This window comes from Pseudomonas sp. JV414 (assembly GCF_032424305.1).
Classification (GTDB): domain Bacteria; phylum Pseudomonadota; class Gammaproteobacteria; order Pseudomonadales; family Pseudomonadaceae; genus Aquipseudomonas; species Aquipseudomonas lini.
In genome coordinates this window covers 1-57,671 of sequence record NZ_VYKC01000021.1, presented here as the reverse complement: position 1 = coordinate 57,671, position 57,671 = coordinate 1, and the positions used below count along the sequence as shown (strand labels likewise).

Genomic DNA, 57,671 nt, shown 5'->3' with positions numbered 1-57,671 from the left:
AGAATATGCATGGATGCATATACAGTCAATGCATAAATGCATTTATTTATGCATTACAAATGCACTGGCGCATTAAAGCCCCGCAGACAAAGGCGTTGGCGGTTTTCGGCAGGCGAAAAAAAACCCGCCGGGTAGCGGGTTTTATCTGACAGCGATGAGGTTAACGGGCGTACATGCCCCACCAGAAGACGTGACCAAGGATGACAATCTGCTCTTCCTGGATCTCCTGGAAGCTGTAGTCCTCGTCCGGATGCTCATCGCGATTGAAGCTGCGCAGGCGAATCCCTGTCGGCAGGCGATAAAGCTGTTTCACCCGCAACTGGCCGTTGTGGTTGATGGCGTACAAGTCACCGTCAACGATGTCGCCAATCCCGCATTTGCCGGCATTCACCCCGACCGTGGCGCCATCGCGCAGCACCGGCAACATGCTGTTGCCGCGCACGGTCACGCATTTGGCCTGATCGAACTGCACGCCGTTGTGGCGCAAGCTACGCTTGCCGAAGCGCAGGCTAGAGCGCTCGCTCTCTTCGATGACGAATCTTCCTGATCCAGCAGCCAATTCAACCTCGCGAAGAAAGGGGACCGACACCTCGTCGTCATCGACTGGCGTATCGTCGTCCCACAGGCTTATGTCCTTGAGTTCCGAATGCGATTCATCGCGCCCAGCGTTGGCAGCAGGCGCGACATCTGCGCGGCCACGCAACTGATCGGTGCTCACGGCGAAGTATTCGGCAATCTTCGAAATATGTTTATCCGAAGGATCGACGATCTTCCCGCTGAGGATCCGCGAGAGAGTGGATTGAGGCACGCCGGTGCGACGGTGAAGCTCCGTGGGGGAGATCCCGTGCTGATCGAGCAGCGCTCTTAAGACGGTAGAAACATTGCGTTTTTGCATAACGCGCATAGTGCTTGATCTTTTTTCGGAAGACAAATGCTGATTTGCATAGATCGTGCATAGTCAGCATAAAGGTACCGGGAGGCTTTCATGCCTGCGTCAGGTAGACCGCCCATGGTAATCTTGCGCCCATCGCGGAAAAGCCGGGCCGATGCCCCTCCTTTGCCCTACACCTTTCAACGAGTTTTCCTGAATTTCCGATGAATAAAGCCCTCTCCGATCTGTCCTCCCACACCCCGATGATGCAGCAGTACTGGCGCCTGAAGAACCAGCACCCTGACCAGCTGATGTTCTACCGCATGGGCGACTTCTACGAGATCTTCTATGAAGACGCGAAGAAGGCCGCCAAGTTGCTGGACATCACCCTGACAGCTCGTGGGCAATCGGCGGGTCAGGCGATTCCGATGTGTGGGATTCCTTACCACGCCGCGGAAGGTTACCTGGCGAAACTGGTGAAGCTCGGCGAGTCGGTGGTGATTTGTGAACAGGTTGGCGACCCGGCCACCAGCAAAGGCCCGGTGGATCGTCAGGTGGTGCGGATCATCACCCCCGGCACAGTCAGCGATGAAGCGCTGCTGGATGAACGTCGGGATAACCTGATCGCAGCGGTGCTGGGTGACGAGCGTCTGTTCGGTCTGGCGGTGCTGGACATTACCAGCGGCAACTTCACCGTGCTGGAGATCAAGGGCTGGGAAAACCTGCTGGCGGAACTGGAGCGGGTCAATCCGGTAGAGCTGATGATCCCGGACGACTGGCCGAAAGACCTGCCGGCGGAAAAACGTCGTGGGGTTCGTCGCCGTGCGCCGTGGGATTTCGAACGTGATTCGGCGCTGAAAAGTCTTTGCCAGCAGTTTTCCACCCAGGACCTGAAAGGTTTCGGCTGCGAGAACTTGACCCTGGCGATCGGCGCCGCCGGTTGCCTGCTCAGCTACGCCAAGGAAACCCAGCGCACCGCCCTGCCGCACTTGCGCAGCCTGCATCATGAACGCCTGGACGACACTGTAGTGTTGGACGGCGCGAGCCGTCGCAACCTGGAACTGGACACCAACCTGGCCGGCGGTCGCGACAACACTTTGCAATCGGTGGTCGATCGCTGCCAGACCGCCATGGGCAGCCGCTTGCTGACTCGCTGGCTGAACCGCCCACTGCGGGACTTGACCGTATTGCTGGCGCGTCAGAGCTCGATCACTTGCCTGCTCGACGGTTACCGCTTCGAAAAACTGCAACCGCAGCTCAAGGAAATCGGTGACATCGAGCGGATTCTGGCGCGAATTGGCCTGCGCAATGCCCGACCTCGTGACTTGGCGCGTCTGCGCGATGCCCTCGGTGCACTGCCAGCGTTGCAGGTAGCGATGGCCGAGCTTGAAGCCCCGCACATCATTCAATTGGCGACGACCACCAGCACCTATCCGGAACTGGCGGCGCTGCTGGAAAAAGCCATCATCGACAACCCGCCCGCGGTCATCCGTGACGGCGGCGTGTTGAAAACCGGTTACGACAGCGAACTCGACGAACTGCAATCGCTCAGCGAAAACGCCGGGCAGTTTTTGATCGATCTCGAAGCGCGTGAGAAAGCCCGTACCGGCCTATCACACCTGAAGGTCGGCTACAACCGGATTCATGGATACTTTATCGAGTTGCCGAGCAAGCAGGCCGAATCGGCGCCTGCGGACTATATTCGCCGGCAGACCCTCAAAGGTGCCGAGCGCTTCATCACGCCGGAACTGAAGGCGTTCGAAGACAAGGCGCTGTCCGCCAAGAGCCGCGCCCTGGCTCGCGAGAAGATGCTCTACGAAGCGCTGCTCGAAGACCTGATCGCCCAGTTGCCGCCCCTGCAAGACACGGCCGCTGCCTTGGCCGAGCTGGACGTGCTGAGCAACCTCGCCGAGCGTGCACTGAATCTGGACCTGAACTGCCCGCGTTTCGTCAGCGAGCCGTGCATGCGCATCAGCCAGGGTCGTCACCCGGTGGTCGAGCAAGTACTCACCACGCCGTTCGTGGCCAACGACCTGAGCCTCGACGACAACACCCGCATGCTGGTGATCACCGGTCCGAACATGGGCGGTAAATCCACCTACATGCGTCAGACCGCATTGATCGTGCTGCTGGCGCATATCGGCAGTTTCGTGCCGGCAGCCAGTTGCGAATTGTCCTTGGTAGATCGGATCTTCACCCGAATCGGTTCCAGCGATGACTTGGCGGGCGGTCGTTCGACCTTCATGGTTGAAATGAGCGAAACCGCGAACATCCTGCACAACGCCACCGAGCGCAGTCTGGTGCTGATGGACGAAGTCGGTCGCGGCACCAGCACCTTTGACGGTCTGTCCCTGGCCTGGGCCGCGGCTGAGCGTTTGGCGCACCTGCGGGCCTACACACTGTTCGCTACCCACTATTTCGAGCTGACAGTGCTGCCGGAAGCCCAGCCGCTGGTGGCCAACGTGCACCTCAACGCTACTGAGCACAACGAACGCATCGTGTTCCTGCACCACGTGCTGCCTGGGCCTGCCAGCCAGAGCTACGGCTTGGCGGTTGCGCAGTTGGCCGGTGTGCCGAGCGAAGTGATCGTGCGGGCTCGCGAACATCTGAGCCGGCTGGAATCCACTGCGCTGCCTCATGAGGTTCCGAAGCCGATCAAAGGCAAACCGGTTACGCCGCAGCAGAGCGACATGTTCGCCAGCCTGCCGCATCCGGTACTGGATGAACTGGCCAAACTTGATCTGGACGACATGTCACCGCGTCGTGCGCTCGAAATGCTCTATACACTAAAGACACGGATCTAACGCACTTGCCTGCAAGCTGTTAGAATCTCGCGCGGTTTGGGATGCTGCAGGCCAATAGCCTGACCTGCAGACTATCGCTCCCAAACCTGGCGACCCCAACGTGAAGGGGCTCCGCTGCCGCCGCCTGAGGAGAAAATTAGAAATGACCTTCGTCGTCACCGACAACTGCATCAAGTGCAAGTACACCGACTGCGTAGAAGTCTGTCCGGTGGACTGCTTTTACGAAGGCCCGAACTTCCTGGTGATTCACCCGGATGAGTGCATCGACTGCGCACTGTGCGAACCAGAATGCCCTGCCGTGGCCATCTTCTCCGAAGATGAAGTTCCGGAAGAGATGCAGCAATTCATTCAGCTGAACGTTGAGCTGGCGGAAATCTGGCCCAACATCACCGAGAAGAAAGAATCGTTGCCCGATGCCGAAGAGTGGGATGGCGTCAAAGGCAAGATCAAAGACCTCGAACGCTGATTACCCCGTGTTCTCGAAAAGGCCCCTTGTGGGCCTTTTTGCTTTTCTGCAGGCAAAAAAAGGGGCGGTATGACCCGCCCACATTTTTTCCCTATTCCTTGTGTTCCTTTTCATCGTCCTGATGAACCGCTTCCTGCGATGTCCGTTCCCCTCTTCCTTGAAGGGCGTGCCTATCCGTCGACACAGTTCAGATACTAGAGAATTCCCCACCAAGAGCAATCGGCCTCTGTCGCTGAAATTGCCTGTCACACGTCGTTAACATTAAAAAATAATCATATAAATCAATAAGATAATCAGACGCTACAAGTTAAATAGACAACTGCCAGGGTGTAAAAATAACGAACACTTACGAAAGAGTAAGCAAAGACTTACAACACGAGACTACAAACCTGAGATGGTGCAAAAAACAATGCACCTCTCATATTCCCGGCAACAAAAAGCCCCAAACCAGTCGGGGCTTTTTGTACCGGTTGAACGAGTTGCTTATTGGAACAGCGACTCGCTCGACAGGCCGTTTTTCTCGAGAATCTCCCGAAGACGCTTGAGGCCTTCAACCTGGATTTGCCTGACCCGCTCTCGGGTCAGGCCGATTTCCAGGCCTACGTCTTCAAGTGTGCTGCTCTCGTGACCTCGCAAGCCGAAGCGGCGTACGACCACCTCGCGTTGTTTGTCGGTCAGCTCCGAGAGCCACTGATCGATGCTCTGTGACAGGTCGTCGTCCTGCAACAGTTCGCATGGATCGGTCGGGCGGTCGTCGGTAAGGGTGTCCAGCAGGGTTTTATCCGAATCCGGACCCAGCGAGACGTCGACCGAAGAAACCCGCTCGTTCAGGCCGAGCATGCGCTTGACCTCGCCTACCGGTTTCTCCAGCAGGTTGGCGATTTCTTCGGGTGAGGGTTCGTGATCGAGCTTTTGAGTCAGCTCCCGTGCAGCCCGCAAGTACACGTTGAGCTCTTTGACCACATGGATCGGCAACCGGATGGTCCGGGTCTGATTCATGATCGCGCGCTCGATGGTCTGACGAATCCACCAGGTCGCGTAGGTCGAAAAGCGGAAGCCACGTTCAGGATCAAACTTTTCTACTGCCCGGATCAGGCCGAGGTTGCCCTCTTCGATCAGGTCCAGCAGCGACAGCCCACGATTGACGTAACGCCGGGCGATTTTCACCACCAGCCGCAGGTTGCTTTCAATCATGCGCTTGCGTCCGGCCGGATCGCCACTTTGCGACAAGCGCGCAAAATGAACTTCTTCTTCCGGGGAGAGCAATGGGGAAAAGCCGATTTCGTTGAGGTACAGCTGCGTGGCATCGAGTGCCCGTGTGTAGTCGATGTACTTGTGTTGCTTAAGCGAAGCGGAGTGTTTGGATTTTGCACGAACGGAAGGTGGTGCATCCCCTTCATCATTCGACATCGAATCCGTGGCGATGCCGGTCTCCATCAGGAGAACCTCATCGTCAATGTCAAACTCCGGCACTTCTTTACTGAGAGCCATTGTTATAGTCCTTTGGTGAGTTCGACCTCAAGCTCAAGCGGCGCCTTGATCCTTGGCAACGCTGGAGCCTGTTCCCTCTACGTGACGGAACAGGCTGGCTAACAAATCAACGACGTGGCAGGAATTGCAGCGGATCTACAGGTTTACCTTGTCGGCGAATCTCAAAATGCAGTTTCACCCGGTCTGTACCCGTTGACCCCATTTCGGCAATTGTCTGTCCGACTTTGACCTGCTGCCCCTCCCGAACCAACAGCCTGCGGTTATGTCCGTAGGCACTGACGTAGGTATCGCTGTGTTTGATGATGACTAATTCGCCGTAGCCCCTTAAGCCACTCCCGGCGTATACCACCGTCCCATCAGACGCAGCTAAAACAGGCTGTCCCAAATCTCCGGCGATATCAATTCCTTTATTCAAACTACCGTTTGAAGAGAATTTACCAATCAGAATGCCATTAGAAGGCCACCCCCAGCCCGTCGGGGCCGGGCCGGCAGGAGACTGTGGCGCGGGTGCCGGCTTGTTGGCGACGGACGGTGCAAGCACTGTGGTGCTGGTCGTCGCGCCATTTGCCTGGCGCCGAATCACCGTGGTTTTACTCGACGACGAAGGCGAGGAACTCGACGAACTCACTACCGCCGTCGGCGTTGAACCGCTGCGACCGTCGAAGCGAATCGTCTGACCCGGATGGATCGTGTAAGGCGTAGGAATGTTGTTACGTGCCGCGAGGGCTTTGTAGTCCCAACCGTAGCGAAAAGCGATGGAGAACAAGGTGTCCTTGGGGCGGACAACGTACTGTCCGGTGGTCACGGCCGGACGCTGAGCGACCGCGTTGTTGCGATCGACGACGCTCGCACTACCTGATTTGGTGCTGGAACAACCAACCAGCAAGGTACTCAAGACAAGGCCAGTCACCAGACGCTGAAAGCTCGTTATACCCATTCGCTGCGCAATGACTGTGAGACTCACCCGCCGCTCCCTTTGTGGTGGCTGAAAATATGGATTGCCGTGCTTCGGCACGAAATGTCGCAAGTATAACGGGCCGAACAAGCTTTACCTTTAATGAAGCGGATTCGCTTCGCGCACACGTTTGCTGTCTGACGATGAATTCCGTTTAACCAATCGGTGCCGCTGTAAGACCCGGGCAATCGAAGAGAATTCAGCGTGCTTAAACAAATGCTCAGGCCAACGGCCCGTTGAGCAATGGCACAAAGCGCACAGCCCCCAGAACACGCCTGGAAAAGCCCTGTTCTTCACGGATGATCAACATCAATTGTTGAACTTCACCAGAGCCGACCGGAATCACCAGTCGCCCGCCCGGTGCCAACTGATCGAGCAGTGCCTGAGGCACGTCGGTGGCCACGGCGGTGACGATGATGCCGTTGTAAGGCGCCAGCGCCGGCCAGCCTTCCCAGCCATCGCCCCAGCGAAATACCACGTTGCGCAGGTTCAGCTCCACCAGGCGCTCCTTGGCGCGGTCTTGCAGAACCTTGATGCGCTCCACGGAAAAAACCCGCTCGACCAATTGCGACAGCACTGCCGTCTGGTAACCAGAACCGGTGCCGATTTCCATCACCTTGTCCAACGGACCGGCTTCCAGCAGCAGCTCGCTCATGCGAGCCACCATATAAGGCTGGGAAATGGTCTGGTTATGCCCGATCGGCAGCGCCGTATCTTCATAGGCGCGATGAGACAGTGCCTCATCGACGAACAAATGACGCGGGGTGCGGCGGATGACTTCCAGCACCTTGGCGTTGGATATTCCCTCTTCATAGAGGCGCTGAATCAGGCGCTCACGGGTTCGTTGAGAGGTCATCCCGATACCGCGATGCAGAATATGGTCTTGTTCACGAGCCATTAACGCAGACCCTCCAGCCAGCCATCGAGACTTCTGAAGGCATCATTAAAGGTGCGATCCAGTTGCAGTGGCGTGATTGAAACATAGCCTTGCATCACCGCATGGAAATCGGTACCCGGGCCGCCATCTTCTGCGTCCCCCGCCGCGGCGATCCAGTAACCGGATTTACCGCGCGGGTCGACCACTTTCATCGGTGCCGCGGCGCGGGCGCGATGGCCAAGGCGAGTCAGCTGAATACCGCGGATGTGCTCCAGCGGCAAGTTGGGAATGTTCACGTTCAGTACCGTGCGCGGTGGCAGTTCAAGGTCCGCGTGAGCCTCTACCAGTTTGCGCGCAAAATAAGCGGCTGTGGGAAGGTTCTCTACTTGCCGTGAGACGAACGAAAAGGCAAACGAAGGACGCCCAAGGAAACGTCCCTCGAGGGCCGCCGCCACGGTGCCGGAATACAGCACGTCATCCCCCAGGTTGGCCCCCAGGTTGATACCGGAAACTACCATGTCCGGCTCAAGCTCCAGCAAGCCGTTAAGGCCCAGGTGCACGCAGTCGGTGGGTGTGCCGTTGAGGCTGATAAAGCCATTGGCCAGGGTTTGCGGGTGCAACGGACGGTCGAGCGTCAGCGAACTGCTGGCGCCGCTTTTGTCCTGGTCCGGGGCGATAACCACACATTCGGTGTAATCCGCCAGCGCAGCATAAAGCGCGGCAAGACCGGGTGCGGTTACCCCATCGTCGTTAGAAATCAGAATACGCATGGGCTGTCCGTCTGCCCCACCGGCACCAGATCGACGAGTTCACGCACCAAAACGGTGGCGAAGCATCCGGCCGGCAGGACGAATTCCAGTTGCAGAATGTCAGGCTCGGGATAATGCCACGTCAACCCGCCAATGGGCAGCCGCAGGATGCGACGTTCGTGGCTCATTCCCGCGTTAATCAACCAATCGCGCAGATCCGCTTCGCGCGCGGCGATTGCCTGTTCCAGTTCATGGACAGCGCCTGACGTCGGCGAGTCACCTTCGCCCCACTGCGGGCCGGTGGGGTGCAGGTCGAGAATCGCCAGACGCGGATCGCTGCATTCGGCTTCACCTGCCGGGAAAAAACTGCGGCTGTCGGTGAACGCCAGCAGATCGCCTACCTGAGCGCGCTGCCAGGTGCCATCGGCGACACGCGCCGCCAACACTTGATTGAACAGAAAACTACGGGCGGTGGAGAGTAGCCGCGAACGCACATTGCGTTGTTCTGGCAGGGCCTTACGCGCCGCCCAGGCACGGGCGTCGACCACGTTGCCGCCGTCAAAGCCGAAACGCTGGGCGCCGAAATAATTGGGAATACCTTGCTTGGCGATCAGTTGCAGACGCTCTTCGATCGCCGCCTTGTCACCGGCGAACTGGGTCAAGCGCAAGGTGAAGCCGTTGGCCGAATGGGCACCGCGTTGCAGTTTGCGTTTATGCCGACCGGTCTTGAGGATTTTCAGCGTGTCATTTTCCGCCGCCGACAGATCAGGATCAGCCTTGCCCGGCAGTTGCACGCTAAACCACTGGCGAGTCAGCGCCTGACGGTCCTTGAGGCCGGCATAGCTGACGGTGCGCAACGGCACACCCGCCGCCTTGGCAATGCGCCGTGCCGCTTCTTCGGTATTCAGGCCGCGCTTTTCCACCCAGATCCACAGGTGTTCGCCATCACCACTGAGGGGGATATCAAGCACTTCATCGACCTGAAAATCTTCTGCTGTGGCTTTCAGTACAGCAGTACCGAGAGACTCACCATAGGCCCGCGGGCCGAGCAATTGCAGTTCGTTCATGCGCGCAGCAACAGGGCAACGGAGTGCACGGCAATGCCTTCTTCGCGACCGACAAAGCCAAGCTTTTCGGTGGTGGTAGCTTTCACGTTCACTTGATCCAACTCAACTTGAAGATCCGCGGCAATCAGCGCGCGCATCGATTCGATATGCGGGGCCATTTTCGGGGCCTGGGCAACAATGGTGTTATCGACGTTGCCGACTTTCCAGCCCTTGGCATGGATCAGTGCGACGACGTGACGCAACAGCACACGGCTGTCGGCGCCCTTGAATTGCGGGTCGGTGTCCGGGAAGTGCTTGCCGATATCACCCAGCGCGGCAGCGCCGAGCAAGGCGTCGCTCAAGGCGTGCAGCAGGACATCACCGTCGGAATGGGCGAGCAGCCCGAAGCTGTGTGCAATCCGCACGCCGCCCAGAGTGATGAAATCGCCTTCAGCGAAACGGTGCACATCGTAGCCGTGGCCAATACGCATAAAAAAACGCCCCGATTTTTGTCAGGGCGTGATTCTACCTGCTTTGTCAGACATTAGGCGCCTAGAGCACGCGCATGATGTTGCAGGTGGTCGTCAATGAAGCTGGCGATGAAGAAATAACTGTGGTCGTAGCCCGGTTGCAGACGCAACGTCAGCGGATGACCTGCCAGTTTGGCAGCCTGTTGCAAAGCTTCAGGCTTGAGCTGGGTGGCCAGGAAATCATCGCGATCACCCTGATCGACCAGTAGCGGCAGCTTCTCTTCAGCCTCGGCGATCAATGCACAGGCATCCCATTCGCGCCACTTCGAACGGTCTTCTCCCAAGTAACGGGAAAAGGCTTTCTGGCCCCAAGGGCAATCAATCGGATTGTTGATCGGCGAGAACGCCGATACCGACAGATAACGCCCTGGATTGCGCAACGCACAGACCAACGCGCCGTGGCCACCCATGGAGTGACCGCTGATGCCACGCTTTTCCGATGTCGGGAAATGCGCTTCGACCAATGCCGGCAATTCCTGCACGACATAGTCATGCATTCGATAATGCCGTGACCAGGGTTCCTGAGTGGCATTCAGATAAAAGCCGGCACCGAGGCCGAAGTCCCAGGCGCTATCCGGATCACCCGGCACATCAGGACCGCGAGGACTGGTGTCCGGTGCGACGATGATCAGCCCCAGCTCGGCGGCCATGCGCATGGCGCCGGCCTTTTGCATGAAGTTCTCGTCGGTGCAAGTCAGGCCGGACAACCAGTACAGCACCGGCAGCTTCCCACCCTGCTCCGCTTGCGGTGGCAGGTACACGGCAAACACCATGTCGCAACCGAGCACGTCGGAGCGGTGCCGATAGCGCTTGTGCCAGCCGCCGAAGCTTTTCTGACAGGAGATATTTTCCAGGCTCATGACCGACCTCAGAAATGGATGACGGTACGGATGCTTTTGCCTTCATGCATCAGGTCAAACGCCTTGTTGATATCTTCCAGGCCCATCGTGTGGGTGATGAAGGTATCCAGTGGAATCTCGCCGGTCTGGGCCATTTCGACATAGCTTGGCAACTCGGTACGCCCACGCACCCCACCGAACGCCGAACCGCGCCAGACGCGACCGGTCACCAATTGAAACGGACGGGTTGAGATTTCCTGACCGGCGCCAGCCACGCCGATGATCACCGACTCACCCCAACCTTTGTGGCAGCACTCAAGTGCGGCACGCATCAGCTGGACGTTGCCGATGCACTCGAAGGAAAAGTCGACGCCGCCATCAGTCATGTCGACGATCACTTCCTGAATCGGACGATCGAAGTCTTTCGGGTTTACACAATCGGTAGCGCCCAATTGCTTGGCGATCTCGAACTTGGCTGGGTTGATATCGATGGCGATGATCCGCGCTGCCTTGGCTTTGACCGCGCCAATCACCGCCGACAGACCGATGCCGCCCAGGCCGAAAATGGCGACGGTGTCACCTGGTTTGACCTTGGCAGTGTTGATTACCGCGCCGATGCCAGTAGTGACGCCACAACCCAGCAGGCAGACTTTTTCCAAGGGTGCTTCTTTAGGAATTTTGGCAACGGAGATTTCCGGCAGCACGGTGTACTCGGAAAAAGTCGAGGTACCCATGTAGTGGAAAATCGTTTCGCCCTTGTAGGAAAAACGCGAAGTGCCATCCGGCATCAGGCCTTTACCTTGAGTCGCGCGAATCGCCTGGCAGAGGTTGGTTTTGCCCGACAGACAGAATTTGCACTTGCCGCATTCCGGGGTGTACAGCGGGATCACATGATCGCCGACGGCGACCGAGGTCACGCCCTCGCCGATCGCTTCGACCACCGCACCACCTTCGTGACCCAGGATCGACGGGAAGATACCTTCCGGGTCAGCGCCCGAGAGGGTGTAGGCATCGGTATGGCAGACACCGGAGGCGACTACACGCAGCAGGACTTCACCCGCCTTGGGCATGGCGACATCGACTTCAACGATCTCGAGGGGTTTCTTGGCCTCGAAGGCAACGGCGGCGCGCGACTTGATCATGCTGTCTCTCCAGTGAATAAAAACAAGACAAGGAGTGTAATACAGCGGCTTACGATGAATAATCAGGACAAAAGCAAAACATTATTGCCATACAGGGATAATCCTGATGTCCGAAAACCGCTGGGAAGGCATCGATGAGTTCGTCGCCGTGGCCGAGTGCAGCCAATTCACCGCTGCGGCTGAACGCCTTGGGGTGTCTTCCTCTCATATCAGTCGCCAAATCGTACGGCTGGAAGAGCGTCTGCAAACCCGTTTGCTCTATCGCAGCACCCGCCGGGTCACGCTGACCGAGGCCGGGCAAACTTTTTTGCAGCATTGCCAGCGTTTGCAGGACGGTCGCGAAGAAGCCTTGCGCGCTGTCGGCGACCTGACCAGCGAACCCAAGGGCATGCTGCGCATGACCTGTGCCGTGGCCTACGGCGAACGATTCATCGTGCCACTGGTGACTCGCTTCATGGGACTGTATCCGCAACTGCGCGTCGACATCGAACTGAGCAACCGCCCGCTCGACCTTGTGCATGAAGGGTTGGACCTGGCCATCCGCCTCGGTCGTCTACAAGATTCAAGATTGGTCGCCACACGCCTGGCACCACGGCGCATGTACTTGTGCGCCTCGCCCTCCTACCTGGAAAGGTATGGTCGCCCACACAGCTTGTCGGAACTGAGTCGGCATAACTGCCTCATCGGCAGTTCGGATATCTGGCAACTGGAACAGAACGGGCGGGAATTTTCCCAGCGCGTACAGGGAAACTGGCGCTGCAACAGTGGGCAGGCGGTGCTGGATGCCGCGCTGCAAGGGGTTGGGTTGTGTCAGTTACCGGATTACTACGTGCTGGAATACCTGAAAAACGGCGAATTGATTTCGCTGCTGGAAGCCCATCAACCGCCAAACACAGCGGTTTGGGCGCTTTATCCGCAGCAACGGCATCTGTCGCCGAAGGTGCGCAAGTTGGTGGATTACTTGAAGGAAGGGTTGGCCGAGCGGCCGGAGTATCGGGCTTGATATCAAAAGATCGCAGCCTGCGGCAGCTCCTACGGGTGTACACATAACCTTGAGCTGCCGCAGGCTGCGATCTTTTAGTGGCGGTTAGCCCAACGCTGGCGCAACCACTCCAGATCTTCAGGGCGAGTGACTTTGATGTTATCGGATCGCCCCTCAATCAAGCGCGGCGCCTGGCCTGACCATTCCATGGCCGAGGCTTCATCGGTGACGACAACGTCCGCCACCAGACTGTCCGCCAACGCCCGATGCAATGCGCCAAGGCGAAACATCTGCGGCGTATAGGCCTGCCAGATCACGCTGCGATCCACCGTTTCCAGCACGCGCCCATGCTGGTCGACCCGCTTGAGGGTATCGCGCGCAGGCACCGCCAACAGACCGCCCACCGGATCGTCGGCCAGCTCACTGAGCAATTTATCGAGATCATCCCGTGCCAGATTCGGACGTGCGGCATCGTGAACCAATACCCAATCCTCATCGTCAGCGCCTTGGGCATGCAGATGCAGCAAGGCATTGAGCACCGACCCGGAGCGTTCGGCGCCACCTTCAACCCGCTGAATACGCGGATCGGCAGCACATGCCAGGTTTGGCCAGTAAGGATCGTCGATTGCAAGACTGACCACCAACCCCTTCAGGGCAGGATGATCGAGGAAACAGCCGAGGCTGTGTTCGAGAATAGTGCGCCCGCCCAGTTGCAAGTATTGCTTGGGACGGTCCGCGGCCATACGGGCACCGACGCCCGCGGCAGGAATCACGGCCCAGAAGGCCGGTAACGAATTAATCATTGGGCCAACTGGTAAAGAGTTTCACCGTCCTTGACCATGCCCAACTCATGACGAGCCCGTTCTTCAACGGTCTCCATGCCCTTTTTCAATTCGCTGACTTCCGCGTCCATCACCCGATTGCGCTCCAGCAACGCCTCGTTCTCGGCGTGTTGATCCGCAATCTGCTGCTTCAGCTCGGCCACTTGCGCCAGACTGCCATTACCCACCCACAGGCGGTACTGCAGGCCGGCCAGCAGCAAGAGCAAGACGAGGAACAACCAATTGGGACTGCGCATCGAATATCAGGTATCCAGTGAAAAAAGACAGCCATGCCAAAACTTTGAAGCTTCTGATAGCACGAAGCCTGGAAGAACCAGGCTTGTGCTCTTAAGGCATCAGATTAGTGGCAAATCCATCGCTGCTGCGATTTTTCCGACACAATCCGGTGTCTTTTTACCAATTAACGATTAACCGCGGAATTCGCTGCGACCGTTGTACTTGGCTTTGCCATTCAACTGCTCTTCGATACGCAGCAGTTGGTTGTACTTGGAAACACGGTCGGAACGGCACAGGGAGCCGGTCTTGATCTGGCCAGCCGCAGTGCCCACAGCCAGGTCGGCAATGGTCGAATCTTCGGTTTCGCCGGAGCGGTGCGAGATCACGGCGGTGTAACCAGCGGCCTTGGCCATCTGGATCGCTTCCAGGGTTTCGGTCAGGGTGCCGATCTGGTTGAACTTGATCAGGATCGAGTTGGCGATCTTTTTATCGATGCCTTCTTTCAGGATCTTGGTGTTGGTCACGAACAGGTCGTCGCCCACCAGCTGAGTCTTCTCGCCGATTTTGTCGGTGAGGATTTTCCAGCCAGCCCAGTCGGATTCGTCCAGACCGTCTTCGATGGAGATGATCGGGTAACGCTCGGTCAGACCTTTCAGGTAATCGGCGAAACCTTCAGCGGTGAACACCTGGCCTTCGCCGGACAGGTTGTACTTGCCGTCTTCGTAGAATTCGCTGGCGGCGCAGTCCAGAGCCAGGGTCACGTCGGTGCCCAGCTTGTAACCGGCATTGGCCACGGCTTCGGAGATCACTTTCAAAGCGTCTTCGTTGGAAGCCAGGTTCGGTGCGAAACCACCTTCGTCACCGACCGCAGTGCTCAGGCCACGAGCCTTCAGTACAGCTTTAAGGTGATGGAAAATCTCGGTGCCCATGCGCAGACCTTCCGAGAAAGACTTGGCGCCAACTGGCTGAACCATGAATTCCTGGATGTCGACGTTGTTATCGGCGTGCTCGCCCCCGTTGATGATGTTCATCATCGGAACCGGCATCGAGTAAACACCCGGGGTGCCGTTCAGGTTAGCGATGTGTGCGTACAGCGGCAGGTCCTGGTCCTGTGCTGCTGCCTTGGCCGCGGCCAGGGAAACGGCGAGGATCGCGTTGGCGCCCAGGGTCGCTTTGTTTTCGGTGCCGTCCAGCTTGATCATCGCGTGATCCAGCGCTTTCTGGTCGCTTGGGTCTGCACCCAGCAACAGATCGCGGATCGGACCGTTGATGTTGGCGACGGCTTTCAGAACGCCTTTGCCCAGGTAACGGCTCTTGTCGCCATCACGCAGCTCGAGTGCTTCACGCGAGCCAGTGGAAGCACCGGATGGCGCGCAAGCGCTGCCGATGATGCCGTTATCGAGAAGCACGTCTGCTTCCACAGTGGGATTGCCACGGGAGTCGAGAACTTCACGACCTTTGATGTCGACGATTTTTGCCATTGTTGTAAACACTCCAAAGTTGACGAAAACGACGCAGCTGAAGGAAATCTTTTATCGTCGGCAAGCAACAGGCAACGGCAGGCTTGCGGACGATAAGGCTCAAGCCCGAGGGCCTGAGCATTAAATCGTGCGGTACTTTACCGGAGAAATGAGGTTTACGCGGTTTCTACCGTCGGAAAACTCTTCACCAGTTCGTCCAGTGCTTTGAGTTGAGCCAGGAAGGGTTCCAGTTTGTCCAGACGCAAGGCGCAAGGGCCGTCGCATTTGGCGTTATCCGGATCCGGGTGCGCTTCGAGGAACAGACCGGCCAGCGACTGGCTCATGCCGGCCTTGGCCAGGTCGGTGACCTGGGCACGACGACCGCCTGCGGAGTCGGAGCGACCGCCGGGCATTTGCAGCGCGTGGGTCACATCGAAGAACACTGGGTATTCGAACTGCTTCATGATGCCGAAGCCAAGCATGTCGACCACCAGGTTGTTGTAGCCGAAGCTCGAACCACGCTCGCAGAGGATCAACTGATCGTTACCGGCTTCTACGCATTTGTTCAGGATGTGTTTCATTTCCTGAGGCGCGAGGAACTGGGCTTTCTTGATGTTGATCACCGCACCGGTCTTGGCCATCGCGACCACGAGGTCGGTCTGGCGCGACAGGAAGGCCGGCAGCTGGATGATGTCGCAGACTTCAGCGACGACCGCGGCCTGATCAGGCTCGTGGACGTCAGTGATGACCGGCACGCCGAAGGCTTGCTTGATGTCCTGGAAAATCCGCATGCCCTCTTCCAGGCCGGGGCCACGGTAAGAGGTCACAGAAGAACGGTTCGCCTTGTCGAAACTGGCCTTGAACACGTAAGGGATACCGAGTTTCTCAGTGACCTTTACGTACTCTTCGCAGACCTGCATCGCCATGTCGCGGCTTTCCAGCACGTTCATGCCACCGAACAGCACCATTGGCTTGTCGTTGGCAATCTCGATGTTGCCTACGCGGATGATCTTCTGCGCCATCAGGTTTATGCCTTCTTCTGGTGTTGGGTCAAAGCGGCTTTAACGAAGCCGCTGAACAACGGGTGACCGTCACGTGGCGTCGAGGTGAACTCAGGGTGGAACTGGCAAGCGACGAACCATGGATGATCCGGTGCTTCGACCACTTCAACCAGCGCGCCATCACCGGAACGACCGGAGATTTTCAGACCGGCCTCGATGATTTGCGGCAGCAGGTTGTTGTTCACTTCGTAGCGATGACGGTGACGCTCGACGATCACGTCCTTGGCGTAGCAATCGTGCACCAGGGAACCTGGCTCAAGCAGGCAATCCTGAGCGCCAAGGCGCATGGTGCCGCCCAGATCAGAGGTTTCGGTGCGGGTTTCGACTGCGCCGGTGGCATCTTCCCACTCGGTGATCAGACCCACGACCGGGTGACCGCTGGTGCGATCGAACTCGGTGGAGTTGGCGTCTTTCCAGCCCATGACGTTACGCGCGAACTCGATAACGGCCACTTGCATGCCCAGGCAGATACCCAGGTATGGAACCTTGTTTTCGCGAGCGTATTGAACGGCAGTGATCTTGCCTTCAACGCCACGCAGACCGAAGCCGCCCGGTACCAGAATCGCGTCGACGCCTTCCAGCAGTGCGGTACCCTGGTTTTCGATGTCTTCGGAATCGATGTAGCGCAGGTTGACCTTGGTGCGGTTGCTGATGCCGGCGTGACTCATCGCTTCGATCAGCGACTTGTAGGCGTCCAGCAGTTCCATGTACTTGCCGACCATCGCGATGGTGACTTCGTGTTCCGGGTTCAGCTTGGCATCGACCACCGCTTCCCACTCGGACAGATCGGCGCTGTCGCATTGCAGGCCGAAACGCTCGACGACGAAATCATCCAGGCCCTGGGAGTGCAGAATGCCCGGGATCTTGTAGATGGTGTCGGCGTCTTCCAGCGCGATCACCGCACGTTCTTCAACGTTGGTGAACTGGGCGATCTTGCGACGCGAAGAGATGTCGATCGGGTGATCGGAGCGGCATACCAGAACATCAGGTTGCAGGCCGATGGAACGCAGTTCCTTGACCGAGTGCTGAGTTGGCTTGGTTTTGGTTTCGCCGGCGGTGGCGATGTACGGCACCAGTGTCAGGTGCATCAGCATCGCGCGCTTGGCGCCGACTTCGAAACGCAATTGACGGATCGCTTCGAGGAACGGTTGCGATTCGATGTCACCCACGGTGCCACCGATCTCGACCATGGCCACGTCGGCATCGCCGGCGCCCTTGATGATCCGGCGCTTGATTTCGTCGGTGATGTGCGGGATCACCTGAATGGTTGCGCCCAGGTAATCACCACGGCGCTCTTTGCGCAGGACGTGTTCGTAGACACGGCCGGTGGTGAAGTTGTTGTTCTGGGTCATGGTCGTGCGGATGAACCGCTCGTAGTGGCCCAGGTCCAGGTCGGTCTCGGCGCCGTCGTGGGTGACGAACACTTCACCGTGCTGGAACGGGCTCATGGTGCCCGGGTCAACGTTGATGTACGGGTCCAGCTTCAGCATGGTGACCTTAAGTCCCCGCGCCTCCAGGATGGCCGCCAATGAAGCCGAGGCAATGCCTTTCCCCAATGAAGAAACAACACCGCCCGTGACGAATATGTAGCGCGTCATGAAAAACCCTAGAAGTCTGCGTTAAAGCGGTCCGAGCCGCCGGGGAAAGCGAAGGAAGGCCGAAGCCCCCGATCACCTGCATTAATCACAGTGCACCTTTCAAAAAAACCGCCGCGTTGGGACAGACCGGTAGATGAAACACCGGTAGGTTGCTCGCTACACATTTTTTGGAATCGCCCAGCAAAGACTGCTTGGTAATCGGCAACTCCTGCGATTCAGGCGAATCCACAGAAGTTGTATCAAGAAGGGAGCGTAGTCTACCGGAAAGCCCCTTTCAGCTCAAACCTTGATCTTCGACCTGTGGCTGCCAATGCAAATACCAGCCACCTTGCTCACCACCATTTAGCCCCTGCAGGTTCGCCACCGCCAGCAATTGCTGGCCTCTGTAGACCAGCGGCAATCTGCCACGGGCGAAGCCCGGCACACCGCTTTCGTTGAGCAAACGCTTCAAGTCACGGTGGCCGCGATCGGGCAAATTCATGACCTCACCGCCTTCACGATAGCGGATTTGCAGCGGGCCATCGGGGGGCTGACCGGTGAATGTGAGTACGCCATTATCCGACAACGCCAGCGATACCGAGGGATCAGCCCAAGATACCGGCGATGGCGGAGTGCGCAGCCAGCCACCCGACAACCACCAGAGACGTCCACCCGCGCGATGCAATTCACCCGACGCCAGTCGCCAGACCGGACGCGCATCGCCGGTCGCATCGCGCAAATTCTCCCAACCCGACCAATGGTCACTGTCCGGCAAAGTTGTCAGCGGTTTGAGCCAGTGACTTAGCGCGTTGCGCTGGCGCGCATCAGACAGTTTTTCCAGTGGTGCCAGCTCCAGCGACGGCAAACCCAGCCAATCGAAATCGCTGACCGTGGTGGCGTGGGCCAGATCGATTTTCGCCAATTCGTCGAGCAGTCCCTGCGCTTCGCTCAGATGCGCGGCACTGCGAGCCATGGTCGCCACCGCTTGCGGCCAGCGCGCGGTCAACACGGGGAACACCTGATGACGCAGATAATTGCGCGAGAACTGGCGGTCCTGGTTCGACGGATCCTCGATCCAGCTCAACTGATATTCAGTCGCGTAGGCCTCAAGCTCGGCACGAGTGACATCAAGCAAGGGTCGCAGCAGATGCCCCCGGCCCAAAGGACGCTCACTCGGCATCCCCGACAACCCTCTCACCCCTGCTCCACGCATCAGCCGAAACAACAGGGTTTCCGCCTGATCGTCACGGTGTTGGCCAGTGAGCAGCACTTCACCAGCATGAGTCGCCGCGATGAAGGCGCCATAACGCGCATCCCGCGCCGCACGCTCAAGGCTGGCGCCGGGTTCAACCTGAACACGCACGACCTCTAACGGCACTCCCAACGCATCACAGACCGACTGACAATGTTCCGGCCACGCATCAGCCGCAGCCTGGAGGCCGTGGTGGACATGGATGGCGGTCAGCATCGGCAGGGATTGGGTTTTCGCAAGGTGCGCGAGAAGGTGCAGCAGGACGGTGGAGTCGAGACCACCGGAGAACGCGATGCGCCAGGTTGTGGCGGTGCGCCAAGGGGCTAGATTCAGCAGGAGCCTGGTAGGCAGATCGATCTTGGATGAGCTCATAGTGTTCACTTCGCCCAAATCAAATGTGGGAGCGAGCTTGCTCGCGATTGAGGTGTAACAGCCAACCTATTTGTTGAATGTTAAGCCGCCATCGCGAGCAAGCTCGCTCCCACATGGGTATAGCGAGGTCAGATCAGAGACCGTAGCTCATCAGTCGATCGTAACGGCGCTTGAGCAGCGCTTCGTTATCGAACTTCTTCAACATCGCCAGTTGCGAGCTCAGTTCGGCGCGGATCGAGGCAGCCGCAGCGGCCGGATCACGATGAGCGCCGCCCAATGGCTCGCCGATCACTTTATCGACAATGCCCAGGCCCTTCAGACGTTCGGCAGTGATGCCCATGGCTTCAGCAGCATCCGGGGCTTTCTCGGAAGTTTTCCACAGAATCGAGGCGCAACCTTCCGGCGAAATCACCGCGTAGGTCGAGTACTGCAGCATGTTCAACTGATCGCAGACACCGATCGCCAGTGCACCACCGGAACCACCCTCACCGATCACAGTGGCGATGATTGGGGTTTTCAGGCGAGCCATGACGCGCAGGTTCCAGGCAATCGCTTCGCTCTGGTTGCGCTCTTCGGCGTCGATACCCGGGTAAGCACCCGGGGTGTCGATGAAGGTCAGGATCGGCATTTTGAAACGCTCGGCCATTTCCATCAGACGGCACGCCTTGCGGTAGCCTTCCGGACGTGGCATGCCGAAGTTGCGACGAACCTTCTCGCGCACTTCGCGGCCTTTCTGGTGACCGATGATCATCACCGGCTGGTCGTCCAGACGGGCAATGCCGCCAACGATCGCAGCGTCATCGGAGAAGTGACGGTCGCCGTGCAGTTCGTCGAACTCGGTGAAGATGTGTTCGATGTAGTCCAGGGTATACGGACGTTTCGGGTGACGCGCCAGACGGGCGATCTGCCAGCTGGTCAGCTTGCCGAAGATGTCTTCGGTCAGCGTGCTGCTCTTGTCCTGCAGGCGGGAGATCTCATCGCCGATATTCAGCGAATTGTCATTACCGACCAAGCGCAACTCTTCGATCTTGGCTTGCAGGTCGGCGATCGGCTGTTCGAAATCTAGAAAATTCGGGTTCATAGGCGTCCGTCTTGGGTCGACCTCCAAGAGAACTTGGGCCGGCCGGTTGTCTATTCGCGCCCTACCTTAAGGGACAGGCGCGTTCAGGTCGAGATTAAAAATTCGGGTCAAGATCAGGTGCTTCAAACACACCTGACCGTCAACGGTATTGGAGGAAGACGTTGTCTCGCCCGAACTGGTCACGCAGGGCTTGAATCAAGGCATCTGCCGGATCGATCCGCCAAGTCTCGCCGAACTGCAACAAGGCCTTCGCGTCGGGACTGGTGTACTCCATCGTGATCGGGCACGCGCCGCGGTGGCGCTTGAACAGCTCACCCAGCCAGCGTAGCTGATCGCCCTTCAAATCCTTGGTATGCAATTTCAGGCGCAGGCTTTCGGCGAGGTTGGTGCGCGCGTCTTCCATGCTCATCACCCGCTTGACCCGCAACCGCAGGCCGCCAGAGAAGTCGTCGTTGCTGACTTCGCCTTCGACCACCACCATCGCGTCGGTCTGCAACAGCGACTGCGCGGAATGGAAAGCGTCGGCGAACAGCGAGGCTTCGATCCGGCCGGAGCGGTCGTCGAGGGTGATAAAACCCATCTTGTCGCCCTTTTTGTTCTTCATCACTCGCAGGGCGATGATCATGCCCGCGACCGTCTGCGTATCGCGAGCCGGCTTCAGGTCGATGATGCGCTGACGGGCGAAACGACGGATCTCGCCTTCGTATTCGTCGATCGGGTGACCGGTCAGGTACAGGCCCAGGGTGTCTTTCTCCCCTTTCAGGCGCTCCTTGAGGGTCAGTTCCTTGGCCTTGCGATGATTGGCGTAGACGTCGGCGTCTTCCTCGACGAACAGGCCGCCAAACAGATCGGCGTGGCCACTGTCGTGGGTGCGAGCGGTTTGTTCGGCAGCCTTGATCGCCCCTTCCATCGCGTTCAACAAGACCGCGCGGTTCTGGTCGATGCTGGCTTGATAGGCTTTTGGTTCGTCATGGAAATACGGGCCCAGACGATCCAGCGCGCCGCTGCGGATCAAACCATCCAGGGTGCGCTTGTTGATCCGTTTGAGATCGACACGGGCGCAGAAATCGAACAGATCCTTGAACGGTCCGTCCTGACGCGCCTCGGTGATCGCTTCCACCGGCCCTTCGCCCACACCCTTGATTGCGCCGAGGCCATAAATAATGCGGCCTTCGTCATTCACCGTGAACTTGAACTCCGAAGTATTCACATCCGGCGCGTCGAGACGCAGCTTCATGGTGCGAATTTCTTCGATCAAGGTCACGACCTTGTCGGTGTTGTGCATATCCGCCGACAGTACCGCAGCCATGAACGGCGCCGGGTAGTGGGTTTTCAGCCACGCGGTCTGGTACGACACCAGGCCATACGCGGCGGAGTGGGATTTGTTGAAGCCATAACCGGCGAACTTTTCTACCAGGTCAAAGATGTTACCGGCCAGGTCGGCGTCGATATTGTTGGTGGCACAACCTTCAATGAAACCGCCACGTTGCTTGGCCATTTCTTCGGGTTTTTTCTTACCCATGGCTCGACGCAGCATGTCTGCACCGCCAAGGGTATAACCGGCCATGACCTGGGCAATCTGCATCACCTGTTCTTGATACAGGATGATGCCGTAAGTCGGCGCCAGGACTGGCTTGAGGCCTTCGTACTGGTAATCCGAGTGCGGGTACGCGAGTTCCGCGCGACCGTGCTTACGGTTGATGAAGTCGTCAACCATGCCTGATTGCAACGGGCCCGGACGGAACAGGGCCACCAGTGCGATCAAGTCTTCCAGGCAGTCGGGCTTGAGCTTTTTGATCAGCTCTTTCATGCCGCGCGACTCGAGCTGGAACACCGCAGTGGTTTCAGCTTTTTGCAGCAGCGTGTAGGTCGGTTTGTCGTCCAGTGGAATGAACGCGATGTCCAGCGGTGGCTCGTTGACCTTGGCGCGATCGCGGTTGATGGTTTTCAGGGCCCAGTCGATGACCGTCAGGGTCCGCAGCCCCAGGAAGTCGAACTTCACCAGACCGGCCGCCTCGACGTCATCCTTGTCGAACTGGGTTACCAGGCCATCGCCCGCTTCGTCGCAATAAATCGGCGAGAAGTCGGTCAGCTTGGTCGGCGCGATTACCACACCACCAGCATGCTTGCCGACGTTACGCACAACGCCTTCGAGCTTGCGCGCCATCTCCCAGATTTCCGCAGCCTCTTCATCGACCTTGATGAAGTCGCGCAGGATTTCTTCCTGCTCGTAGGCTTTTTCCAGAGTCATGCCGACTTCGAACGGAATCATCTTCGACAGACGATCCGCCAAGCCGTAGGACTTGCCCTGCACCCGCGCCACGTCGCGGACCACCGCTTTCGCCGCCATGGAACCGAAAGTGATGATCTGGCTAACCGCGTTACGGCCGTATTTCTCGGCAACGTAATCGATCACCCGGTCACGGCCGTCCATGCAGAAGTCGACGTCGAAGTCGGGCATGGATACCCGTTCCGGGTTCAGGAACCGTTCGAACAGCAGGTCATATTCCAGCGGGTCGAGGTCGGTGATCTTCTGCACATAGGCCACCAGCGACCCGGCACCCGACCCACGACCCGGACCTACCGGTACGCCGTTGCTCTTGGCCCACTGGATAAAGTCCATCACGATCAGGAAGTAACCGGGGAAGCCCATCTGGATGATGATATCCAGTTCGAAATTCAGCCGGTCGACGTAGACCTGGCGCTTGGCTTCATAGTCTTCGGTGGTGTCCTTGGGCAGCAGAACGGTGAGGCGCTCTTCCAGACCGTCGAAGGAAACCTTGCGGAAATACTCGTCGATGGTCATGCCATCGGGAATCGGGAAGTTGGGCAGGAAGTGCTTGCCCAGTTTCACGTCGATGTTGCAGCGCTTGGCGATCTCGACGGTGTTTTCCAGCGCCTCGGGCAAGTCGCTGAACAACTCGGCCATTTCCTCGGCGCTTTTGAGGTATTGCTGATCGCTGTAATTCTTCGAACGCCGCGGATCGTCGAGGGCGCGACCCTCACCGATGCAAACGCGGGTTTCGTGGGCTTCGAAGTCTTCCTGCTTGATGAAGCGCACGTCGTTGGTCGCCACCAGCGGCGCGCCGATTTTCGCCGCCAGGGCCACGGCGCCGTGCAGTTGTTCTTCGTCATTGGGACGGCTGGTGCGCTGGACTTCCAGATAGAAACGATCCGGGAATACCGCCATCCACTCGCGAGCCAGGGTTTCAGCTTCGTCCGGGTTGCCGCTGAGCATGGCCAGACCGATCTCGCCCTCTTTGGCCGCCGACAGCATGATCAAGCCTTCGCTGGCTTCGGCCACCCACTCACGCTCGATGATGATCGAGCCATTGCGCTGGCCGTCGATGAAGCCGCGGGAGATCAGTTCGGTGAGGTTGCGATAGCCCACGGCGTTCATCGCCAGCAGGCTGATCCGACTCAAGGCGTTGTCCGGATCCTTGTTCGACAGCCACAGGTCGGCGCCGCAGATCGGCTTGATCCCCGCGCCCATGGCAGCTTTATAGAATTTGACCAGGGAACACATGTTGTTCTGGTCGGTGACCGCCACGGCAGGCATGTTCATGCCGACCAGGGTCTTGACCAGCGGTTTGATCCGCACCAGACCGTCGACCAGGGAATATTCAGTGTGCAGGCGTAGATGAACGAATGAAGCCGGCATAGTGATCCTGTCTAGAAACTAGAAACGTAAAGACAACAAGGCCCGGATTGTACCGGGCCTTGAGTAAAACATCAGCCTGCGACTAACTACCAATCAGGTTTTCCCGTGCCTCATACGCCAAGCGTACCGGGGCGAACGAGCGGCGATGAATTGGGGTCGGCCCCAAGCGGGCCAACGCTTCCAGATGAACGGGCGTCGGGTAGCCTTTATGGCCTCCGATCCCGTAACCCGGATAAATCAATTCGAACGCGGCCATTTCTCGATCACGGCTGACCTTGGCCAGAATCGATGCCGCGGCAATGGCGGGCACCTTGCCGTCGCCCTGAATTACCGCTTCGGCGCGCATAGAGAGTTTCGGGCAACGGTTGCCGTCGATCATCGCCAGTTTCGGCTGAATGTGCAGCCCCTCGACGGCACGCTGCATGGCCAGCATGGTGGCGTGAAGGATGTTCAGTTCGTCGATTTCTTCTACTTCAGCGCGAGCGACATACCAGCTCAGGGCCTTTTCGCAGATTTCGTCATAAAGCGCATCACGGCGAGCTTCGGTGAGTTTCTTCGAGTCGTTGAGGCCCAGGATGGGGCGGCTCGGATCAAGGATCACCGCCGCCGTCACCACCGCACCACACAGCGGGCCGCGACCGACTTCATCGACACCCGCCACCAGATCTTCAAGCTCATCGACTAGCATAAAATCCAGGCCCAGCTGCTTGCTTGCTTTGCTCATTATGCTCTGCCAATCAGGTTCAGTACCGCGTCCGCTGCCTGATTGGAGGCGTCCAAGCGCAGGGTTCGGTGGATTTCGTCAAAGCCTCGGGTCTGTTCCTGGCCACCTTCGATCAGTGGCGACAGGGTCTGGGCCAAGGCCTCTACCGTCGCATCGTCCTGCAACAACTCCGGCACCAGCAGGCGCTGGGCCAGCAAATTCGGCAAGGAGACGTAGGGACTTTTCACCATCCGTTTGAGAATCCAGAACGTCAGCGGTGCCAAGCGATAAGCGACCACCATCGGCCGCTTGTACAACAATGCTTCCAACGTAGCTGTGCCCGAAGCGATCAACACCGCGTCGCAAGCAGCCAGGGCCAGATGGGATTTGCCGTCGAGCAAGGTCAGCGGCAGATCGCGACCGGCCAGCAGCTCTTCAAGCTGGGCCCGGCGCTGCGGGCTCGCGCATGGCATGACGAACCGTACGCCCGGACGCATGGCCCGCAAGCGCTGGGCGGTGTCGAGGAACAGCGCACCAAGGCGCCCGACCTCACCGCCACGGCTGCCCGGCATCAGGGCGACCAGCGGCCCGTCCGGCAAGCCAAGTTCGGCCCGCGCTGCGGCGCGATCAGCCTCAAGCGGAATCGCATCGGCCAGGGAATGCCCGACAAACCGCACCGGCACGCCCTTCTCTTCATAAAATTTAGCTTCGAACGGAAACAGCGTCAGCATCAGGTCGCAACCTTCGCGAATCTTCAGCACCCGCTTCTGCCGCCAGGCCCAGACCGACGGGCTGACGTAATGCACGGTCTTGATCCCGGCCTGACGCAGCTTGAGTTCGATATTGAGATTGAAGTCCGGGGCATCGATACCGATGAACACGTCCGGCTTCTCGGCGATCAGGTCCGCGATCAGTTTCTTGCGACGCGCCAACAGCTCGCGCAAACGGCCCAGCACTTCCACCAAGCCCATGACAGAAAGGCGTTCCATCGGGAAATACGACGTCAGGCCTTGAGCCTGCATCAGCGGACCGCCGACACCGATGAACTCGACTGCCGGATGCTGAGCTTTGAGCGAACGCATGAGGCCCGCACCCAGAATGTCACCGGAAGCCTCTCCCGCCACCAGCGCAATACGCAAATTGGCCATGGTTAACGGGTGATGCCGCGGGTCGAAGACTGGATGGAGTCACGGAATACCGCGACTTCCGGGAACTGAAGCGAGGGTTCGGCCAGCTCGGCAAGCGCCTGTTCGACTGTCAGGCCCTGGCGGTAAACCACCTTATAGGCACGACGTAGCGCGTGGATCGCATCTTCGCTGAAACCGCGACGACGCAGGCCTTCGAAGTTCATGCTGCGGGCTTCGGCGGGGTTGCCGAATACCGTGACGTAGGCTGGAACGTCCTTGCCAATGGCAGTACCCATGCCGGAGAAACTATGGGCGCCAATGTGGCAATACTGGTGAACCAGAGTAAAACCGGACAGGATCGCCCAGTCTTCAACGTGCACATGGCCCGCCAACGCGGTGTTGTTGACCAGAATGCAGTGGTTGCCGATAACGCTGTCATGACCGATGTGGGCATAGGCCATGATCAGGTTGTGATCGCCCAGGGTCGTTTCCGAACGATCCTGAATGGTCCCGCGGTGAATCGTCACGCCTTCACGGATGATGTTGTGGTCACCGATGACCAGACGGGTTTCTTCGCCCTTGTATTTCAAATCGGGCGTGTCCTCGCCTACCGAAGAAAACTGGTAGATGCGGTTGTGCTTACCGATTCGGGTCGGGCCCTTGAGAATCACATGCGGCCCGATCACTGTCCCCTCGCCGATTTCCACACCTGCGCCGATGATCGACCAAGGGCCGACTTCGACGTCGTCGGCCAGAATGGCCGTCGGATCGATGATTGCGCGAGGGTCAATCAAACTCATAGTTTGCGTTCCGCGCAGATGATTTCAGCGGAGCAGACTGGTTTGCCATCGACCGAAGCCTGGCACTCGAACTTCCAGATCTGACGCTTGCAGCTCAGGAATTTGGCTTCCAGGATCAACTGATCGCCCGGCAGCACAGGCTGGCGGAAACGCAGCTTGTCGGAGCCGACGAAGTAATAAAGCGTGCCGTCGGCAGGCTTCACGTCAAGCATTTTGAAACCAAGGATCCCGGCAGCCTGAGCCATCGCTTCAATGATCAGTACGCCCGGCATGATTGGATGCGCAGGGAAGTGACCATTGAAGAACGGTTCGTTGATGCTGACATTCTTGTAGGCGCGAATGCGCTTGCCTTCCACATCCAGATCCACGACCCGGTCCACCAGCAGGAACGGGTAACGGTGAGGCAGGTATTCGCGAATCTCGTTGATGTCCATCATTTCGGGGGGAAGCCTATGTAAAGATTGGGAGCGCGCGACTGACGCGCACTCCTCTAGCAAATCAAGGGAGGCAGTCTAGCGGCTGTGCACACTTGATATGGAAATGGTATCAGCCATCTGATGAAGCATTACCGCCAGGGGTCACGTCCCCTACACGCTTTTCCAGCTGTCGCAGACGTCGCGCGATGTCATCGAGCTGACGGATACGTGCCGCGCTTTTGCGCCATTCGGCTGCCGGTTGCATCGCCGTACCGGAAGAATAGGAACCCGGCTCGGTAATCGAGTGGGTCACCATGGTCATCCCGGTCAGGAAAACGTTGTCGCAAATCTCGATATGCCCCACCAGCCCTACGCCACCGGCGAGCATGCAATGCTTGCCGATTTTGGTGCTGCCGGAGATCCCCACACACGCGGCCATGGCGGTGTGGTCACCGACCTGGACGTTGTGAGCGATCTGAATCTGGTTGTCGAGCTTCACACCATTGCCGATAACGGTATCGGCCAGTGCGCCGCGATCGATAGCGGTATTTACGCCTATTTCCACGTCATCGCCGATCGAAACACCGCCGACCTGGGCGATTTTCTGCCAGACACCTTTCTCGTTGGCAAAACCGAAGCCTTCACCGCCGAGCACGGCACCGGATTGAATCACTACCCGTTTGCCAATGCGCACGTCGTGATACAGCGTGACCCGCGGGGCCAACCAGCCGCCCTCGCCGATTTCGCAGCGCGCACCGATGAAGCAATGAGCCCCAACAGTCACACCTGCGCCAATACGCGCTGCACTTTCGATCACCGCAAAAGCACCGATGCTCGCCGCGGGGTCGACCACTGCATCCGCTGCCACCACCGCTGTCGGGTGAATACCGACAGGCGCCTTGGGCTTTGGATCGAACAGGTGGGAAACGCGCGCGTAGGCCAGATACGGATCCGGCACCACCAATGCATCACCGGCAAAACCTTCAGCGTCAGCGGCCTTCAGCAATACAGCCGCGGCCCGACTGTCAGCCAGGTATTTACGGTATTGAGGATTTGCCAGAAAGCTCAACTGAGCTGGGCCAGCCTCTTGCAAAGTGGCTAGCCCAGTAATTTCTTTCTTCGGGTCGCCACGCAAGGTGGCGCCGAGGAACTCGGCCAACTGGCCGAGCTTTATAGTCGCTGTCATGGGTTACTTCAGCTGATTCATGCGCTCGATAACCTGGCGAGTGATGTCGTACTGAGGTTTGACATCAATCACTGCGCCACGCTCGAAGACCAGGTCAAAAGCACCTTTCTTGATGACTTCTTCCACAGCGCTGTCCAGTTTCGGCTTGAGCTGTTTCAGCATTTCACGATCGGCAACGGCTTTGGCTTCGTTCAGTTCCTTGGACTGGAACTGGAAATCACGGGCCTTTTGCTTGAACTCGAGCTCCAGACGTTCGCGCTCGCCTTGCTGCATCTTGTCGCCACCGGCCATCAGACGGTCCTGGATACCCTTGGCACTGCTTTCCAGGCTCTTGAGCTTGGTCAGTTGCGGGCCGAATTTTTTCTCGGCATCCACGGCGTATTTTTTCGCCGCGTCGGATTCCAGCAGGGCCATCTGATAGTTCAGAACGGCGATTTTCATGTCGGCAAAAGCCGGTCCTGCAACCAGTACGGTCGCCAGGAGAACCAATTGAGTCAACTTACGCACGATGCACTCCTACAAAATCCATTGTCGTTATCTTGGGTCAGACGCTTAGAACGTCTGGCCGAGGGAGAATTGGAACACTTGAGTCTCAGCGTCATCCGGTTTCTTGATCGGCATGGCCAACGCGAAGCTCAAAGGACCCAGTGCGGTAACCCAGGTCACGCCGACACCGACGGAGCTGGCCATGTTGCTCAGGCTGATGTCGTTGCACTGCGTATTGGACTTCGAACCGTCAGCGTTCCTGGTCTCTTTGCACGTCGAGTCGAACACGTTACCCACGTCCCAGAATACCGAGGTGCGAAGGGAACGCTGATCCTTGACGAACGGCAGAGGGAACAGAACCTCAACACCGCCCTGGATCAGGACATTACCACCGAATGGCAGTGGATCCTGGTCCGGGTCGACCGACGTCCCCGGGTTTTTACCGGTACTTGGTGTACTGCGAGGCCCCAGAGTACTGTCCTTGAAGCCACGCACCGAGTTGAAACCACCGGCGTAATAGTTTTCATAGAACGGCAAGCCATCGGTCGAACCGTAACCATCGCCATAGCCCAGCTCGGTGTGCAGACGCATGGTGTAGTTTTCGGACAATGGCTGGAACAACTGGCCACGGTAATCGAGCTTGAAGAACGACAAGTCGCTGCCAGGGGTGGTGGTTTCCAGAGTCAGGCTCTGAGAACGACCACGGGTCGCCAGCACGCCTTTGTTCAAAGTGGACTCGGACCAACCGGCCGAAGCCTTGAAGTTCAGGTAGCTGTCGCCCTCGCGGTTAACGAAGTCGAAAATCTCGTCAACGGTATACTGGCCGGTCTTGATATCGTCCTGTTGCGCGGTCAGGCCGAAGGTCAGGCGCGAAGTCTCGCTGATCGGGTAGCCGACGCTCACGCCCGCACCCAGGCTGTCTACGGCATAGCTGGCCACGTCGACATCGAGGTCGTCATAGTCTGTGGTGCGATAGAAAGCGTTGTAACCCAAGCTCACACCATCAGCAGTCCAGTAGGGGTCGACATAACCGAAGTTATAGCGGCTCTGGTATTCACTGCGAGTCAAACCGATGCTGACCTTGTTACCGGTACCCAGGAAGTTGTTCTGGGTGATCGAACCACCGAGAATCAGACCGGCGCTCTGGGCGAAACCGACACTGGCGGTAATCGAACCGGAAGCCTGCTCTTCAACGCTGTAGTTCACATCAACCTGGTCGTCTACGCCCGGCACGGCCGGCGTTTCGACGTTGACTTCCTTGAAGAAGCCCAGACGCTCCAGACGGGTTTTGGATTGGTCGATCAGGTAAGTCGAAGCCCAACCGCCTTCCATCTGACGCATTTCACGGCGCAGCACTTCGTCTTCGGACTTGGTGTTGCCACGGAAGTTGATACGGTTCACGTATGCACGCTTGCCCGGATCGACAGCGAACGTGATGTCGACCGTGTGGTCGTCATCGTGAGGCTGAGGCACGCCGTTGACGTTGGCGAAGGTATAACCCTCGTTACCCAGGCGACGGGTGATCAGTTCGGACGTGGTGGTCATCAGCTTGCGCGAGAACACCTGGCCTTTCTGAACCAGCAGCAGGGACTTGACCTGGTCTTCAGGGACTTTCAGATCGCCACTGAGCTTGACGTCACGAACGGTGTACTTGTCGCCTTCGTTGACGTTGACGGTGATGTAGACGTGTTTTTTGTCCGGGGTGATGGACACCTGGGTCGAAGCGATATCCATATTGATATAGCCGCGATCCAGATAGTAGGAACGCAGACGCTCCAGGTCACCGGAGAGTTTTTCACGAGCGTACTTGTCATCGTTCTTGAAGAATGACAGCCAGTTGCTGGTCTTGAGCTCGAACAGGTCGATCAGGTCTTCATCAGGAAAAACCGTGTTACCCACCACGTTGATGTGCTGGATAGCTGCAACGGTGCCTTCGTTGATGTTGACCTTCAGGCCCACGCGGTTACGCGGCTGCGGCACCACTTCGGTATCGACGGTGGCCGAGTAACGGCCCTGAGCGACGTATTGACGCTGCAGCTCGTTACGCACACCTTCAAGGGTGGCACGCTGGAAGATCTCGCCTTCGGCCAGACCGGATTGTTTGAGGCCCTTCATCAGGTCTTCAGTGGAGATCGCCTTGTTGCCTTCGATTTCGATACTGGCGACCGACGGACGCTCGACTACAGTGATGACGAGGACGTTGCCATCGCGACCCAGCTGGATATCTTGAAAGAACCCGGTTTTGAACAACGCACGAGTGGATTCCACCAGGCGACGATCATCCGCCTGTTCGCCGACGTTCAACGGCAAGGCACCAAAGACGCTACCCGCGGAGACCCGCTGGAGGCCATTGACGCGAATATCAGAGATAGTGAAGGACTCGGCGTGAACTTCGGCGATCATCAATACGGTGAGAACCGCAGTTAGCAGCAGACGTTTCATGAAGTCCTTTCTTATTCCAACTGGCAATAAAAACTGCCGCAAAATGCGGCAGATTCGCAATTCAGCGAAGCGTTACAGTCGACCCAGATCATTGACCAGAGCAAGTAACATCACCCCGACCACCAAACTGATACCGATCTGTATCCCCCAACCTTGCACCCGATCCGACAAGGGACGACCACGCGCCCACTCGATCAGATAAAACAACAAATGTCCCCCATCCAGTACAGGAATGGGCAACAAATTCAGAACCCCCAAGCTAATACTCAGATAAGCAAGGAAATTCAGGAAATCAGCGACGCCCGACTGGGCAGAAGCGCCCGCCACTTTAGCAATGGTTATCGGTCCACTCAAGTTTTTTACCGAGAGCTCACCGAACAACATTTTCTTGAGCGAATCGAGGGTCAGTACGCTCATGGTCCAGGTACGTCGGGCACCCTCGCCAATCGCTGCCACCGGACCGTAACTGACTTCACGAATCATCTCTGGTGGCCAATCGACCGCTTTCACCCCGGCGCCCAGATAACCACTGGGCGACTTGCTCTCGCCGCGAGCGGCCAACGTCACAGGGACGTCGATTTGAGCACTATCGCGCTCGACGCGCAGCATGATTTTGGTATCTGGATGCATACGGACGATGTCGACTACTTGCTGCCAGTCGTCCAGTGCCTTGCCATCAAGGGCCAACAGGCGGTCACCCGGCTTCAGGCCCGCAGCCTTCGCCGGCCCTTTCGGATCAAATTCGGCCAGGACTGGTGGCAACGCAGGACGCCAAGGACGAATACCCAGCGAGCGAATCGGATCTGGCTCCTCAGCACCCTTGAGCCACTTGTCCAGCACCAGCTCACGGGGTGAGTCCACCGTGGAGCCCTGTTCGCGGACCAGCAATTGAAGGGAGCCGCTCTCACCCAGACGACGGATCAGTTGCAGGTTCACCGCGGCCCAGCCGGAGGTTGGCTCGCCATCGATGGCCATGATTTCCTGGCCCGGGCTCAAACCTGCCTTGGAGGCAATACTGCCGGACTCGACCGCACCGATAACCGGCCGCACCTGCTCGCTGCCCAGCATTGCCAATGCCCAGAAAAACACCATTGCCAACAGAAAGTTGGCGATCGGGCCGGCCGCGACGATGGCGATGCGCTGACGGACAGATTTGCGATTGAAGGATTGATCGGCCTGATCGGCCGGGACCTCGCCTTCGCGCTCGTCGAGCATCTTCACGTAGCCACCCAACGGGATGGCGGCGATCACGAATTCAGTGCCTTTACTGTCGTGCCAGCGCAGCAACGGCATGCCGAAGCCCACGGAGAAACGCAGCACTTTGACCCCACAGCGACGCGCGACCCAGAAATGGCCGAATTCGTGGAAGGTAACCAGCACACCCAGCGCTATCAGGGTGCCGACAATCATATAGAGCGCGCTCATGTATTTTCTCCGCAACTATCAGTGCTGCATGGGGCAAAGTATTGCAGCACTTATCGCCCGTGACGGCTCAACCATTGCCCGGCCAGTACCCGTGCTTTCGCATCGGCCGTAAACACTGCCTCGAGATCATCTACCGCAACCACAGGCTCGAGGTTCAACACTTCCTCGATAATACTCGCGATTTCCAGGTAGCGAACCCGTCCGTCGAGAAAGGCCGCCACAGCCACTTCATTCGCGGCATTGAGCATGGCCGGCGCGCTGTTGCCAGCCTCGGCGGCTTGACGCGCAAGGCGCAGGCAAGGGAAACGCTCCTCATCGGGCGCCTGGAAATCCAGGCGAGCGATGGCAAACAGGTCCAGCGGCGCAACGCCCGAGTCGATTCGCTCTGGCCAGGCCAGGGCATTGGCGATTGGCGTGCGCATGTCCGGATTGCCCAACTGCGCCAATACCGAACCGTCGATGTAGTCGACCAGCGAATGAATCACGCTTTGCGGGTGAATCACCACTTCGACCTGGGACGGCGTGGCGTCGAACAGCCAGCAGGCCTCGATCAACTCGAGCCCTTTGTTCATCATGCTGGCCGAATCCACCGAAATCTTGCGACCCATGGACCAATTCGGGTGCGCACATGCTTGCTCGGGGGAAACATGGGCCAGTTCGGCCATGGGTGTCTGCCGGAACGGGCCGCCAGAGGCTGTCAGTAAAATCCGACGCACACCGACCGCGCCAAGCCCGCGAGCGAAATCCTGTGGCATGCACTGGAAAATCGCGTTGTGCTCGCTGTCGATCGGCAGCAGCACCGAACCGCTTTTGCGCACGGCCTGCATAAACAGCGCACCGGACATCACCAGCGCTTCTTTATTGGCCAGAAGAATCTTCTTGCCGGCCTCGACCGCCGCCAGGGTCGGACGCAAGCCCGCCGCACCAACAATGGCCGCCATCACCGCGTCGACTTCCGGATCGGAGGCGACCTGACACAAGCCCTCCTCCCCCACCAGAACGCGGGTCGACAGACCGGCCGCACGCAAATCTTCCTGCAAGCCCCGGGCAGCGCCAGATTCCGGCACGACGGCGAAGCGCGGCGAATGACGCATACACAGCGCCAGCAACTCACTCAAACGAGTGAAACCGCTCAAGGCGAAAACCTGATAACGCTCGGGATGACGGGCAATGACGTCGAGAGTACTCAGACCAATCGAACCGGTCGCTCCCAGCACGGTAATCTGTTGTGGGCGGCTCATGCTGCCATCCACAGCAGCACGGCGAATACCGGAATCGCCGCTGTCAGGCTATCGATGCGGTCCAGGACGCCGCCGTGGCCGGGCAGCAGATTACTGCTGTCCTTGATCCCCGACTGGCGCTTGAACATGCTTTCAGTGAGGTCGCCCACCACTGAAATGAATACGATAATTGCGGCACCGAACAGGCCCATCAGCATCTGAGCGAAACTCCAGTCCCGCACAAAACCGACGATTGCTGTAATCACCAGGCTCAGCAGCAAGCCGCCGTAAACGCCTTCCCAGCTCTTGCCTGGACTGACCTGTGGCGCCAGCTTGCGCTTGCCGAAGGCCCGACCGGAAAAGTACGCACCGATATCAGCCCCCCAGACCAGCACCATCACCGCCATGATCAGCCAGTTACCCAAGGGCTCCTGCTTGATCAAAACCAGACCTTGCCAGGCCGGTAACAGAATCAACAAACCGATCACCAGTTTGCAGGCAGCACTGGCCCAATGTTGACTGGACTGTGGATAGGTCAACACCAGGTACGTGGCCACGCCCCACCAGAGCACTGAAGCGCCCAACACCCAAGGCGCGAGCCCCGGCACGATATGCATGACAAACAGCGCCAACGCGACCACAGCCGCATAGGCGACGCGAATCGACTGAGTAGCGAAACCTGCCAGGCGCGCCCACTCCCACGCCCCGAGCGTCACCACCAGCCCGATGAACAGCGCAAAACCGGACCCTTCGAGCAGGAAAAACCCGCACAGGGCAATCGGCAGCAAGATCAGCGCCGTGATGATTCGTTGTTTAAGCATTAAACCCGGGCTCCAGCCTCGACCTGCTCGCTCGTTTTACCGAAGCGACGCTGGCGAGAAGCGAAATCGGCTAGCGCATTGCGCATGGCGTCGTGTTTGAAGTCCGGCCAGAACAGGTCGGAGAAGTACAACTCGGCATAAGCCAGTTGCCACAGCAGGAAGTTGCTGATGCGATGCTCGCCACCGGTACGGATGCACAAGTCCGGCAACGGCAGATCACCGGTCGCCAGACAGGTTTGCAACAGCTCAGGGGTAATGTCCTCCGGACGCAGATGCCCGGCCTGAACTTCTCGGGCCAGACGCTGCGCGGCTTGCGCGATATCCCACTGACCACCGTAGTTGGCGGCGATCTGCAGGACAAAGCGGTTTGCACCGACAGTCATCGCCTCGGCTTCGCGCATGGCGGCCTGAAGCTCCGGGTGAAAACGCGAACGATCGCCAATGATGCGCAAACTGATGTTGTTGTCGTTGAGGCGCTTGGCCTCGCGACGCAATGCCTTGAAGAACAAATCCATCAAGGCACTGACCTCATCGGCCGGGCGCTGCCAGTTCTCGCTGGAGAAGGCGAACAGGGTCAACACTTCAACCTTGGCCTCGGCACACACCTCGATTACCGCACGCACTGCATCCACGCCCGCTTTATGCCCGGCGACACCCGGCATAAAGCGTTTTTTCGCCCAGCGATTATTACCATCCATGATGATCGCGACATGGCGCGGCACCGCGGACGGCGCAGTCTGCTTTGTCTTATCCATTAAAACGTGACCCTTATACGGCCATCAGGTCTTTTTCTTTCTGCGCCAAATTCGCGTCGATTTCAGCCACGTACTTTTTGGTCAGATCGTCAATTTCGCCAGTAGCGCGACGTTCTTCGTCTTCGCTGATTTCCTTTTCCTTGACCAGATCCTTGAGCTGGCTGTTCGCATCACGACGGATGTTGCGTACCGCAACACGGGCATCTTCAGCGACATCGCGAGCCTGCTTGGTGAAGCCCTTGCGGGTTTCTTCGGTCAGGGCCGGCATGGAGATCAGCAGCAACTCACCGAGGTTGGTCGGGTTGAGGTTCAGACCCGCGCTACCGATGGCTTTGTCGACGGCACCCAGCATGTTGCGCTCAAAGGCAACCACTTGCAGGGTACGGGCGTCTTTAACGGTGATGTTCGCCACCTGTTTGATCGGAGTGTCGGAGCCGTAGTACGGAACCATCACACCTTCCAGAATGCTTGGGTGCGCCTGGCCCGTACGAATACGACCGAAGTTGTGCGCCAGCGATTCGACGGATTTTTTCATGCGCTCTTGAGCGTCTTTCTTGATTTCGTTGATCATTGTTGGCCTTCCTCGATCAGGGTCCCTTCAGCGCCGCCATGTACGATGTTCAGCAGGGCGCCGGGCTTGTTCATGTTAAATACGCGCAACGGCATCTTGTGGTCGCGGCACAAGCAGATAGCCGTCAAGTCCATTACACCCAGCTTGCGATCCAGTACTTCATCATAAGTCAGATGATCGAACTTCTCGGCATGCGGGTCTTTGAATGGATCAGCCGTGTAAACGCCATCGACCTTGGTTGCCTTGAGTACGACGTCAGCGTCGATTTCGATTGCACGCAAGCAGGCTGCCGAATCCGTGGTGAAGAACGGATTACCAGTACCGGCCGCAAAAATCACGACTTCCTTGGCGTTCAGGTGGCGCATGGCTTTGCGGCGATCGTAGTGATCGGTCACGCCAACCATGGAAATGGCCGACATCACGATGGCCGAGATATTGGCACGTTCCAGCGCATCACGCATCGCCAGGGCGTTCATCACAGTGGCCAGCATGCCCATGTGATCGCCAGTGACCCGATCCATGCCCGCCGCGCTGAGCGCTGCGCCACGGAACAGGTTACCGCCACCGATCACCAGACCGACCTGAACACCGATGCCGACCAGTTGGCCGACTTCCAGCGCCATGCGATCCAGAACTTTGGGGTCGATCCCGAACTCTTCCGAGCCCATCAGGGCCTCGCCGCTAAGCTTGAGTAGAATGCGTTTATAGCGAGCCTGATAACCACTGCCCTGCTGAGCCATTGCGAATCTCTCCTGCGGCGTATTTTAAAAAATTCTTTGCGAGCTGTTTACAGCTGGCGTTCACTCTAGCTTGGCACTGCTTCAGCGCCATCGGAACATGGCTTTGTAAGCCAGTTCCAAAAGGAAACCAATTAAAATTGGCAACCCCATCTGAAAAGAGGCTGCGCGCGTGAGCGGGCAGCCTCTTCAGGGCGACAGTTAAAAAACCGTCTTATTGCTTGGCGGCAGCCAGCTGGGCAGCAACTTCTTCAGCGAAGTTGTCGACCGGCTTCTCGATGCCTTCGCCTACTTTGAAGTAGGTGAAAGAAACGATTTCTGCACCGGCTTTCTTGGCCAGTTCGCCAACCTTGATTTCAGGGTTCTTGACGAACGCCTGCTCAACCAGGCTCGCTTCAGCCAGGAACTTGCTGATACGGCCTTTGACCATGTTTTCAACAATGTTTTCTGGCTTGCCGGCGATTTTGTCAGCGTTGAGGGTCAGGAACACGCCTTTCTCGCGCTCGACCGCTTCAGCGGAAACTTCCGATGGCAGCAGGAATTCAGGGTTGGTGGCCGCTACGTGCATAGCGATATCCTTGGCCAGCTCAACGTTGCCGCCCTTGAGAACAACCGCGACACCGATCTTGTTGCCGTGCAGGTAACCACCAACAACATCACCTTCAACGCGAGCCAGGCGACGGATGTTGACGTTTTCGCCAACCTTGCCGACCAGAACCAGACGATCGGCTTCTTGAGCTTCGATCAGCGGAGCGACGTCAGTCAGCTTGTCAGCGAACGCTTTTTCAACGCTGGAAGCAACAAATGCCTTGAAGTCGTCTTGCAGGGCCAGGAAGTCGGTCTGCGAGTTCACTTCCAGCAGAACGGCGGTTTTACCGTCTTCTTTAAGAGCGATCGCGCCTTCAGCAGCCACGTTGCCTGCTTTCTTGGCAGCCTTGATGGCGCCCGAAGCACGCATGTCATCAATGGCTTTTTCGATGTCGCCGCCGGCCTTGGTCAAGGCCTTTTTGCAATCCATCATGCCTTCGCCAGTACGCTCGCGCAGTTCTTTGACCAACGCTGCAGTAATCTCTGCCATTTTCAAATTCCTCTTGGATAGGTTTTCAACCATTCCACCCGATCGAACGGGCGTTCAATTCTTCCCGAACCACCCTTGTTAGCCGCTGCACGTTACAAATGCTGTAGCTGCGCTGCCGACAAATGGTTTTCGAGGTGGCAAAAAGGGGGCCAAGCCCCCTTTTTGCTTACTGAGTCAACGCCAGGGCGTCAATTACTCAGCTGCAGCTGCCGGAGCTTCTTCAACGAACTGCTCGGTGCCGCCAGCAACGTGGTTGCGACCGCGGATAACAGCGTCAGCCATCGAACCCATGTACAGCTGGATAGCGCGGATTGCGTCATCGTTGCCTGGGATGATGTAGTCAACGCCTTCCGGGCTGCTGTTGGTATCGACTACGCCGATAACCGGGATGCCCAGCTTGTTGGCTTCGGTGATCGCGATGCGCTCGTGATCAACGTCGATAACGAACAGAGCGTCTGGCAGACCGCCCATGTCCTTGATACCACCCAGGGAACGATCCAGCTTCTCAAGATCGCGAGTGCGCATCAGCGCTTCTTTCTTGGTCAGCTTGGCGAAAGTACCGTCTTCGGCTTGCACTTCAAGGTCACGCAGACGCTTGATGGAAGCACGGATGGTTTTGAAGTTGGTCAGCATGCCGCCCAACCAGCGGTGATCGACGTACGGCGAACCGCAACGTGCTGCTTCTTCAGCAACGATCTTGCCAGCGGAACGCTTGGTGCCGACGAACAGGATCTTGTTTTTGCCCTGGGCCAGACGCTCTACGAAAGTCAGAGCTTCGTTGAACATTGGCAGGGTTTTTTCAAGGTTGATAATGTGGATCTTGTTACGCGCGCCGAAAATGTATTTACCCATTTTCGGGTTCCAGTAACGGGTCTGGTGACCGAAGTGCACACCGGCCTTCAGCATATCGCGCATGTTGACTTGGGACATGATAGTTCCTTAATAAGTCGGGTTTGGCCTCCACGTATCCCAATGACCAACCAGCAGCTTCAGCTGAAGGCACCCAGGTCATCGTGTCGACACGTGTGTGGATTTAGGCTTTTCAGGGTATCCCCGGAAAGCGGCGCATTTTATATCACAAGGCAGAAAAAAACGGAACCCGGATTCTGAAAACCTGGGGAATGCTTTTGGCACCCGCCTTGGAATCCCCCCAGAATGCGCCATCCTATAGAGAGAAGCGATGCACAGAGGCTCAGATTTGCGCTGATCGTCTGATAGAATCGTGTTTTTCAGGGCCGCGACAATTGTTCGCGCAATGCCCATTTCGTTTTAGAAGGCGCCATTGAGCGCAGAGAGAGCCTGTATGACCGTCACCCTCAAAACCCCAGAGGACATCGCAAAAATGCGGATCGCCGGCAAATTGGCCGCCGATGTGCTGGAAATGATTGCCGATTATGTCAAACCGGGTGTCACCACCGAAGAACTGGACCGCATCTGCCACGACTACATCGTCAATGAGCAGAAAGCCATCCCTGCCCCGCTCAACTACAAGGGCTTCCCGAAGTCGATCTGCACCTCGATCAACCACGTGGTCTGCCACGGCATCCCGAACGAGAAGCCGCTGAAAGATGGCGACACCGTGAATATCGACGTGACCGTGATCAAGGACGGCTACCACGGCGACACCAGCCGCATGTTCCACGTCGGCACCGTGCCGGTCTGGGCTGAGCGCCTGTCCCAGGTGACTCAGGAATGCATGTACAAGGCCATCGAACTGGTCAAACCCGGCTGCCGCCTGGGCGATATCGGTGAAGTCATCCAGAAGCACGCGGAAAAGAACGGCTTCTCGGTGGTTCGCGAGTTCTGTGGCCACGGCATTGGCAAGGTGTTCCACGAAGAACCGCAGATCCTGCACTACGGCCGCGCTGGTACCGGCATGGAGCTGAAAGCCGGCATGACCTTCACCATCGAGCCGATGATCAACCAGGGCAAGGCCGACACCAAGGTGCTGGGCGACGGCTGGACCGCCATTACCAAGGATCGCAAGCTGTCGGCACAATGGGAACACACCCTGCTGGTGACCGAAACCGGTTACGAGATCTTCACCCTGCGCAGCGACGACACCATCCCGCGCGTTTCGGCCTGATCCCGCTCGCTCCGTTCCCAGCTTTATAGAAAGGAAAGCCAATCGATGCCGCAGGTGGATCCCGAACTCTTCGACCGCGGCCAGTTCCAGGCTGAACTGGCCCTGAAGGCAAGCCCTATTGCTGCCTTCAAGAAGGCGATCCGTCAGGCCCGCGAAGTGCTCGACGAGCGGTTTCGCAGTGGTCGGGACATTCGCCGGCTGATCGAGGATCGCGCCTGGTTTATCGACAATATCCTGCAACAAGCCTGGGAACAGTTTAACTGGAGCGAAGACGCCGATATCGCCCTGGTGGCGGTCGGCGGCTACGGTCGCGGCGAGCTGCACCCCTATTCCGACATCGATCTGCTGATTTTGCTGGACAGCGCCGATCACGAAATTTTTCGCGATTCCATCGAACGCTTTCTGACGTTGCTGTGGGACATCGGCCTGGAAGTCGGCCAGAGCGTTCGTTCGGTGGACGAATGCGCCCTCGAGGCCCGTGCCGACCTGACGGTCGTCACCAATTTGATGGAAAGCCGCACCATTTGCGGCCCTGAGCGCCTGCGTCAGCGCATGCTGGACGTCACCAGCACCGAGCACATGTGGCCCAGCAAGGAATTCTTCCTGGCCAAACGCGCCGAGCAAAAGGCCCGTCACCACAAATACAACGACACTGAATACAATCTGGAACCCAACGTCAAAGGCTCGCCCGGCGGCCTTCGGGATATTCAGACGATTCTCTGGGTCGCCCGTCGTCAGTACGGCACCCTGAACCTGCGAGCCCTGGCGGGCGAAGGCTTCCTGGTGGAGAGCGAAAACGCCCTGCTGGCCTCGTCCCAAGAGTTTTTGTGGAAGGTACGTTACGCCCTGCACATGCTCGCCGGCCGCTCCGAAGACCGCCTGCTGTTCGATCACCAGCGCACGATTGCCGGGTTACTGGGTTTCGAAGGCAATGACGCCAAGCAAGCCATCGAAAACTTCATGCAGCAGTACTACCGGGTGGTCATGAGCATTGCCCAACTCAGTGACCTGATCATTCAGCACTTCGAAGAAGTGATCCTCGCGCCCGAAGACGAAGCGCCGCCGCAGCCGATCAACTCGCGGTTCCAGCTGCATGACGGCTATATCGAGGCACGTAGCGACAACGTGTTCCGCCGTACGCCATTCGCCATGCTCGAGATCTTTGTGCTGATGGCCCAGCAACCGGAGATCAAAGGCGTACGCGCCGATACAATCCGGCTGCTGCGCGAGAATCGTCATCTGATCGATGACGACTTCCGCAACGATATTCGTAATACCAGCCTGTTCATCGAGCTGTTCAAGTGCAAGATCGGCATCCACCGCAATCTGCGACGGATGAACCGCTACGGCATCCTTGGGCGCTATCTGCCGGAGTTCGGTTTCATTGTCGGGCAGATGCAGCATGACCTGTTTCACATCTATACGGTCGACGCGCATACCCTGAACCTGATCAAGCACCTGCGTAAGCTGCAGTACACCCAGGTGTCGGAAAAATTCCCGCTGGCCAGCAAGCTCATGGCCAAACTGCCCAAACCCGAACTGATTTACCTGGCCGGTCTGTACCACGACATCGGCAAGGGCCGGCATGGCGATCACTCGGAAATCGGCGCCGTGGATGCTGAAGCTTTTTGCCAGCGCCATCAGTTGCCGGTGTGGGACAGCCGCCTGATCGTCTGGCTGGTGCAAAACCATCTGGTGATGTCGACCACCGCCCAGCGCAAGGACCTGTCCGACCCGCACGTGATCCACGATTTCGCACAGACCGTCGGCGATGAAACCCGCCTCGATTATCTGTACGTGCTGACCGTTGCGGACATCAACGCAACCAACCCGACACTGTGGAACTCCTGGCGCGCTAGCCTGTTGCGCCAGCTCTACACCGAGACCAAGCGCGCCTTGCGTCGTGGCCTGGAAAACCCGGTGGATCGTGAAGAGCAGATCCGCCAGACCCAGAGCGCGGCGCTGGACATCCTGGTACGCGGCGGCAACGACCCGGACGATGTCGAGCAGTTGTGGGCGCAATTGGGCGATGACTACTTCCTGCGCCACACCGCCGGCGACGTGGCCTGGCACACGGATGCGATCCTGCAGCAGCCGGCCGACGGTGGCCCGCTGGTGCTGATCAAGGAAACCACCCAGCGCGAGTTCGAGGGCGGTACGCAAATCTTCATTTATGCACCGGACCAGCACGACTTTTTCGCCGTGACCGTGGCGGCGATGGACCAGCTCAATCTGAACATTCACGACGCCCGGGTCATCACCTCCAGCAGCCAGTTCACTCTCGACACCTATATCGTGCTCGACACCGATGGCGACTCGATCGGCGACAACCCGGCACGGGTCAAACAGATCCGTGAAGGCCTGACCGAAGCCCTGCGCAACCCGGACAACTACCCGACCATCATTCAGCGTCGGGTGCCGCGCCAGCTCAAGCATTTCGCGTTTGCGCCACAGGTGACGATCCACAACGACGCCCAGCGTCCGGTGACCGTGTTGGAGCTCAGTGCGCCCGACCGTCCTGGGTTGTTGGCACGGATCGGCACGATCTTCCTTGAGTTCGACCTGTCGTTGCAGAACGCCAAGATCGCCACTCTGGGCGAGCGCGTGGAAGACGTGTTCTTCATCACCGACGCGAACAATCAGCCGCTGTCCGACCCGTTGCTGTGCAGCCGCTTGCAGGATGCAATCGTCGAGCAGCTGAGTGTCAGCCAGGAACCCGATATCAAACTGTCGCGAATCAGCTTCTGAACCAACAATTTTCCCCTGTGGAAGCGAGTTTGTGTGGCGAGGGGCTTGTTGTGATGAGGGGGCTTGCCCCTCACCACCCCCCTGCACCACATTAGCCCTCCCACATTGAACGAGGCCCCCATGAACAACGCTCTGAACCAGTTGCAGCCCTACCCGTTCGAAAAGCTCCGCGCCCTGCTCGGCAGCGTCACGCCAAACCCGGATAAACGCGCCATCGCGCTATCCATCGGCGAGCCGAAACACCGTTCGCCAAGCTTTGTCGCCGAAGCCCTGGCAAGCAATCTGGATCAGATGGCCGTGTACCCGACCACCCTCGGCATCCCGGCCCTGCGCGAAGCCATCGCCGCGTGGTGCGAACGTCGCTTCAGCATCCCGAATGGCTGGCTCGACCCGGCGCGCAACGTACTGCCGGTCAACGGCACCCGTGAAGCGCTGTTCGCCTTCACCCAGACCGTGGTCAACCGTGGCGACGAAGCCTTGGTGGTCAGCCCGAACCCCTTCTATCAAATCTACGAAGGCGCCGCGTTCCTGGCCGGGGCCAAGCCTCACTACTTGCCATGCCTGGATGAAAACGGCTTCAACCCGGACTTCGACACTGTTTCGCCAGACATCTGGAAGCGCTGCCAAATTCTGTTCCTGTGCTCACCGGGCAACCCGACCGGTGCACTGATTCCGGTCGAAACCCTGAAGAAGCTGATCGCCCTGGCCGACGAATACGACTTCGTGATCGCCGCCGACGAGTGCTACAGCGAACTGTACTTCGATGAGCAGACCCCGCCACCGGGCCTGCTCAGCGCCTGCGTCGAACTGGGCCGCAAGGACTTCAAGCGTTGCGTGGTATTCCACAGCCTGTCCAAGCGCTCCAACCTGCCGGGCCTGCGTTCCGGTTTTGTCGCCGGTGACGCAGACATTCTCAAAGGCTTCCTGCTCTATCGCACCTACCACGGCTGCGCGATGCCGGTTCAGACCCAACTGGCCAGCGTTGCCGCATGGAATGATGAAGTGCATGTGCGCGCCAATCGTGCGCTGTATCGCGAGAAATATGATGCGGTGCTGGAGATTCTCAGCCCGGTGATGAATGTACAGCGCCCGGACGGTGGGTTCTACCTATGGCCTAGTGTGAATGGAGATGATGCGGCGTTCTGCCGTGACCTGTTTGCCGAGGAACACGTGACTGTAGTGCCGGGCTCCTACTTGTCCCGCGACGTGGATGGCGTCAATCCGGGGGCCGGGCGCGTGCGGTTGGCGCTGGTGGCACCGCTGGCTGAATGCGTAGAAGCGGCTGAACGGATTCGCGCTTTCATTACTCGCCACAAGTAACCCCTGAATGCCCGTGCCAGGCAATCTGGCGCGGGCACTTCGCATATCAAGTTACAACTCATATAACTTTATACCTCACCCGCCTGCCGACTGGACTTTAGTCTTGTTGCAGGGCGCCTCATTGCGCCTTAATAAACTTTTACTCTGAACTTCACGGAAGAAGTCAATGATGAACGACCTTCTACACTGCAGGCTTATACAGTGGCCAGACGATCAAGCAGCTTATGACGCTGCCATTAATGAGAGCTCTGCCAATGCCGGATCCTCCAGCACCCATCGCCGTAAACGCTCGGTGGTCAACTATTCAAAACTCTGGGCCAATAGTCGCACTTTGAAAATTGCCTTCATGGACAATCCAGAGGAGCACCACAAACAGAAAATCATCAACGCAGCCAGCCAGTGGCTGCCGTATATCAACCTGAGTTTTGATTTTGTCGATGACTTGCAAGGCGACATTCGGATCGCCACCAAAAACAACGACAACAGTTCGATGCTGGGTACTGATGCGCTGTTGATTCATCCCGACTGGCCAACCATGAACCTGGGCGTCAAACCGGAACATGAGGATTTCGAGGTTATTGTTATTCACGAATTCGGCCATGCACTGGGGGCAATGCATGAACACCAGCATCCAGAGGCGAATATCCCTTGGGACAAACCGAAAGTGTATGAGTTTTATCAGAACCGCGAAATGAACCCACTCACCCGGGAACAAGTAGACAGAAACATGTTTGCGCCCTTCAACACGCTCGATGCGATTTATACCCCCTACGACAGAAAATCCATCATGCACCACCCGGTGGCGAATACATTGACGCTGGGCGACTGGGAAATCCCGATCAACCGCAAGCTCAGCAAAAAAGATAAGCGCCTGATGAAATTGCTCTATCCAAAATAGCCAACAGGCCAAGCCTCATTAAAAATTCAAGTCCGCACGGTGTAATACCCTGCGGACTTATCATCGTGATATCCGCATTAGCAGCGAGCCAGGAGTTTACTGGGTCGGCCTCCTCGGCTTCGAGCGCATGAATTCGACAATAGAATCACCCTCACTGCGATGAAGGTCAGCAGAGCCCTTTGCGCAAACCCGGTGATCCCCATCAGCAGCGCCCCCTCAGGCAACCGACAGCATTGAAGTGCCATATTTGCCGTTTAGACTGAAGTCTGACCGCTGCACTCATGTCGCCTGGAACAGCGGCTACCCAAGTCAAAAAGACAAACCCGACCACAGCCGACGCGAAACCGTCCGGTCATGGCATAATCCGTCACCTTTTATTTTCAGCACCTGCAAAGGGGGCAAATCCTTGACCGTTTCAAGCAAAACGTTGCACCTTTTCGGCATCAAAGCCTGCGACACCATGAAAAAGGCGCGCACCTGGCTCGATGAACACGCTGTCAGCTATGACTTCCATGATTACAAAACGGTCGGCATCGACCGTGAACACCTGAGCCAATGGTGCGACGAGCACGGCTGGCAAGTGGTGTTGAACCGTGCAGGCACGACCTTTCGCAAGCTCGACGACGAACGCAAAGCCGATCTCGACCAGCCGAAAGCCATCGAACTGATGCTCGCGCAACCCTCGATGATCAAGCGCCCGGTGCTCGATCTCGGTGACCGAACCCTGATTGGCTTCAAGCCAGATATCTACGCGGCCGCACTCAAGTAAGGCAGCCCGTTCCATTTTGTTAGAGGTATCAACATGTCTACTACTCTGTTCAGCCTGGCCTTCGGTGTCGGCACTCAAAACCGTCAAGGCGCATGGCTGGAAGTGTTTTACGCGCAGCCACTGCTCAATCCATCGGCCGAACTGGTCGCTGCCATTGCGCCGGTTCTGGGCTACACCGACGGCAATCAGGCCATCGCCTTCAGCACCGCTCAGGCGTCGCAACTGGCTGAAGCGCTGAAAAGCGTCGACGCTGCCCAGGCTGCGCTGCTGACCCGTCTGGCCGAGAGCCACAAGCCGCTGGTCGCGACTATTTTGGCCGAAGACGCTCAGCTGACTTCCACGCCTGAGGCTTACCTCAAGCTGCACCTGCTGTCCCATCGTCTGGTCAAGCCGCACGGCCTGAACCTGGCCGGTGTGTTCCCGCTGCTGCCGAACGTGGCATGGACCAGCCAGGGCGCAATCGACCTGGCCGAACTGGCCGAACATCAACTGGAAGCCCGTCTGCGCGGCGAGCTGCTGGAAGTGTTCTCGGTGGACAAGTTCCCGAAAATGACCGACTACGTGGTACCGGCCGGCGTGCGTATCGCTGATGCGGCGCGTATTCGTCTGGGCGCTTACGTGGGCGAAGGCACCACCGTGATGCACGAAGGTTTCGTCAACTTCAACGCCGGCACCGAAGGCCCGGGCATGATCGAAGGCCGCGTTTCCGCTGGCGTATTCGTCGGCAAGGGTTCGGACCTGGGCGGCGGCTGCTCGACCATGGGCACCCTGTCGGGTGGCGGCAACATCGTGATCAAGGTTGGCGAAGGCTGCCTGATCGGCGCCAACGCCGGTATCGGTATCCCGTTGGGCGATCGCAACACTGTAGAGTCGGGCCTGTACGTGACCGCCGGCACCAAGGTTGCGCTGCTGGACGAGCACAACAAACTGGTCAAAGTCGTTAAGGCCCGTGAGCTGGCCGGTCAGCCAGACCTGCTGTTCCGTCGCAATTCGGAGACCGGTGCCGTGGAGTGCAAAACCCACAAATCGGCCATCGAACTGAACGAAGCGCTGCACGCTCACAACTAAGCAGAGCGTCACACGATCACCTGTGGGAGCGGGCTTGCTCGCGAAGAGGCCCTTGAGGCCGCCAAAAGCTTCGCGGGCAAGCCCGGCTCCCACAGGGTTCGGCGTAACCCCACCAGGGCCCAATAGCATGATGATTCCCTCTCCCTGGCGCGCCGATTTTCCGGCCATCGCCGCTCTGCAACGGCAGGACCAGACCTATCTGGACAACGCCGCCACCACGCAAAAACCTCAAGCCATGCTGGATGCCTTGGCGCATTACTACGCCAATGGCGCGGCCAATGTGCATCGGGCGCAACACTTGCCCGGCGCCCATGCCACCCAGGCGTTCGAGGACAGCCGCAGCAAAGTTGCGCAATGGCTCAATACTGGCAATTGCGGGCAGATCATCTTTACTCACGGCGCAACGTCCGCGCTGAACCTCCTGGCTTATGGCTTGGAACATCTTTTCAATCCGGGCGATGAAATTGTCATCAGCGCGCTGGAGCATCACGCCAACCTGCTGCCGTGGCAGCAACTGGCCCACCGTCGCGATTTGAAACTGGTGATCCTGCCGCTGGATGCCGACGGTTTGATTGACCTTGAAGCCGCCGTTCACCTGATCGGCCCGCGTACCCGTTTGCTGGCGGTCAGTCAGCTGTCCAACGTGCTCGGCGCCTGGCAGCCGTTGCCCGCGTTACTGGCGATGGCCAAAGCGCACAACGCGCTGACCGTGGTCGATGGCGCTCAAGGTGTGGTGCATGGCCGGCATGACGTGCAGGCGTTGGGTTGCGACTTCTATGTATTTTCCAGCCACAAACTCTACGGGCCGGATGGCCTGGGTGCGCTGTTCGGCCGTCATGAAGCGCTTGAGCAACTGCGTCCGTGGCAGTTCGGCGGTGAAATGGTGCTGGATGCCAACTACCACGACGCACGCTTTCGTCCTGCACCACTGGGGTTCGAGGCCGGTACCCCGCCGATTTCCAGCGTGATTGGCCTGGGGGCGACCCTGGATTATCTGGCCGGGCTGGATCAGGACGCTGTGTCCGCCCATGAAGCAGCGCTGCATGACTATTTGCTCAAAGGCCTTGAAGCGCGCAACGGCATTCGTCTGCTGGGCAAGCCGCAACTGGCGCTGGCCAGTTTTGTCGTCGAGGGTGTGCATAACTCTGATCTGGCGCATTTGCTGACCGAACAGGGAATCGCCGTACGTGCCGGTCATCATTGCGCCATGCCGTTGCTCAAAAGCTTTGAACTGGCCGGGGCGATTCGCGTGTCGTTGGCGTTGTACAACGACTCCGAGGACCTTGAGCGCTTTTTTGAAGCGCTGGATCAGGCCCTGGAGTTGTTGCGATGACCTTGCCCGCCGATGCCGTCCTGGCGCTGGATACTTTTCAGAAGACTGCGAGTTGGGAACAGCGGGCGCGGTTGCTGATGCAATGGGGCGACCGCCTGCCTGCGTTGAGCGATGTGGATAAAGTCGAGGCCAACCGCGTGCATGGCTGTGAAAGCCAGGTGTGGCTGGTCGGTGCGCTGCAGGATGGTCATTGGCAGTTCAGCGCCAGCAGCGATGCACGACTGATTCGCGGGTTGGTAGCGCTGCTGTTGGCGCGGGTCAATGGGTTGTCTGCTGCCGAGCTGCAGCAGGTGGATTTACCGGAGTGGTTTAATCAGCTGGGCTTGGGCCGCCAGCTGTCCCAATCCCGTAGCAATGGCTTAAATGCTGTTTTACAGCGTATGCGTGAATTGGCTCAGTAAAAGGACTGCTTCGCAGCCCATCGCGGGCAAGCCCGCTCCCACAAGGTTCTGTTTTTCACCCCAAGTAAGTTGAACCAGCACAAATCCCTGTGGGAGCGGGCTTGCCCGCGATGAGGCCATCAGCCACACCAATTAAACCTCAGGCTTGACCCGATCCGCCGGACGTCGAACCCCGGCCACAATCTTATCCACAGCCTTGGTCGCCGCGACCATGCCGAACGTCGCCGTCACCATCATCACCGCGCCAAAGCCCCCGGCGCAGTCGAGTTTCACACCATCACCGACAAAACTCTTCTGCAGGCAGATACTGCCATCCGGTTTCGGGTAGCGCAGTTGCTCGGTGGAAAACACGCAGGGCACGCTGTAGTGGCGGGTCACGGTGCGGGAAAAGCCATAGTCGCGGCGCAGCGTGGAGCGCACTTTCGACGCCAGCGGATCGTTGAACGTGCGGTTCAGGTCGCAGACCTGGATCAGTGTCGGGTCGATCTGCCCGCCCGCGCCGCCGGTGGTGATGATCTGGATTTTGCGTCGCTTGCACCAGGCGATCAGCGCCGCTTTGGCGTTGACGCTGTCGATGCAGTCAATCACGCAGTCGATGTTCGGCGTGATGTACTCGGCCATGGTTTCGCGGGTGACGAAGTCCGCCACCGCATGCACCGTGCAGTCCGGATTGATCCCGCGCAGGCGCTCGGCCATCACCTCGACCTTGGGCTTGCCGACGGTGCTGTCCAGCGCATGCAGTTGACGGTTGACGTTGCTGACACAGACGTCGTCCAGGTCGAACAGCGAAATCTCGCCCACACCACACCGGGCGACAGCTTCTGCCGCCCAGGAACCGACTCCACCGACGCCGACGATCGCCACATGGGCCGCGCGCAAACGCTCCAGGCCTTCGATGCCATACAAGCGGGCGATGCCAGCAAACCGCGGATCTTCTGTACTCATGACCATTACCCCAAAAACCGGCGCGCATTATAGGGCCGTCGGCGGTCAAGAGCACCTTTGGGCTATGGACGGCAGTCTTGACGGCTTCAATTGACTACAAATTTATTGGAATTGGGTTATACCGCACCGGTCAAAGAACTTAAGTCGACCTGGATTGCCCAATGTCGGGCGTTTCCCTGTTCGCTGTACGGTCAGAGAACCTCCAGTGTAGGATGCGCGCCCCTGCCACCTGGCAGCCGGCCGCCAACCGTTCCTTCGTTCCACAGCCTTTGGAACCCGAAAAAGCTATGTCATCGCGTAAATTTGGACTCAACCTGGTCGTGGTGCTCGCCATCGCAGCCTTGTTTACCGGCTTCTGGGCGCTGGTCAATCGCCCGGTCACCGCCCCCAACTGGCCTGAACAGATCTCCGGCTTTTCGTACTCGCCGTTTCAACAAGGCCAGTACCCGCAAAAAGCCCAGTGGCCGACCGACGATGAAATGCGTCGCGATCTGGAGATCATGAGCAAGCTGACGGACAACATCCGCACCTACTCGGTCGACGGCACCCTGGAGAACATCCCCAAACTGGCGGAAGAATTCGGCCTGCGGGTGACCCTGGGGATCTGGATCAGCCCGGACGAAGAGCGCAACGAGCGCGAGATCACCCGCGCCATCGAAATCGCCAATACCTCGCGCAGCGTGGTTCGTGTGATTGTCGGTAACGAGGCGATCTTCCGTAAGGAAATCACTGCAGCAGAGCTGAGCCTGATCCTGGATCGCGTCCGCGCGGCCGTAAAGGTTCCGGTCACCACTTCTGAACAGTGGCACGTCTGGCAAGAAAACCCGAGCCTGGCCAAGCACGTCGACCTGATCGCGGCTCACATTCTGCCCTACTGGGAATTCGTTCCGGTGGACAAGGCCGGTCAGTTCGTCCTCGACCGCGCCCGTGACCTGAAAAAGATGTTCCCGAAAAAACCGCTGCTGCTCTCCGAAGTCGGCTGGCCGAGCAACGGCCGCATGCGCGGTGGCGCCGATGCATCGCCGGCGGATCAGGCAATTTATCTGCGCACGCTGGTCAACAAGCTCAACCGTCAGGGCTTCAACTACTTCGTGATCGAAGCGTTCGACCAACCGTGGAAGGCCAGTGACGAAGGTTCGGTGGGCGCGTATTGGGGCGTTTTCAACGCCGCGCGCCAGCAGAAATTCAACTTCGAGGGCCCGGTCGTCGCGATCCCGCAATGGCGCGTATTGGCCATCGGCTCGGTAGTGCTGGCATTGCTGTCGCTGACCCTGCTGATGATCGACGGCTCGGCCCTGCGTCAACGCGGCCGCACCTTCCTGACCTTTATCGCGTTCCTCTGCGGTTCGGTTCTGGTGTGGATCGGTTATGACTACAGCCAGCAATACAGCACCTGGTTCAGCCTGACGGTAGGCTTCCTGCTCGCCCTCGGTGCACTCGGGGTGTTTATCGTTCTGCTGACCGAGGCCCATGAACTGGCCGAAGCGGTCTGGACCCACAAACGCAGGCGTGAATTCCTGCCGGTCGTGGGCGATTCGGACTACCGACCGAAAGTGTCGATTCACGTACCTTGCTACAACGAGCCGCCGGAGATGGTCAAACAGACCCTCAACGCCTTGGCCAACCTCGACTATCCGGACTTCGAAGTCCTGATCATCGACAACAACACCAAAGACCCGGCGGTCTGGGAACCGGTGCGCGATTATTGCGAGACCCTCGGCCCACGCTTCAAATTCTTCCACGTGGCACCGCTGGCTGGCTTCAAGGGCGGCGCGTTGAATTACCTGATTCCGCACACCGCCAAAGATGCCGAAGTGATTGCGGTGATCGACTCGGACTACTGTGTAGACCCGAACTGGCTCAAGCACATGGTCCCGCATTTCGCCGATCCGAAAATCGCCGTGGTGCAGTCGCCACAGGATTACCGCGACCAGAACGAAAGCACCTTCAAGAAGCTTTGCTACGCGGAGTACAAAGGCTTCTTCCACATCGGCATGGTCACCCGCAACGACCGTGACGCGATCATCCAGCACGGCACCATGACCATGACCCGGCGCTCGGTGCTCGAGGAATTGGGCTGGGCCGACTGGTGCATCTGTGAAGATGCCGAGTTGGGTCTGCGCGTGTTCGAAAAAGGCCTGTCGGCGGCGTACTACCACGACAGTTACGGCAAAGGCCTGATGCCCGATACCTTTATCGACTTCAAGAAACAGCGTTTCCGCTGGGCCTACGGAGCGATTCAGATCATCAAGCGTCACACCGCCAGCCTGCTACGCGGCAAGGACACCGAACTGACCCGTGGCCAGCGTTACCACTTCCTCGCGGGGTGGTTGCCGTGGGTGGCGGATGGCATGAACATCTTCTTCACCATCGGCGCTTTGTTGTGGTCGTCGGCGATGATCATCGTGCCGCAACGGGTCGATCCACCGCTGCTGATTTTCGCGATCCCGCCGTTGGCGCTGTTTGTGTTCAAGGTCGGCAAGATCATCTTCCTCTACCGTCGTGCGGTCGGGGTCAATCTGAAGGATGCGTTCTGCGCGGCATTGGCAGGGCTGGCGTTGTCGCACACCATCGCCAAAGCGGTGCTGTACGGCTTCTTCACCAGCAGCATTCCATTCTTCCGTACGCCGAAAAACGCCGATAACCACGGCTTCTGGGTAGCCATTTCGGAAGCACGCGAAGAGGTGTTCATCATGTTGCTGTTGTGGGGCGCGGCGCTGGGGATCTTCCTGGTGAACGGTTTGCCGAGCAACGACATGCGCTTCTGGGTGACCATGTTGCTGGTGCAGTCGCTGCCATACTTGGCGGCGCTGATCATGGCGTTCCTGTCGTCGCTGCCAAAACCGGTGGCTAAGCCAGAACCTGCAACGGCGTAATCCGTTATTAGATAACGTCAAACGGCGGCCTTCGGGTCGCCGTTTTGCTTTAGAATGATCGCCATTTTCAATGCCAACACACTCGGTAGGAGCTGCCGAAGGCTGCGATCTTTTGATTTTCAGAATCAGGATCAAAAGATCGCAGCCTTCGGCAGCTCCTACAGGTTTATCGTGCTGCACACATCGGAGCTTTCCATGACGGCCCACGCCGACCTTTCGCCGACCCTTCAACTCGCCATCGACCTGATCCGCCGTCCGTCCGTGACGCCGATTGACGCCGATTGCCAGAAGCAGATGATGCAGCGCCTGGGCGATGCCGGTTTCAAGCTGGAACCGATGCGCATCGAAGATGTGGATAACTTCTGGGCGACTCACGGTAAACACGACGGCCCGGTGCTGTGCTTCGCCGGCCACACCGACGTGGTCCCGACCGGTCCGGTAACCGCCTGGCAGATCGATCCGTTCAACGCGGTGATCGATGAGCACGGCATGCTCTGCGGCCGCGGTGCGGCAGACATGAAAGGCAGCCTCGCGGCCATGACCGTAGCCGCTGAGCGCTTCGTCACCGACTACCCGGATCACAAGGGCAAGGTCGCTTTCCTCATCACCAGCGACGAAGAAGGCCCGGCGCACCACGGCACCAAGGCTGTGATCGAACGCCTCGCCGCGCGCAAGGAGCGTCTGGACTGGTGCATCGTCGGCGAACCGTCGAGCACAACCCTGGTGGGTGACGTGGTCAAGAATGGTCGTCGCGGCTCCCTCGGCGCCAAATTGACCGTGCGCGGTGTGCAAGGTCACGTGGCGTATCCGCACCTGGCGAAGAACCCGATCCACCTCGCTGCCCCGGCGCTGGCCGAACTGGCCGTCGAGCACTGGGACCACGGCAACGATTTCTTCCCGCCGACCAGTTTCCAGATTTCCAACGTCAATTCCGGCACCGGTGCGACCAACGTGATTCCGGGTGATCTGGTGGCGGTATTCAACTTCCGCTTCTCCACCGAATCCACTGTCGAAGGCCTGCAAAAGCGCGTCGCCGATATTCTCGACAAGCATGGTCTGGACTGGCACATCGACTGGGCGCTGTCCGGCCTGCCGTTCCTCACCGAACCGGGCGCCCTGCTCGACGCGGTATCGGCGAGCATCAAGGACATCACCGGTCGCGAGACCAAGGCGTCCACCAGCGGCGGTACTTCCGACGGGCGCTTCATCGCGACCATGGGTACTCAGGTTGTCGAACTGGGCCCGGTCAACGCGACGATCCACCAGGTCAACGAGCGTGTACTGGCAGCCGATCTCGACGTGCTGACCGAAATCTACTACCAGACCCTGATCAAGTTGCTCGCCTGATGCTTGCGTGTCCGATCTGCAGCGAACCGCTGAACGCGGTGGACAACGGCGTGGCTTGCCCCGCCGGGCATCGTTTCGACCGTGCGCGACAGGGTTACCTGAACCTGTTGCCGGTGCAGCACAAAAACAGCCGCGACCCTGGGGATAACTTGGCGATGGTCGAAGCCCGTCGCGATTTTTTGAACGCCGGCCATTACGCGCCGGTGGCCAAGCGCCTGGCGGAACTGGCGGCGCAGTACGCGCCCCAACGCTGGCTGGACATCGGTTGTGGCGAGGGTTACTACACCGCGCAAATCGCCGAAGCCTTGCCCAACGCCGATGGCTACGCCCTGGACATTTCCCGGGAAGCGGTCAAACGCGCCTGCAAACGCAACCCTGCGCTGACCTGGTTGATCGCCAGCATGGCGCGAGTGCCATTGGCCTCAGGCAGCTGCCAGTTTCTCGCCAGCGTTTTCAGCCCGCTGGACTGGGAAGAAGCCAAACGCCTGCTCAGCCCCGGCGGCGGCTTGATGAAAGTCGGGCCGACCAGCGGCCATCTGATGGAATTGCGCGAACGGCTGTATGACGAAGTGCGCGAGTACACCGACGACAAGCACTTGGCATTGATGCCGGAAGGCATGGCGCTGCAACACAGCGAATCCCTGGAGTTCAAACTGACGCTGGTTAACGGTCAGGATCGCGCGAACCTGTTGGCCATGACACCGCACGGTTGGCGCGCGAGTGCCGAACGCCGGGCGGCAGTCATCGAACAGGCCGAGCCGTTCGAGGTCACTGTTTCGATGCGCTACGATTACTTCGTGCTTCAATAATTTCTTAATTTTTTGGTCTTGAGCAATGGCTTGAGACCGGCTAAATCCGCGAATGGATTTTTCAGACCCGCAGTGAGGACATCCATGCGCCAACCCGATATCGAGATTTACCTGAAAGACGCCGACGTCGACTACAAGGCTATCGCAGCCTGGCTCGGCGCGGCTTTAGGCCCGTGCACCGATTGGGTTCAGAAAGGCCAGACCTACAAGTGCAAGGCCGGCAATGTGCCGGTTACCTGGCTGCCGAAAGCTGTCGGCAAATGGAACAGCCTGTACCTGGAAAGCGACCAGACCCCATGGGAAGACGACATCGCCTGCGCCCGCGCTGCGTTTGCCGCGTTGAACGTCGAAGTGCGTTGCGCACCAGGCAGTTGGGTTGAGGAAGAAGGTGAAGAGACGGCGGATCGCTGGATGCGGATCAGCGTTGATGGTGAGGAAGAGATCACCTGGAAAACTGCCTGATGAGCCACAGGCCATGACCGTCCAACGACGAACATGGCCTCGGCAACTCAATCCCCCTGTCCCTCTAGATCCCTTGATCCGCAGCAAAATAACTGAAAATATTGCCCGATGTGACGTTCGGTGTTACCCGAACCACAGGGATGCGCCGGCCTGTCATTTTGAGAAAATCCCGCTGGATGTTCTTCGCCCCCTCGACACTCACTGCTCGGCTGGCGGTACTGAAGTAAATGAACGCCTTGATCGGCAGGTTCGACGTATTTTGCGGCCAGGTTTTGATTACTACCTCGTTTTGCGACCAACTGACCAGTTCGGCCTCAGGCTTTTCTCGCGCATCCAGGCTCATCGCGAATGCAGCCTGGGCGGTACCGAAACTGCATTGATGGTAATAGCGCTGCACACTGGTTGCCGGATACTGCTGAAAGTGTGTACGCCAGGCCGCCAGAGTATTAATGCCCTGTGTGGTACACGGGCCGCTATTGTTTGGAAACGTAGACGTTGCACCGCAACCGTTGGAGCTGCGAATCGTCGTGCCCCCGTCGTACGGATATGAGCACAACACCTGAAGCGGATAGCGACCATTGACCGTAAACAGTTGAGCCGGCTCAAGGACAAAGCCTTGGGTACGACTCCCCTGCAGGCGGTTCATACCGATACCGATTTTCATGTAGCTGAACGAAACGCCCCCCAACTTGACCGCAGACGGACTTGGATTCCAGGCATGAAAAGCCGTCGAATCATCCACTGTGCGGATCAACACGCCGCTGCAATAAAAAGCCGCCTTGTTACCCGGGCAAACATTGCTGGTGGTGGCATATTGCTGATTGAGCTCAATGGCGGCCCGCTCACCGTCACTTACCGTACCTGTGACCTTAATGGGTAGCGCAGCCGAAGTAATCAGGCTTCCCGCCCCCCCCACCTTGTAGGTGTAAGTGAGGTTCACTATGCGATTGAGGTTCTCGGTCACCCACGCCTTGGGCAACTTGAACGTCAGCGTTCCTGCCGTGGAAACCGTCTGAATCGGTGCATCGCGCAATACCACGCCGCTCAGACGTATCCCGACCGTGTCCCGTGGTGCCATGGCAGGATCACTTACCTGCACATTGGCCTCGGTGCCCAGTGTGTCGGCATTCAACTCACCCGTCGGGGCCTCGACCACTTTGAACACGCTTTGCCCCTGCGCGCCCACCACAACGATGCTCAACGGCGATGAAGTGATCAGGTTGCCAGCGCCGCCCACTTTGTAAGTGAAAGTCAGGCTGACCGTACGATTGCGGTTCTCGGTTACCCACGCCTTGGGCACCTTGAACGTCAGCGTTCCCACCGTGGAAACCGTCTGAATCAGTGCATCGCGCAGTACCACACCGGCCAGACGTATCCCGACAGTGTCACGGAGTGCCATGGCCGGGTAACTCACCTGCACATTGGCCTCGGTGCCCAGTGTGTCGGCATTCAACTCACCCGTCGGGGCCTCGACCACTTTGAACACGCTTTGCCCCTGCGCGCCCACCACAACGATGCTCAACGGCGATGAAGTGATCAGGTTGCCAGCGCCGCCCACTTTGTAAGTGAAAGTCAGGCTGACCGTACGATTGCGGTTCTCGGTTACCCACGCCTTGGGCACCTTGAACGTCAGCGTTCCCACCGTGGAAACCGTCTGAATCAGTGCATCGCGCAGTACCACACCGGCCAGACGTATCCCGACAGTGTCACGGAGTGCCATGGCCGGGTAACTCACCTGCACATTGGCCTCGGTGCCCAGTGTGTCGGCATTCAACTCACCCGTCGGGGCCTCGACCACTTTGAACACGCTTTGCCCCTGCGCGCCCACCACACGGATGCTCAACGGCGATGAAGTGATCAGGTTGCCAGCGCCGCCCACTTTGTAGGTGAAAGTCAGGCTGACCGTACGATTGCGGTTCTCGGTCACCCACGCCTTGGGCACCTTGAACGTCAGCGTTCCCACCGTGGARACCGTCTGAATCAGTGCATCGCGTATTACTACAACGGCCAGACGTACCCCGACATTTACACGCTGCACCTCGGCCGCATAATTAGATTGCTCAAAGGGCCCGGTGCCCAGTGTGTCGGCATTCAACTCACCCGTCGGGGCCTCGACCACTTTGAACACGCTTTGCCCCTGCGCGCCCCCCACACGGATGCTCAACGGCGATGAAGTGATCAGGTTGCCACCACGCCCCGCATTGTATCTGAAAGTTAGGATGACCATAAGATTGCGGTTCTCGGTCACCCACGCCTTGGGCACCTTGAACGTCAGGGTGCCCACCGTGGAGACCGTCTGAATCGATGCATCGCGCAATACCTCGCGGTTCAGACGTATCGCGACAGTGTCACGGAGTGCCATGGCCGGGTAACTCACCTGCACATTGGCCTCGGTGCCCAGTGTGTCGGCATTCAACTCACCCGTCGGGGCCTCGACCACTTTGAACACGCTTTGCCACTGCGCGCCCCCCACATGGATGCTCAACGGCGATGAAGTGACCAGGTTGCCAGCGCCGCCCACTTTGTAGGTGAAAGTCAGGCTGACCGTACGATTGCGGTTCTCGGTCA

At 58.4% G+C, this 57,671-nt stretch carries 48 protein-coding genes and 1 pseudogene; 15 read left to right on the top strand and 34 right to left on the bottom strand.

The window, feature by feature from the left end; genetic code table 11:
- Positions 1-160: 160 nt before the first annotated feature.
- Entirely contained in the window at positions 161-895 is a 735-nt protein-coding gene (locus F6R97_RS22185; RefSeq protein ID WP_315867193.1) for an XRE family transcriptional regulator, read from the bottom strand.
- A gap of 200 nt (positions 896-1,095) precedes the next feature.
- On the opposite strand from F6R97_RS22185, the gene mutS reads away from it, so the two are divergent.
- Positions 1,096-3,675, top strand: a complete 2,580-nt coding sequence (gene mutS / locus F6R97_RS22180) for a DNA mismatch repair protein MutS (RefSeq protein WP_315867101.1) — start codon at positions 1,096-1,098, stop codon at positions 3,673-3,675.
- Between the two features lie 142 nt (positions 3,676-3,817).
- Complete coding sequence (gene fdxA, locus F6R97_RS22175) at positions 3,818-4,141, top strand: ferredoxin FdxA (protein WP_315867100.1); 324 nt, start codon at positions 3,818-3,820, stop codon at positions 4,139-4,141.
- A gap of 483 nt (positions 4,142-4,624) precedes the next feature.
- Here the strand turns inward: fdxA and rpoS are convergent, their stop codons facing one another.
- The 8 genes from rpoS to F6R97_RS22135 form a co-directional block, all read right to left on the bottom strand.
- Positions 4,625-5,632: an RNA polymerase sigma factor RpoS gene (gene rpoS / locus F6R97_RS22170; RefSeq protein ID WP_007907200.1), complete on the bottom strand. Its 1,008-nt coding sequence runs from the start codon at positions 5,630-5,632 to the stop codon at positions 4,625-4,627.
- 106 nt (positions 5,633-5,738) lie between these two features.
- Entirely contained in the window at positions 5,739-6,596 is an 858-nt protein-coding gene (locus F6R97_RS22165) for a peptidoglycan DD-metalloendopeptidase family protein (RefSeq protein ID WP_315867099.1), read from the bottom strand.
- A 211-nt stretch (positions 6,597-6,807) separates the two neighbouring features.
- Positions 6,808-7,443, bottom strand: coding sequence for a protein-L-isoaspartate(D-aspartate) O-methyltransferase (locus F6R97_RS22160; RefSeq protein WP_173667553.1), 636 nt, complete (start codon positions 7,441-7,443; stop codon positions 6,808-6,810).
- A 41-nt stretch (positions 7,444-7,484) separates the two neighbouring features.
- Positions 7,485-8,234, bottom strand: coding sequence for a 5'/3'-nucleotidase SurE (gene surE / locus F6R97_RS22155; RefSeq protein WP_030127971.1), 750 nt, complete (start codon positions 8,232-8,234; stop codon positions 7,485-7,487).
- On the bottom strand, positions 8,222-9,280 hold the full coding sequence (gene truD / locus F6R97_RS22150) for a tRNA pseudouridine(13) synthase TruD (protein WP_038979165.1): 1,059 nt from the start codon (positions 9,278-9,280) through the stop codon (positions 8,222-8,224). The genes surE and truD overlap by 13 nt, the downstream gene beginning before the upstream one ends.
- Positions 9,277-9,750, bottom strand: a complete 474-nt coding sequence (gene ispF, locus F6R97_RS22145) for a 2-C-methyl-D-erythritol 2,4-cyclodiphosphate synthase (protein WP_038979164.1) — start codon at positions 9,748-9,750, stop codon at positions 9,277-9,279. The genes truD and ispF overlap by 4 nt, the downstream gene beginning before the upstream one ends.
- A 53-nt stretch (positions 9,751-9,803) precedes the next feature.
- Positions 9,804-10,649, bottom strand: a complete 846-nt coding sequence (fghA, locus tag F6R97_RS22140) for an S-formylglutathione hydrolase (protein ID WP_038979163.1) — start codon at positions 10,647-10,649, stop codon at positions 9,804-9,806.
- 8 nt (positions 10,650-10,657) lie between these two features.
- Positions 10,658-11,770 (bottom strand): S-(hydroxymethyl)glutathione dehydrogenase/class III alcohol dehydrogenase, encoded by a 1,113-nt coding sequence (locus F6R97_RS22135; protein ID WP_038979162.1) that lies wholly within the window; start codon positions 11,768-11,770, stop codon positions 10,658-10,660.
- A gap of 106 nt (positions 11,771-11,876) precedes the next feature.
- Between F6R97_RS22135 and F6R97_RS22130 the strand changes: the two genes are divergently transcribed.
- Positions 11,877-12,773: a LysR substrate-binding domain-containing protein gene (locus F6R97_RS22130; protein WP_038979161.1), complete on the top strand. Its 897-nt coding sequence runs from the start codon at positions 11,877-11,879 to the stop codon at positions 12,771-12,773.
- Positions 12,774-12,847: 74 nt separating this feature from the next.
- Here F6R97_RS22130 and ispD read toward each other — a convergent pair whose 3' ends face one another.
- From ispD to rpsB, 23 genes are all read right to left on the bottom strand, one after another.
- Positions 12,848-13,555, bottom strand: a complete 708-nt coding sequence (ispD, locus tag F6R97_RS22125; protein WP_050682644.1) for a 2-C-methyl-D-erythritol 4-phosphate cytidylyltransferase — start codon at positions 13,553-13,555, stop codon at positions 12,848-12,850.
- Positions 13,552-13,830, bottom strand: coding sequence for a cell division protein FtsB (gene ftsB / locus F6R97_RS22120; protein ID WP_007907178.1), 279 nt, complete (start codon positions 13,828-13,830; stop codon positions 13,552-13,554). Before ftsB ends, ispD begins: the two co-directional genes overlap by 4 nt.
- 171 nt (positions 13,831-14,001) lie before the next feature.
- Positions 14,002-15,291 (bottom strand): phosphopyruvate hydratase, encoded by a 1,290-nt coding sequence (eno, locus tag F6R97_RS22115; protein ID WP_007907175.1) that lies wholly within the window; start codon positions 15,289-15,291, stop codon positions 14,002-14,004.
- A 155-nt stretch (positions 15,292-15,446) separates the two neighbouring features.
- Positions 15,447-16,292, bottom strand: coding sequence for a 3-deoxy-8-phosphooctulonate synthase (kdsA, locus tag F6R97_RS22110; protein WP_008072675.1), 846 nt, complete (start codon positions 16,290-16,292; stop codon positions 15,447-15,449).
- A gap of 5 nt (positions 16,293-16,297) precedes the next feature.
- On the bottom strand, positions 16,298-17,929 hold the full coding sequence (locus F6R97_RS22105; protein WP_007907172.1) for a CTP synthase: 1,632 nt from the start codon (positions 17,927-17,929) through the stop codon (positions 16,298-16,300).
- 274 nt (positions 17,930-18,203) lie between these two features.
- Complete coding sequence (gene tilS, locus F6R97_RS22100) at positions 18,204-19,532, bottom strand: tRNA lysidine(34) synthetase TilS (protein WP_315867098.1); 1,329 nt, start codon at positions 19,530-19,532, stop codon at positions 18,204-18,206.
- A 133-nt stretch (positions 19,533-19,665) separates the two neighbouring features.
- On the bottom strand, positions 19,666-20,613 hold the full coding sequence (locus tag F6R97_RS22095; protein ID WP_038979157.1) for an acetyl-CoA carboxylase carboxyltransferase subunit alpha: 948 nt from the start codon (positions 20,611-20,613) through the stop codon (positions 19,666-19,668).
- Positions 20,614-20,752: 139 nt separating this feature from the next.
- The gene (gene dnaE, locus F6R97_RS22090) at positions 20,753-24,274 is read right to left on the bottom strand and encodes a DNA polymerase III subunit alpha (RefSeq protein ID WP_038979156.1); all 3,522 of its coding nucleotides are present in this window, start codon (positions 24,272-24,274) and stop codon (positions 20,753-20,755) included.
- Positions 24,275-24,356: 82 nt separating this feature from the next.
- A complete protein-coding gene (rnhB, locus tag F6R97_RS22085; protein ID WP_008072671.1) occupies positions 24,357-24,998 on the bottom strand; it encodes a ribonuclease HII in 642 nt (213 codons plus the stop codon).
- On the bottom strand, positions 24,998-26,125 hold the full coding sequence (gene lpxB, locus F6R97_RS22080) for a lipid-A-disaccharide synthase (protein ID WP_315867097.1): 1,128 nt from the start codon (positions 26,123-26,125) through the stop codon (positions 24,998-25,000). Before lpxB ends, rnhB begins: the two co-directional genes overlap by 1 nt.
- A 2-nt stretch (positions 26,126-26,127) precedes the next feature.
- Positions 26,128-26,904, bottom strand: coding sequence for an acyl-ACP--UDP-N-acetylglucosamine O-acyltransferase (gene lpxA, locus F6R97_RS22075; protein ID WP_315867096.1), 777 nt, complete (start codon positions 26,902-26,904; stop codon positions 26,128-26,130).
- Positions 26,901-27,341: a 3-hydroxyacyl-ACP dehydratase FabZ gene (gene fabZ / locus F6R97_RS22070; RefSeq protein ID WP_007907157.1), complete on the bottom strand. Its 441-nt coding sequence runs from the start codon at positions 27,339-27,341 to the stop codon at positions 26,901-26,903. Before fabZ ends, lpxA begins: the two co-directional genes overlap by 4 nt.
- Positions 27,342-27,450: 109 nt before the next feature.
- Positions 27,451-28,506: a UDP-3-O-(3-hydroxymyristoyl)glucosamine N-acyltransferase gene (gene lpxD, locus F6R97_RS22065; protein ID WP_038979154.1), complete on the bottom strand. Its 1,056-nt coding sequence runs from the start codon at positions 28,504-28,506 to the stop codon at positions 27,451-27,453.
- 3 nt (positions 28,507-28,509) lie between these two features.
- Positions 28,510-29,013 (bottom strand): OmpH family outer membrane protein, encoded by a 504-nt coding sequence (locus tag F6R97_RS22060; protein WP_007907155.1) that lies wholly within the window; start codon positions 29,011-29,013, stop codon positions 28,510-28,512.
- A 45-nt stretch (positions 29,014-29,058) separates the two neighbouring features.
- Positions 29,059-31,434, bottom strand: a complete 2,376-nt coding sequence (bamA, locus tag F6R97_RS22055; protein ID WP_050682640.1) for an outer membrane protein assembly factor BamA — start codon at positions 31,432-31,434, stop codon at positions 29,059-29,061.
- A 72-nt stretch (positions 31,435-31,506) separates the two neighbouring features.
- Positions 31,507-32,859: an RIP metalloprotease RseP gene (rseP, locus tag F6R97_RS22050; protein ID WP_038979152.1), complete on the bottom strand. Its 1,353-nt coding sequence runs from the start codon at positions 32,857-32,859 to the stop codon at positions 31,507-31,509.
- 50 nt (positions 32,860-32,909) lie between these two features.
- Complete coding sequence (ispC, locus tag F6R97_RS22045; protein ID WP_048393772.1) at positions 32,910-34,100, bottom strand: 1-deoxy-D-xylulose-5-phosphate reductoisomerase; 1,191 nt, start codon at positions 34,098-34,100, stop codon at positions 32,910-32,912.
- Complete coding sequence (locus tag F6R97_RS22040) at positions 34,097-34,900, bottom strand: phosphatidate cytidylyltransferase (protein ID WP_038979150.1); 804 nt, start codon at positions 34,898-34,900, stop codon at positions 34,097-34,099. Before F6R97_RS22040 ends, ispC begins: the two co-directional genes overlap by 4 nt.
- Positions 34,900-35,655: a polyprenyl diphosphate synthase gene (gene uppS / locus F6R97_RS22035; RefSeq protein ID WP_008015050.1), complete on the bottom strand. Its 756-nt coding sequence runs from the start codon at positions 35,653-35,655 to the stop codon at positions 34,900-34,902. Before uppS ends, F6R97_RS22040 begins: the two co-directional genes overlap by 1 nt.
- A 13-nt stretch (positions 35,656-35,668) precedes the next feature.
- Positions 35,669-36,226 carry a ribosome recycling factor gene (frr, locus tag F6R97_RS22030; RefSeq protein ID WP_007907979.1) on the bottom strand — a complete coding sequence of 186 codons (558 nt, stop codon included), beginning with the start codon at positions 36,224-36,226 and terminating at the stop codon, positions 35,669-35,671.
- Positions 36,223-36,966 (bottom strand): UMP kinase, encoded by a 744-nt coding sequence (pyrH, locus tag F6R97_RS22025; protein WP_003172271.1) that lies wholly within the window; start codon positions 36,964-36,966, stop codon positions 36,223-36,225. Before pyrH ends, frr begins: the two co-directional genes overlap by 4 nt.
- Before the next feature lie 211 nt (positions 36,967-37,177).
- A complete protein-coding gene (tsf, locus tag F6R97_RS22020) occupies positions 37,178-38,041 on the bottom strand; it encodes a translation elongation factor Ts (protein ID WP_038979149.1) in 864 nt (287 codons plus the stop codon).
- A 192-nt stretch (positions 38,042-38,233) separates the two neighbouring features.
- Positions 38,234-38,971 (bottom strand): 30S ribosomal protein S2, encoded by a 738-nt coding sequence (gene rpsB / locus F6R97_RS22015; protein ID WP_007907989.1) that lies wholly within the window; start codon positions 38,969-38,971, stop codon positions 38,234-38,236.
- Between the two features lie 373 nt (positions 38,972-39,344).
- On the opposite strand from rpsB, the gene map reads away from it, so the two are divergent.
- From map to F6R97_RS21975, 8 genes are all read left to right on the top strand, one after another.
- Positions 39,345-40,127: a type I methionyl aminopeptidase gene (gene map, locus F6R97_RS22010; protein WP_038979148.1), complete on the top strand. Its 783-nt coding sequence runs from the start codon at positions 39,345-39,347 to the stop codon at positions 40,125-40,127.
- Positions 40,128-40,172: 45 nt separating this feature from the next.
- The gene (locus F6R97_RS22005) at positions 40,173-42,875 is read left to right on the top strand and encodes a [protein-PII] uridylyltransferase (protein ID WP_038979147.1); all 2,703 of its coding nucleotides are present in this window, start codon (positions 40,173-40,175) and stop codon (positions 42,873-42,875) included.
- Positions 42,876-42,995: 120 nt separating this feature from the next.
- A complete protein-coding gene (gene dapC, locus F6R97_RS22000) occupies positions 42,996-44,195 on the top strand; it encodes a succinyldiaminopimelate transaminase (RefSeq protein WP_315867095.1) in 1,200 nt (399 codons plus the stop codon).
- A gap of 166 nt (positions 44,196-44,361) precedes the next feature.
- Positions 44,362-45,093 carry a M12 family metallopeptidase gene (locus tag F6R97_RS21995; RefSeq protein ID WP_315867094.1) on the top strand — a complete coding sequence of 244 codons (732 nt, stop codon included), beginning with the start codon at positions 44,362-44,364 and terminating at the stop codon, positions 45,091-45,093.
- 406 nt (positions 45,094-45,499) lie between these two features.
- A complete protein-coding gene (locus F6R97_RS21990; RefSeq protein WP_038979145.1) occupies positions 45,500-45,862 on the top strand; it encodes an ArsC family reductase in 363 nt (120 codons plus the stop codon).
- A gap of 33 nt (positions 45,863-45,895) precedes the next feature.
- Positions 45,896-46,930, top strand: a complete 1,035-nt coding sequence (dapD, locus tag F6R97_RS21985; RefSeq protein ID WP_123360632.1) for a 2,3,4,5-tetrahydropyridine-2,6-dicarboxylate N-succinyltransferase — start codon at positions 45,896-45,898, stop codon at positions 46,928-46,930.
- 127 nt (positions 46,931-47,057) lie between these two features.
- Positions 47,058-48,263, top strand: coding sequence for an aminotransferase class V-fold PLP-dependent enzyme (locus F6R97_RS21980; RefSeq protein ID WP_038979143.1), 1,206 nt, complete (start codon positions 47,058-47,060; stop codon positions 48,261-48,263).
- Positions 48,260-48,664: a SufE family protein gene (locus F6R97_RS21975; protein ID WP_038979142.1), complete on the top strand. Its 405-nt coding sequence runs from the start codon at positions 48,260-48,262 to the stop codon at positions 48,662-48,664. Before F6R97_RS21980 ends, F6R97_RS21975 begins: the two co-directional genes overlap by 4 nt.
- A gap of 132 nt (positions 48,665-48,796) precedes the next feature.
- On the opposite strand, the gene tcdA is transcribed toward F6R97_RS21975, so the two are convergent.
- Positions 48,797-49,609 carry a tRNA cyclic N6-threonylcarbamoyladenosine(37) synthase TcdA gene (gene tcdA, locus F6R97_RS21970; protein ID WP_161794720.1) on the bottom strand — a complete coding sequence of 271 codons (813 nt, stop codon included), beginning with the start codon at positions 49,607-49,609 and terminating at the stop codon, positions 48,797-48,799.
- Between the two features lie 287 nt (positions 49,610-49,896).
- On the opposite strand from tcdA, the gene F6R97_RS21965 reads away from it, so the two are divergent.
- The 4 genes from F6R97_RS21965 to F6R97_RS21950 all read left to right on the top strand — a co-directional run bounded on the left by F6R97_RS21965 (position 49,897) and on the right by F6R97_RS21950 (position 55,103).
- A complete protein-coding gene (locus tag F6R97_RS21965; protein ID WP_038980217.1) occupies positions 49,897-52,485 on the top strand; it encodes a glycosyltransferase in 2,589 nt (862 codons plus the stop codon).
- A 195-nt stretch (positions 52,486-52,680) separates the two neighbouring features.
- Positions 52,681-53,832, top strand: coding sequence for a succinyl-diaminopimelate desuccinylase (gene dapE, locus F6R97_RS21960; RefSeq protein WP_315867093.1), 1,152 nt, complete (start codon positions 52,681-52,683; stop codon positions 53,830-53,832).
- Positions 53,832-54,641 (top strand): putative RNA methyltransferase, encoded by an 810-nt coding sequence (locus F6R97_RS21955; RefSeq protein WP_038979140.1) that lies wholly within the window; start codon positions 53,832-53,834, stop codon positions 54,639-54,641. Before dapE ends, F6R97_RS21955 begins: the two co-directional genes overlap by 1 nt.
- 84 nt (positions 54,642-54,725) lie before the next feature.
- Positions 54,726-55,103 carry a hypothetical protein gene (locus F6R97_RS21950; protein ID WP_038979139.1) on the top strand — a complete coding sequence of 126 codons (378 nt, stop codon included), beginning with the start codon at positions 54,726-54,728 and terminating at the stop codon, positions 55,101-55,103.
- 64 nt (positions 55,104-55,167) lie between these two features.
- Here F6R97_RS21950 and F6R97_RS21945 read toward each other — a convergent pair.
- Positions 55,168-57,671, bottom strand: a pseudogene (locus F6R97_RS21945) (hypothetical protein); the annotation flags it as partial.

Excerpts from the sequence above, each read along its gene's own strand:
- F6R97_RS22185 (WP_315867193.1), bottom strand. The coding sequence starts at position 895 with ATGCAAAAACGCAATGTTTCTACCGTCTTAAGAGCGCTGCTCGATCAG.
- mutS (WP_315867101.1), top strand. The coding sequence starts at position 1,096 with ATGAATAAAGCCCTCTCCGATCTGTCCTCCCACACCCCGATGATGCAG.
- fdxA (WP_315867100.1), top strand. The coding sequence starts at position 3,818 with ATGACCTTCGTCGTCACCGACAACTGCATCAAGTGCAAGTACACCGAC.
- rpoS (WP_007907200.1), bottom strand. The coding sequence starts at position 5,632 with ATGGCTCTCAGTAAAGAAGTGCCGGAGTTTGACATTGACGATGAGGTT.
- F6R97_RS22160 (WP_173667553.1), bottom strand. The coding sequence starts at position 7,443 with ATGACCTCTCAACGAACCCGTGAGCGCCTGATTCAGCGCCTCTATGAA.
- surE (WP_030127971.1), bottom strand. The coding sequence starts at position 8,234 with ATGCGTATTCTGATTTCTAACGACGATGGGGTAACCGCACCCGGTCTT.
- truD (WP_038979165.1), bottom strand. The coding sequence starts at position 9,280 with ATGAACGAACTGCAATTGCTCGGCCCGCGGGCCTATGGTGAGTCTCTC.
- ispF (WP_038979164.1), bottom strand. The coding sequence starts at position 9,750 with ATGCGTATTGGCCACGGCTACGATGTGCACCGTTTCGCTGAAGGCGAT.
- fghA (WP_038979163.1), bottom strand. The coding sequence starts at position 10,649 with ATGAGCCTGGAAAATATCTCCTGTCAGAAAAGCTTCGGCGGCTGGCAC.
- F6R97_RS22135 (WP_038979162.1), bottom strand. The coding sequence starts at position 11,770 with ATGATCAAGTCGCGCGCCGCCGTTGCCTTCGAGGCCAAGAAACCCCTC.
- F6R97_RS22130 (WP_038979161.1), top strand. The coding sequence starts at position 11,877 with ATGTCCGAAAACCGCTGGGAAGGCATCGATGAGTTCGTCGCCGTGGCC.
- ispD (WP_050682644.1), bottom strand. The coding sequence starts at position 13,555 with ATGATTAATTCGTTACCGGCCTTCTGGGCCGTGATTCCTGCCGCGGGC.
- ftsB (WP_007907178.1), bottom strand. The coding sequence starts at position 13,830 with ATGCGCAGTCCCAATTGGTTGTTCCTCGTCTTGCTCTTGCTGCTGGCC.
- eno (WP_007907175.1), bottom strand. The coding sequence starts at position 15,291 with ATGGCAAAAATCGTCGACATCAAAGGTCGTGAAGTTCTCGACTCCCGT.
- kdsA (WP_008072675.1), bottom strand. The coding sequence starts at position 16,292 with ATGGCGCAGAAGATCATCCGCGTAGGCAACATCGAGATTGCCAACGAC.
- F6R97_RS22105 (WP_007907172.1), bottom strand. The coding sequence starts at position 17,929 with ATGACGCGCTACATATTCGTCACGGGCGGTGTTGTTTCTTCATTGGGG.
- tilS (WP_315867098.1), bottom strand. The coding sequence starts at position 19,532 with ATGAGCTCATCCAAGATCGATCTGCCTACCAGGCTCCTGCTGAATCTA.
- F6R97_RS22095 (WP_038979157.1), bottom strand. The coding sequence starts at position 20,613 with ATGAACCCGAATTTTCTAGATTTCGAACAGCCGATCGCCGACCTGCAA.
- dnaE (WP_038979156.1), bottom strand. The coding sequence starts at position 24,274 with ATGCCGGCTTCATTCGTTCATCTACGCCTGCACACTGAATATTCCCTG.
- rnhB (WP_008072671.1), bottom strand. The coding sequence starts at position 24,998 with ATGAGCAAAGCAAGCAAGCAGCTGGGCCTGGATTTTATGCTAGTCGAT.
- lpxB (WP_315867097.1), bottom strand. The coding sequence starts at position 26,125 with ATGGCCAATTTGCGTATTGCGCTGGTGGCGGGAGAGGCTTCCGGTGAC.
- lpxA (WP_315867096.1), bottom strand. The coding sequence starts at position 26,904 with ATGAGTTTGATTGACCCTCGCGCAATCATCGATCCGACGGCCATTCTG.
- fabZ (WP_007907157.1), bottom strand. The coding sequence starts at position 27,341 with ATGATGGACATCAACGAGATTCGCGAATACCTGCCTCACCGTTACCCG.
- lpxD (WP_038979154.1), bottom strand. The coding sequence starts at position 28,506 with ATGACAGCGACTATAAAGCTCGGCCAGTTGGCCGAGTTCCTCGGCGCC.
- bamA (WP_050682640.1), bottom strand. The coding sequence starts at position 31,434 with ATGAAACGTCTGCTGCTAACTGCGGTTCTCACCGTATTGATGATCGCC.
- rseP (WP_038979152.1), bottom strand. The coding sequence starts at position 32,859 with ATGAGCGCGCTCTATATGATTGTCGGCACCCTGATAGCGCTGGGTGTG.
- ispC (WP_048393772.1), bottom strand. The coding sequence starts at position 34,100 with ATGAGCCGCCCACAACAGATTACCGTGCTGGGAGCGACCGGTTCGATT.
- F6R97_RS22040 (WP_038979150.1), bottom strand. The coding sequence starts at position 34,900 with ATGCTTAAACAACGAATCATCACGGCGCTGATCTTGCTGCCGATTGCC.
- uppS (WP_008015050.1), bottom strand. The coding sequence starts at position 35,655 with ATGGATAAGACAAAGCAGACTGCGCCGTCCGCGGTGCCGCGCCATGTC.
- frr (WP_007907979.1), bottom strand. The coding sequence starts at position 36,226 with ATGATCAACGAAATCAAGAAAGACGCTCAAGAGCGCATGAAAAAATCC.
- pyrH (WP_003172271.1), bottom strand. The coding sequence starts at position 36,966 with ATGGCTCAGCAGGGCAGTGGTTATCAGGCTCGCTATAAACGCATTCTA.
- tsf (WP_038979149.1), bottom strand. The coding sequence starts at position 38,041 with ATGGCAGAGATTACTGCAGCGTTGGTCAAAGAACTGCGCGAGCGTACT.
- rpsB (WP_007907989.1), bottom strand. The coding sequence starts at position 38,971 with ATGTCCCAAGTCAACATGCGCGATATGCTGAAGGCCGGTGTGCACTTC.
- map (WP_038979148.1), top strand. The coding sequence starts at position 39,345 with ATGACCGTCACCCTCAAAACCCCAGAGGACATCGCAAAAATGCGGATC.
- F6R97_RS22005 (WP_038979147.1), top strand. The coding sequence starts at position 40,173 with ATGCCGCAGGTGGATCCCGAACTCTTCGACCGCGGCCAGTTCCAGGCT.
- dapC (WP_315867095.1), top strand. The coding sequence starts at position 42,996 with ATGAACAACGCTCTGAACCAGTTGCAGCCCTACCCGTTCGAAAAGCTC.
- F6R97_RS21995 (WP_315867094.1), top strand. The coding sequence starts at position 44,362 with ATGATGAACGACCTTCTACACTGCAGGCTTATACAGTGGCCAGACGAT.
- dapD (WP_123360632.1), top strand. The coding sequence starts at position 45,896 with ATGTCTACTACTCTGTTCAGCCTGGCCTTCGGTGTCGGCACTCAAAAC.
- F6R97_RS21980 (WP_038979143.1), top strand. The coding sequence starts at position 47,058 with ATGATGATTCCCTCTCCCTGGCGCGCCGATTTTCCGGCCATCGCCGCT.
- F6R97_RS21975 (WP_038979142.1), top strand. The coding sequence starts at position 48,260 with ATGACCTTGCCCGCCGATGCCGTCCTGGCGCTGGATACTTTTCAGAAG.
- tcdA (WP_161794720.1), bottom strand. The coding sequence starts at position 49,609 with ATGAGTACAGAAGATCCGCGGTTTGCTGGCATCGCCCGCTTGTATGGC.
- F6R97_RS21965 (WP_038980217.1), top strand. The coding sequence starts at position 49,897 with ATGTCATCGCGTAAATTTGGACTCAACCTGGTCGTGGTGCTCGCCATC.
- dapE (WP_315867093.1), top strand. The coding sequence starts at position 52,681 with ATGACGGCCCACGCCGACCTTTCGCCGACCCTTCAACTCGCCATCGAC.
- F6R97_RS21955 (WP_038979140.1), top strand. The coding sequence starts at position 53,832 with ATGCTTGCGTGTCCGATCTGCAGCGAACCGCTGAACGCGGTGGACAAC.
- F6R97_RS21950 (WP_038979139.1), top strand. The coding sequence starts at position 54,726 with ATGCGCCAACCCGATATCGAGATTTACCTGAAAGACGCCGACGTCGAC.